The sequence below is a fragment of the Bifidobacterium sp. LH_389 genome, from assembly GCF_056357235.1.
The window spans coordinates 115,344-173,014 of sequence record NZ_JBKEVR010000005.1 but is presented as its reverse complement, the minus strand read 5'-3'; the positions used below and the strand labels follow the sequence as shown (position 1 = coordinate 173,014).

The 57,671-nt window shown below is 64.1% G+C and carries 42 protein-coding genes and 2 tRNA genes (2 of these 44 cut by a window edge); 29 read left to right on the top strand and 15 right to left on the bottom strand.

Annotated features, from left to right (window positions below; translation table 11 throughout):
- Together nth and AC1AZA_RS07250 are read right to left on the bottom strand one after the other, a co-directional pair.
- On the bottom strand, positions 1–107 hold the beginning of the coding sequence (nth, locus tag AC1AZA_RS07255; RefSeq protein WP_476513989.1) for an endonuclease III. Its footprint begins 553 nt before the window's first position; the window shows 107 of its 660 coding nt (coding positions 1–107); its start codon is at positions 105–107; its stop codon lies off the left edge, out of view.
- Positions 108–122: 15 nt separating this feature from the next.
- Entirely contained in the window at positions 123–938 is an 816-nt protein-coding gene (locus tag AC1AZA_RS07250) for a winged helix-turn-helix transcriptional regulator (RefSeq protein WP_476514023.1), read from the bottom strand.
- A gap of 133 nt (positions 939–1,071) precedes the next feature.
- On the opposite strand from AC1AZA_RS07250, the gene AC1AZA_RS07245 reads away from it, so the two are divergent.
- Positions 1,072–1,833, top strand: a complete 762-nt coding sequence (locus AC1AZA_RS07245) for a hypothetical protein (RefSeq protein ID WP_476513988.1) — start codon at positions 1,072–1,074, stop codon at positions 1,831–1,833.
- Between the two features lie 271 nt (positions 1,834–2,104).
- Here AC1AZA_RS07245 and AC1AZA_RS07240 read toward each other — a convergent pair whose 3' ends face one another.
- From AC1AZA_RS07240 to AC1AZA_RS07220, 5 genes are all read right to left on the bottom strand, one after another.
- Positions 2,105–2,680, bottom strand: coding sequence for a manganese efflux pump MntP (locus tag AC1AZA_RS07240; RefSeq protein WP_476513987.1), 576 nt, complete (start codon positions 2,678–2,680; stop codon positions 2,105–2,107).
- Positions 2,681–2,972: 292 nt separating this feature from the next.
- Entirely contained in the window at positions 2,973–3,470 is a 498-nt protein-coding gene (locus AC1AZA_RS07235) for an inorganic diphosphatase (RefSeq protein WP_476513986.1), read from the bottom strand.
- A gap of 48 nt (positions 3,471–3,518) precedes the next feature.
- A complete protein-coding gene (locus AC1AZA_RS07230) occupies positions 3,519–6,077 on the bottom strand; it encodes an alpha-1,4-glucan--maltose-1-phosphate maltosyltransferase (protein ID WP_476513985.1) in 2,559 nt (852 codons plus the stop codon).
- A gap of 169 nt (positions 6,078–6,246) precedes the next feature.
- Positions 6,247–6,972, bottom strand: a complete 726-nt coding sequence (locus AC1AZA_RS07225) for an NUDIX hydrolase N-terminal domain-containing protein (protein WP_476513984.1) — start codon at positions 6,970–6,972, stop codon at positions 6,247–6,249.
- 317 nt (positions 6,973–7,289) lie between these two features.
- Positions 7,290–7,366, bottom strand: a tRNA-Met gene (locus tag AC1AZA_RS07220).
- A 238-nt stretch (positions 7,367–7,604) separates the two neighbouring features.
- Between AC1AZA_RS07220 and AC1AZA_RS07215 the strand changes: the two genes are divergently transcribed.
- From AC1AZA_RS07215 to nucS, 10 genes are all read left to right on the top strand, one after another.
- Positions 7,605–8,642 carry a homoserine O-succinyltransferase gene (locus AC1AZA_RS07215; protein WP_476513983.1) on the top strand — a complete coding sequence of 346 codons (1,038 nt, stop codon included), beginning with the start codon at positions 7,605–7,607 and terminating at the stop codon, positions 8,640–8,642.
- A gap of 315 nt (positions 8,643–8,957) precedes the next feature.
- The gene (gene atpB / locus AC1AZA_RS07210) at positions 8,958–9,767 is read left to right on the top strand and encodes a F0F1 ATP synthase subunit A (RefSeq protein ID WP_476513982.1); all 810 of its coding nucleotides are present in this window, start codon (positions 8,958–8,960) and stop codon (positions 9,765–9,767) included.
- A gap of 93 nt (positions 9,768–9,860) precedes the next feature.
- Positions 9,861–10,091: an ATP synthase F0 subunit C gene (gene atpE, locus AC1AZA_RS07205; RefSeq protein WP_152350713.1), complete on the top strand. Its 231-nt coding sequence runs from the start codon at positions 9,861–9,863 to the stop codon at positions 10,089–10,091.
- A 63-nt stretch (positions 10,092–10,154) separates the two neighbouring features.
- Positions 10,155–10,682, top strand: a complete 528-nt coding sequence (locus AC1AZA_RS07200; RefSeq protein ID WP_476513981.1) for a F0F1 ATP synthase subunit B — start codon at positions 10,155–10,157, stop codon at positions 10,680–10,682.
- Positions 10,683–10,725: 43 nt separating this feature from the next.
- Entirely contained in the window at positions 10,726–11,544 is an 819-nt protein-coding gene (locus tag AC1AZA_RS07195; RefSeq protein WP_476513980.1) for a F0F1 ATP synthase subunit delta, read from the top strand.
- 38 nt (positions 11,545–11,582) lie between these two features.
- Positions 11,583–13,226: a F0F1 ATP synthase subunit alpha gene (gene atpA / locus AC1AZA_RS07190; protein ID WP_476513979.1), complete on the top strand. Its 1,644-nt coding sequence runs from the start codon at positions 11,583–11,585 to the stop codon at positions 13,224–13,226.
- A gap of 3 nt (positions 13,227–13,229) precedes the next feature.
- A complete protein-coding gene (locus AC1AZA_RS07185; RefSeq protein WP_476513978.1) occupies positions 13,230–14,138 on the top strand; it encodes a F0F1 ATP synthase subunit gamma in 909 nt (302 codons plus the stop codon).
- An 8-nt stretch (positions 14,139–14,146) separates the two neighbouring features.
- Complete coding sequence (gene atpD, locus AC1AZA_RS07180; RefSeq protein WP_476513977.1) at positions 14,147–15,634, top strand: F0F1 ATP synthase subunit beta; 1,488 nt, start codon at positions 14,147–14,149, stop codon at positions 15,632–15,634.
- Positions 15,634–15,930: a F0F1 ATP synthase subunit epsilon gene (locus AC1AZA_RS07175; RefSeq protein WP_476513976.1), complete on the top strand. Its 297-nt coding sequence runs from the start codon at positions 15,634–15,636 to the stop codon at positions 15,928–15,930. Before atpD ends, AC1AZA_RS07175 begins: the two co-directional genes overlap by 1 nt.
- 167 nt (positions 15,931–16,097) lie before the next feature.
- Entirely contained in the window at positions 16,098–16,817 is a 720-nt protein-coding gene (gene nucS / locus AC1AZA_RS07170; RefSeq protein ID WP_476513975.1) for an endonuclease NucS, read from the top strand.
- A 93-nt stretch (positions 16,818–16,910) separates the two neighbouring features.
- On the opposite strand, the gene AC1AZA_RS07165 is transcribed toward nucS, so the two are convergent.
- Positions 16,911–17,897 (bottom strand): FKBP-type peptidyl-prolyl cis-trans isomerase, encoded by a 987-nt coding sequence (locus tag AC1AZA_RS07165; protein ID WP_476513974.1) that lies wholly within the window; start codon positions 17,895–17,897, stop codon positions 16,911–16,913.
- A gap of 126 nt (positions 17,898–18,023) precedes the next feature.
- On the opposite strand from AC1AZA_RS07165, the gene AC1AZA_RS07160 reads away from it, so the two are divergent.
- The 3 genes from AC1AZA_RS07160 to AC1AZA_RS07150 all read left to right on the top strand — a co-directional run bounded on the left by AC1AZA_RS07160 (position 18,024) and on the right by AC1AZA_RS07150 (position 21,530).
- On the top strand, positions 18,024–19,184 hold the full coding sequence (locus AC1AZA_RS07160) for a hypothetical protein (protein ID WP_476513973.1): 1,161 nt from the start codon (positions 18,024–18,026) through the stop codon (positions 19,182–19,184).
- Positions 19,185–19,188: 4 nt separating this feature from the next.
- Positions 19,189–20,226: a DUF8094 domain-containing protein gene (locus tag AC1AZA_RS07155; RefSeq protein WP_476513972.1), complete on the top strand. Its 1,038-nt coding sequence runs from the start codon at positions 19,189–19,191 to the stop codon at positions 20,224–20,226.
- A 344-nt stretch (positions 20,227–20,570) separates the two neighbouring features.
- On the top strand, positions 20,571–21,530 hold the full coding sequence (locus AC1AZA_RS07150) for a tetratricopeptide repeat protein (protein WP_476514022.1): 960 nt from the start codon (positions 20,571–20,573) through the stop codon (positions 21,528–21,530).
- Positions 21,531–21,587: 57 nt separating this feature from the next.
- Here AC1AZA_RS07150 and AC1AZA_RS07145 read toward each other — a convergent pair whose 3' ends face one another.
- On the bottom strand, positions 21,588–22,208 hold the full coding sequence (locus tag AC1AZA_RS07145; RefSeq protein ID WP_476513971.1) for a CYTH domain-containing protein: 621 nt from the start codon (positions 22,206–22,208) through the stop codon (positions 21,588–21,590).
- A 148-nt stretch (positions 22,209–22,356) separates the two neighbouring features.
- Here AC1AZA_RS07145 and AC1AZA_RS07140 point away from each other — a divergent pair.
- Positions 22,357–22,430 (top strand) — tRNA-Arg (locus tag AC1AZA_RS07140).
- Positions 22,431–22,498: 68 nt separating this feature from the next.
- Here AC1AZA_RS07140 and AC1AZA_RS07135 read toward each other — a convergent pair.
- Positions 22,499–23,935 carry a DHA2 family efflux MFS transporter permease subunit gene (locus AC1AZA_RS07135; RefSeq protein ID WP_476513970.1) on the bottom strand — a complete coding sequence of 479 codons (1,437 nt, stop codon included), beginning with the start codon at positions 23,933–23,935 and terminating at the stop codon, positions 22,499–22,501.
- Positions 23,936–24,187: 252 nt separating this feature from the next.
- Positions 24,188–24,649, bottom strand: coding sequence for a MarR family winged helix-turn-helix transcriptional regulator (locus tag AC1AZA_RS07130; RefSeq protein WP_476513969.1), 462 nt, complete (start codon positions 24,647–24,649; stop codon positions 24,188–24,190).
- 126 nt (positions 24,650–24,775) lie between these two features.
- On the opposite strand from AC1AZA_RS07130, the gene AC1AZA_RS07125 reads away from it, so the two are divergent.
- The 12 genes from AC1AZA_RS07125 to AC1AZA_RS07070 all read left to right on the top strand — a co-directional run bounded on the left by AC1AZA_RS07125 (position 24,776) and on the right by AC1AZA_RS07070 (position 50,444).
- A complete protein-coding gene (locus tag AC1AZA_RS07125; RefSeq protein WP_476513968.1) occupies positions 24,776–26,302 on the top strand; it encodes an aldehyde dehydrogenase family protein in 1,527 nt (508 codons plus the stop codon).
- A 143-nt stretch (positions 26,303–26,445) separates the two neighbouring features.
- Positions 26,446–26,835: a Rid family detoxifying hydrolase gene (locus AC1AZA_RS07120; RefSeq protein ID WP_476513967.1), complete on the top strand. Its 390-nt coding sequence runs from the start codon at positions 26,446–26,448 to the stop codon at positions 26,833–26,835.
- Between the two features lie 375 nt (positions 26,836–27,210).
- Entirely contained in the window at positions 27,211–29,046 is a 1,836-nt protein-coding gene (argS, locus tag AC1AZA_RS07115; protein ID WP_476513966.1) for an arginine--tRNA ligase, read from the top strand.
- 367 nt (positions 29,047–29,413) lie between these two features.
- Positions 29,414–29,578 (top strand): hypothetical protein, encoded by a 165-nt coding sequence (locus AC1AZA_RS07110; protein ID WP_476513965.1) that lies wholly within the window; start codon positions 29,414–29,416, stop codon positions 29,576–29,578.
- Positions 29,579–30,087: 509 nt separating this feature from the next.
- The gene (locus AC1AZA_RS07105) at positions 30,088–31,725 is read left to right on the top strand and encodes a diaminopimelate decarboxylase family protein (RefSeq protein ID WP_476513964.1); all 1,638 of its coding nucleotides are present in this window, start codon (positions 30,088–30,090) and stop codon (positions 31,723–31,725) included.
- A 289-nt stretch (positions 31,726–32,014) separates the two neighbouring features.
- Positions 32,015–33,325: a homoserine dehydrogenase gene (locus AC1AZA_RS07100; RefSeq protein WP_476513963.1), complete on the top strand. Its 1,311-nt coding sequence runs from the start codon at positions 32,015–32,017 to the stop codon at positions 33,323–33,325.
- A gap of 35 nt (positions 33,326–33,360) precedes the next feature.
- Complete coding sequence (gene thrB / locus AC1AZA_RS07095) at positions 33,361–34,365, top strand: homoserine kinase (protein ID WP_476513962.1); 1,005 nt, start codon at positions 33,361–33,363, stop codon at positions 34,363–34,365.
- Positions 34,366–34,586: 221 nt separating this feature from the next.
- Complete coding sequence (locus AC1AZA_RS07090; RefSeq protein WP_476513961.1) at positions 34,587–35,960, top strand: Maf family nucleotide pyrophosphatase; 1,374 nt, start codon at positions 34,587–34,589, stop codon at positions 35,958–35,960.
- A 94-nt stretch (positions 35,961–36,054) separates the two neighbouring features.
- Complete coding sequence (locus tag AC1AZA_RS07085) at positions 36,055–37,044, top strand: LacI family DNA-binding transcriptional regulator (RefSeq protein WP_476513960.1); 990 nt, start codon at positions 36,055–36,057, stop codon at positions 37,042–37,044.
- A 234-nt stretch (positions 37,045–37,278) separates the two neighbouring features.
- On the top strand, positions 37,279–42,543 hold the full coding sequence (locus AC1AZA_RS07080; RefSeq protein ID WP_476513959.1) for a hypothetical protein: 5,265 nt from the start codon (positions 37,279–37,281) through the stop codon (positions 42,541–42,543).
- A gap of 129 nt (positions 42,544–42,672) precedes the next feature.
- Entirely contained in the window at positions 42,673–48,063 is a 5,391-nt protein-coding gene (locus AC1AZA_RS07075; RefSeq protein WP_476513958.1) for a discoidin domain-containing protein, read from the top strand.
- Between the two features lie 476 nt (positions 48,064–48,539).
- Positions 48,540–50,444: a DUF2264 domain-containing protein gene (locus AC1AZA_RS07070; RefSeq protein WP_476513957.1), complete on the top strand. Its 1,905-nt coding sequence runs from the start codon at positions 48,540–48,542 to the stop codon at positions 50,442–50,444.
- Positions 50,445–50,476: 32 nt separating this feature from the next.
- On the opposite strand, the gene AC1AZA_RS07065 is transcribed toward AC1AZA_RS07070, so the two are convergent.
- Both AC1AZA_RS07065 and AC1AZA_RS07060 read right to left on the bottom strand, forming a co-directional pair.
- Positions 50,477–52,417 carry an SGNH/GDSL hydrolase family protein gene (locus AC1AZA_RS07065; protein ID WP_476513956.1) on the bottom strand — a complete coding sequence of 647 codons (1,941 nt, stop codon included), beginning with the start codon at positions 52,415–52,417 and terminating at the stop codon, positions 50,477–50,479.
- 100 nt (positions 52,418–52,517) lie between these two features.
- On the bottom strand, positions 52,518–53,831 hold the full coding sequence (locus AC1AZA_RS07060; RefSeq protein ID WP_476513955.1) for an ABC transporter substrate-binding protein: 1,314 nt from the start codon (positions 53,829–53,831) through the stop codon (positions 52,518–52,520).
- 169 nt (positions 53,832–54,000) lie between these two features.
- On the opposite strand from AC1AZA_RS07060, the gene AC1AZA_RS07055 reads away from it, so the two are divergent.
- Positions 54,001–54,930, top strand: a complete 930-nt coding sequence (locus AC1AZA_RS07055) for a helix-turn-helix domain-containing protein (RefSeq protein WP_476513954.1) — start codon at positions 54,001–54,003, stop codon at positions 54,928–54,930.
- A gap of 146 nt (positions 54,931–55,076) precedes the next feature.
- Here the strand turns inward: AC1AZA_RS07055 and AC1AZA_RS07050 are convergent, their stop codons facing one another.
- Both AC1AZA_RS07050 and AC1AZA_RS07045 read right to left on the bottom strand, forming a co-directional pair.
- On the bottom strand, positions 55,077–56,405 hold the full coding sequence (locus AC1AZA_RS07050) for an ABC transporter substrate-binding protein (RefSeq protein WP_476513953.1): 1,329 nt from the start codon (positions 56,403–56,405) through the stop codon (positions 55,077–55,079).
- A gap of 173 nt (positions 56,406–56,578) precedes the next feature.
- A complete protein-coding gene (locus AC1AZA_RS07045; protein ID WP_476513952.1) occupies positions 56,579–57,436 on the bottom strand; it encodes an AraC family transcriptional regulator in 858 nt (285 codons plus the stop codon).
- A 223-nt stretch (positions 57,437–57,659) separates the two neighbouring features.
- Here AC1AZA_RS07045 and AC1AZA_RS07040 point away from each other — a divergent pair, with 223 nt between their 5' ends.
- Positions 57,660–57,671 carry the 5' portion of a glycoside hydrolase family 2 protein gene (locus AC1AZA_RS07040; protein WP_476513951.1) on the top strand. Its footprint extends 2,796 nt past the window's final position, so the window shows 12 of its 2,808 coding nt (coding positions 1–12); its start codon is at positions 57,660–57,662; the stop codon falls past the right edge of the window.

Below are 57,671 nucleotides of genomic sequence, written 5' to 3'. Positions count from 1 at the left end.
GGATTGGCGAAGTTCAGCGCGCAACGGGGTTCGGGGATTTCCTCGCATAGCAGCGCGTATTCGGCGTGCATGCGCTGGAGTCGGGCCGACTTGGATTCGCGGGGCATGGCGGACTGGCCGGATCAGGCGTCCGCGCCGGAGTCGTCGGTGCCGTGCGCCTCGTGGGCCGCGCCGCCGCGGGATCTGGGCTGCGCCGACTGCGCGGCCTGCGCGCGGGCGTCATCCTCCTGCTGTTCGTCGTCCGCAGGGTCGAACCGGTAGCCCACGTTGCGTACCGTGCCGATGAGATGCTCGTATTCGCCGCCCAGCTTGGCCCTGAGGCGACGGATGTGCACGTCCACCGTGCGCGTGCCGCCGTAGTAGTCGTAGCCCCACACCTCCTGCAACAGCTGGGCGCGCGTGAACACGCGGCCGGGGTGCTGGATGAGGTACTTGAGCAGTTCGAATTCCTTGTATGCCAGATCGATCGGGTGCCCGTGCAGGGAAGCTGTATAGCCGTTGGTATCCACCACAAGGTCCCCGGAACGGATCTGGCCGTCCTCGGTTGCCACCTTGGCGCCGGATGCCGCGGAGCCGCCGGGCGCACCTCCGAAGGCGCTCGCATAGGCGCTTCCGCGTTCGGACACGAGCCGCAGGCGGGCCTCCACCTCGGCGGGCGACGCGGTGGCCACGATCACGTCCGCCACGCCCCACTCGGCGTTCACCACGGTGAATCCGCCCTCCGTGAGCACCAGCATGATCGGCGTGGACAGTCCGGAGGCATGGATGAGACGGCACAGTGTCTTGGCGGACGCCAGATCGTCGCGGGCGTCGAGAAACAGGATGGTGCTTTCCGGCATCTTCACCAGCGAGGCCGCGTCCAGCGGCAGCACGCGGACCCGGTGCGACAGCAATGCCAGCGAGGGGAGCACGGATGCGGGATCGCTCGCAGCCGTCATCAGCGTCAAATCCGTCACGATGCGCCCCTTTTGTTGACTCTTCTTGCCTATTACCGATCATGATACGCGGTATGGCAAGCGTTGTATGCATTTCTAATGGTGGTTGTGGACACTTGCGGGTACGGTAGTGCAGGTGGACCACACTAACGCAGACAATCAGGCAACCGATTTCAGGCCGTTGCGGGATAGGCCGTCCGCGGCAAGGGTGATCGCCGTGCAGGCGGTGGCGTATGCCGTGCTCGTACTGTTGTCGTTGCCGCCGGCCGCAGGCGGGCTGTCCATGCAGTACGCGTTCGACGCCGGCACGCTGAGCCCGGTGATCGGTGCCGCGTTGCTGGTCGTCGCATTCCACTGGTTCTGGCCGTTCGAGGGGCTGCCGGGCCTCGGCTGGTTCAGCCGGCTGGTCTCGCTGGCGATCGGCCTGTGCTCGGTCGGCTTCGGGTGGCGCGTGCTCACCGTGGCGGACCGCTACGTGACCCTGCGCAGCGCCTCGGTGCTGTGGGCCTGTCTGTTCGGCATCCTCATGACCGTGCTGGTGGTGGTGGGTTTCGGCCGGCAGATGCTGCGCCGAGACCGTTCGCATCTCATCGTCACCCTGTCGCGCTGCATCGTCAGCGGCGTGTGCTCCGCGGCTGCGGGCGGGTGGTGCTTCCTGCCGCTCCTGTTCCTCGAGGGGGAGGCGGTCCATCGCGGTCTGGCATGGCAGTATGCGGCCGTGTGCGCTCTGGTGATCGTACTGGTGCTGGCCGTGGGAGGCATCGGGGTCCTGTGGCGCGGCGATGGCGATCTGACGGCTTCTCACCGCTGGATGGGTCTGGGGCTCATGCCCGTCATGGTCGCCGGCATTCCGGTGTTTCTGGGCGCTCTGGTCATGATGTTCCCGCTCGACTGGTAGTGGGGCGGCGCAACCGGCAGCGCAGACGGCGCCCACTGCAGGAAACTACATTGTTCTGCGTCGAACTATGCGGCTTCTCGGCGGGAGACGGGAACGGCCCATTCATAAATCCGATTTGTGCGTGCCGTTCCGGCGAAATCCCGAATATCGGCGTTGAAATTCCGCGGAATTTCAACGCCGATACTTGCCCAGGTGGCGTTTCGGCACCACACAAATCGAAAATACCGGACGTAGTCGTCGATCTGGGCCCGTAGGGGCCGGCATAACGCGATCAGAACGCGATCAGCCCCAGATGCTCGAGCAGCACCTTGACACCGATGAGCACCAGCACCGTGCCGCCGGCGATCTGCGCGGGCTTCTGCCAGCGTGCGCCGAAGAAATGCCCGATGTACACGCCGGCAACGGAGAACAGGCCCGTGGTGATGCCGATGAGCACGATCGCCAGCACGATGTTGATCGGCATGAACGCGAAGCTCACGCCCACCGCGAAGGCGTCGATGCTCGTGGCGATGGCCAGCGGAAGCATGTGCTTCCAGTCGAAGTCCGCGGTTTCCTCGGCGTCTTCCTTGTCGTCCTCGAAGATCGCCTCGCGGATCATGTTGCCACCGATGAACAGCAGCAACGCGAAGATGATCCAATGGTCCACTTCCGTCACGTACTGGCTGAACGTGGATGCCGCCAGAAAACCGAGCACCGGAAACAAGGCCTGGAATCCGCCGAACCACAGGCCGGTCTTGAGCGCGTCTTGCCAGCGGACCTTGTGCGCTACGGTCAGACCCTTGCCGATGGATACGGCGAAGGCGTCCATGGACACGGAAACGGCAATGAGCAGTATTTCAATAATCATGGTGCATGCCAATGGTTCATCCCGCGGGCATCCCCGCAGGATGGGCCTCGACCAGTCTCTCCGACCGCCTACGCCTAGTCGTAGCGTCGACATTCAAACTGCCGGGCTCGAGCCGGCTTTGAATCCCCATACGAATGCTGTTCGCCAGTCGTACGCAATTACGAGGCACGATTATAGCATCAGTTGCGCTGCGGGTGTGGTGGACTGCGCCGGGTACGGAAAAGGGGTGCGACCGGCGGACGATCGCACCCCTTAGCAAGGACGCTTGGCTGGAGCCAAGCTGGCTAGAGACTCACTTGGCCTGGGAGTCGGCGAGACGCTGACGGGCCGCGACGATCTCCTTCTCGGCCTCGGCGGCACCGGTCCAGTAGTCGCCGGGCTTGACTTCCTTGCCGGGCTCCAGAGCCTTGTACTGCTCGAAGAAGTGCTTGATCTCCTTGAGGTGGTACTCGTTGACGTCCTTGACGTCCTGAACGCCGTCGTAGCGCACGTCGGCCGGCACGCACAGCACCTTGTCGTCGCCGCCCTCTTCGTCCTCCATGTGGTACAGGCCCACGGCGCGGCACTCGATGACGCAGCCCGGGAACACGGAGTTGGTGACCATCACCAGAGCGTCCAGCGGATCGCCGTCCTCGCCGAGGGTGCCCTCGATGTAGCCGTAGTCGTCCGGGTAGCCCATGGCGGTGAACAGCTCGCGGTCGAGGAACACGCGGCCGGTCTCCTGATCCACTTCGTACTTGTTCTTGGAGCCGCGGGGGATCTCGACCACGACGTTGAAGGTTTCTGCCATTTCAGTCTCCTTTATGGATGGGCATTGACAAATGCATTATCAGTTATATCAGTACTCGACGCTCAGCACGTGGGCCACGTCCGCCCAAGGGGCCAGCGAGACGTAGTTGTCCCAGCTCCAGTCGAACTCCTTGCCGGACAGCTCGTCGTGCACGTGCGCGCCCTTGGCCGGGTCGATGCCGAAGTCCGGCAGTTCGAGGTGGATGAGCGACTGGTGCGCGTTGTGGCCGTCCAAGTTCACCACCACGATCAGTGTCTCCGGCTTGCCGGATTCGGTCAGCTCCGCCGGGTTGTGGCGGGCGAACGCGAGGATGTTCGGGTCGGCGCTCTTGAGCACCGTGAGGTTGTGGTAGCCGAACAGTCCGGCGTGCTCGCGGCGCACGCGGTTCAGGGAGGTGAGCAGGCCGGCGATGCCGTACTTCTCCGCGTTGGCCCAGTTGCGCACCTTGATCTCGTATTTCTCGTTGTCGATGGCCTCCTCGAAGCCCGGGCGCTGCACGTTCTCGATGAGCTCGTAGCCGGAGTACATGCCCCAGCTCGGCGAGCCCATGGAGGCGAGCACCGCGCGCACCGCGTGGCCGGCGATGCCGTTGTCGCGCAGATAGGCGGTGAGGATGTCCGGCGTGGACGGCCAGAACGTGTTGTGCTGGTAGTAGCCGTCGTCGCCGTTCGTTTCGGCCAGGTACTTCTCCAGCTCCTCCTTGGTGTTGCGCCACGGGAAGTAGCAGTGCGACTGCGTGAAGCCCGCGTAGCTCAGCGCGCGCATCATGCCCGGGCGGGTGAATGCCTCGGCGAGGAACAGGATCTCCGGGTGGCGTTTGGTGACCGCGGCGATCACGTCCTGCCAGAAGCGCACCGGCTTGGTGTGCGGGTTGTCGATGCGGAAGATCGTCACGCCTGCCTTGATCCACAGCTCGAGGATGCGCTCGACCTCCTTCTCGATGCCCGGCAGGTCCGCGTTGAAGTCGATCGGGTAGATGTCCTGATACTTCTTCGGCGGGTTCTCCGCGAAGGCGATCGTGCCGTCCGGCTTGTGGCGGAACCAGTTCGGGTGGGCCTGAACCCACGGGTGGTCCGGCGAGCACTGCAGGGCGAAGTCGAGGGCGATCTCGAGTCCCAGCTCGTGGGCCTTGGCGGTGAGCGCCTTGAAGTCGTCCATGGTGCCGAGCTTCGGGTCGACCGTGTCGTGGCCGCCCTCCGCCGAGCCGATGCCGAATACGGAGCCCGGATCGTCGGGGCCGGCGACCAGCGCGTTGTTCTTGCCCTTGCGGTTGGTGACGCCGATCGGGAAGATCGGGGGCAGGTAGACGATGTCGAAGCCTTCGGCCTTGGCGCGTTCCAGGCCGATCACGGACGTCTTGAGCGTGCCCTGCACGATCTTGCCGGTCGCCTTGTCCACGTAGGCGCCCTCCGAGCGCGGGAAGAACTGGTACCAGGCGGCGAAGCTCGACTTGGGACGCTGCACGCGGATGGTGCGCGGGGTGCCTTCGGACAGGGCGTCGCGCAGCGGGTTGGAGGCGTGAAGGGCCTCGATGTCCGCGTTGTCGCCGGCGGCCAGACGCTCGGCGGGGGAGAAGGATGTGTCGTCCATCTCGTCGGCGGCGTCCTGCAGCATGCCGCGCTGGGCGGCCTTGAGGTGTGCGTCCTCGGTCTCGGCCCAGCGGCGAAGCAGCGCGGAACCTTCCCTGAGGGCGTTCTCCACGTCGTCGTTCACCTGCACCTTGATGCGGGCGTCGTGCAGCCAGGAGCGGTACGTGTCCTCCCAGCCCTGCACGGTGAGCGTCCAGTCGCCCAGCTGGCGCTTGACCTGCGCGTAGTCCTTGTCCCAAGGCTTGAGATCGGAGCGCTCGCCGGCCTTGAGGTCCGCCTCCCAGCGGTCCAGACCCGGGTTGGTGCACGTCATCTGGCGGCGCATCATCTCGCGGCCGCGCGGGTTCTTCAGCACCGCGGTGGCGCCGGCCTTGGTGCGGCCTTCGAGGAACACCTCAGCGGTCACGTGGAACGTCTCGCCGATCTCCACGCGCGCCGGGAAGCGGTTGGCCTCCTCGCCGGGCGTGATGTCCAGCACGGCCACGCGGCCGAACTGCTGCGGTTCGAGTACCGGGATGACGGGCGCCGCAGCCTCGCCGTTCGCGTCGAACACCGGGACTGGCTCGGTCTGCACGGGCTTGGCGGGCTTGGCCGCGGCCTCGGCGGTTGCGGTCTTTGCGGCGGTCTTCGCGCTGGCCGTGGTCCTGCGCGTGCGGCTGGACGTTGCCTTGGCGGCGGGCTTGGCTGCCGTCTTGCGCGTGGTGCGCTTGGCAGCGGGCTGCGCGTCGGCCTTGGCGGGTGCTTCGTCCTTGGCGGCGGCCGTTGCGGTCTTGACGGATGCTGCCGCCGTTCCGGTGGCCGTCGCCTTGCGCGTGCGGGTGACCGTTGCCTTAGCGGTTGCCGTGGCTGGCTTGTTCACCGTGGCTGCGGTCTCGGCAGCGACCCGGGCCGTGGCGGGTCGCGCGGCGGCGGCTTCCGTCTGGGCGGTCTTCGTTGACTCGTCGGCATGCGGCGTGGGGGCGATGGCAGAGAAGTGAAGTTCATGAGTGCGCTTGTTGGCGCGATGTTGTGTAGCCATAAGGCCCATCGTAGGGCATGTCAATCGTTTTGTGGTTCAGCGATCCCGCCTTTTCCGAGGGTGAATCGATTCGACGGATGAAGTTTAACCGCCCGTTTACCTCCCCGGCTGCGATCGCGTCCCGGCTTCGCGCGGATTCACATTCGGATTCTGCCGGCGTTCGGTCGCTCTATTCGAAGAGCGTCACCCAGTTCGGATCGCGCTTGGCGGCGAAGCACATGGCGATCTGCTCGGCGGTGTTCTTCGACTCGGAGAGCGCGGGAAGCTCATCTTCCCCGAAATACCGGGATTCCGTGGTCTCCGTGTTCGGCTCGAACCGTCCGCCGACGCGCGTGCACAGCACGAATATCTTGCAGATGCCGAACGCGAACGGCGGCAGATTGTGCTTGGCCCGGTCCTGTATGGCGATGACGCGGTCCGCCGTCACATCGAGCCCGGATTCCTCCTTGGCCTCCTTGACGGTGTTCGCCCGCACGGACTGGTTCACGTCCACCCATCCGCCGGGCAGCGACCACAGGCCGTCGTTCTCGCGCACCAGAAGGATCCGATCGCCCTCGAAGATGGCCGCGCGGGTGTCGAGCTTGGGCGTCTGGTAGCCGATTTCGTTGCAGAACAGCCCTTTGATCTTCTCCACGGGCAGATCGCTCTGCAGTGCGAGCATGGATGCGGCGATATCGCGAATGCTCTGGTACCGCTCCCTGTCGTACGGATCCTTGCAGTAGGCCAGCCCCGCCTGCGCCAGACTCTGCAGCTCCACCGCCCAGTCCAGCAGCGCGCGGTTGGCTCCGCTCGGCGCATTGTCGGAGACGCGCCCGTTTTCGGCCGCCGTGCCGGTTGCCGCCTCGTTCGACGCCTTGCCCGCCGTGGTTCCGTTGTCCTCATTGAACTGCGCCATGGCCATCCCCTTTCAATGCATGGGCATGCCGCCCGCCGCGATCGCCGCCTGTAGCATATCGCGTTCGCATGATCGGTCCAATCTGTGCCCTGTGATTCGCAGCTTGGACCGTTTGCGTGAAAATTCGGCCTCTGGAGGGCCGTTTTTTCGCATGGTCGGTCCAACCTGCGATTGTGGGCGTGCAGGTTGGACCGATCACGCAATAGAGGACGGTGCCCGGACGGTGCTTGGATGGGGCGCGGATGCGTGAGACGGCACGGACGCGTGCGGGTCTGAAAACGAAAAGGCCGGGAACCTTACGATTCCCGGCCTTCGAGTGGTAGCGGGGCATGGATTTGAACCATGGACCTCTGGGTTATGAGCCCAGCGAGCTACCGAGCTGCTCCACCCCGCGTCGGCTTGTCTTGTTTCAGACAGCTCAACCTAAGATACGGGATGGTCGGGAAAAGTCAAGCAGACGAAGTGTATTTTGCTAATGGCGAACATGTGGGGCTCTGTCGGGCGTATGGAGGGTTTGCGTGGACGGAGGGCGAAAGCCGCGATAATCGGCCATAAGCCATGTCTATGACGATTGCGGCCGTTTGCCTGCCATTGGGGTGTTGCCCGATCGTGTGCGTTGCCATAATGGAGACATGCCTATCAAGATCCCCAGCGGCCTGCCGGCCAGAGCAATCCTCGACTCGGAGCGTATCTTCGCGCTCGAGAAGCCCGAGGCGGAGCGTCAGCGCGTCCGCCCGCTCAGACTGGTGATCCTGAACCTCATGCCCAAGAAGATCGAGACGGAGACCCAGCTGCTGCGCCTCATCTCCAAGTCGCCGCTGCAGGTGGAGATCGACTTCATGAAGACCTCCACGCACGAGGCCACGCACGTAAGCGCCGACCATCTGGTGAAGTTCTACGAGAATCTCGATGCCCTGCGCGGCAACTTCTACGACGGCTTCGTGGTGACCGGCGCGCCCGTGGAGCATATGCCCTTCGAGGAGGTGGACTACTGGGACGAGTTCAAGGAGATCCTTGACTGGGCGTCCACCCATGTGTTCTCCACCATGTACCTGTGCTGGGGCGCGATGGGCGCGCTCCACTACCGCTACGGCGTGCGCAAGATCGACCTGCCGCAGAAGATCTTCGGCGTGTTCCCCCAGTACCTGCAGGACGAGTACTGCTTCCTGACGAACGGCTTCGACGAGATAGACCTCCAGCCCCATTCGCGCCTTGCCGGCGTGAACGAGGATGACGTGCGCGCCAATCCGGACCTGCAGATCCTCACGTGGGGGCCGCAGTCCGGACCGGGACTCATCGCCACGCGCGACTTCTCCGAGGTGTTCGCCCTGGGGCACTGGGAGTACGGCAAGTACACGCTCGCGGAGGAGTACGAGCGCGACATGAAGAAGGGCATGACCAACGTGCCGTTCCCCGAGAACTACTTCCCGCACGACGACCCCACCCTCGAGCCGCTGTTCTCCTGGCGCGCGCATGCCAATCTGCTGTGGCGCAACTGGCTCAACTGGGTCTACCAGACCACGCCGTACGACCTTACGGAGGTGCCGCAGCTCAGGGCAGAGAAACGCCTCGGCACGGACCGGTCGATCCGCCATGAGCCCGGCGGCCCGCGCAAGGACGACTACCGTCCGCTGCTTGCCGACGGGTACGGTCTGGTCCCGCGCGGCTGAGCCGCCCGATGCCGCCCGTCCGGCAGGCCCGGGCCGTGTGATCCATACCCCGACACCGCACATCGCCGATGTTCGTTTAGCCATGGGTGTCCGTATGCTGGACATGGCGGCGACCGAAATCGGCGTGTGCACATGACCCGGTCCGCGTGCGGCGGTAAACCATACCGCAGGCTTGCGAGGCCGGGAGTGTGAACGCTCACGAAAGTGGGCGCGCCGACGGAACCCAACAGTCGGATGTAAAGTAACGATTCCGTCACACGCGCCGGCCCGACTGGGGCTATATTGAGTGATGTTTGAGTTAGAAGGAGGTACGAGATGACAGGTGCGCTGAGTCTCGCGACCGCGGCGAGTACGCTGGCGGACTTTGAAGTTCCGAGTATTGACGACTTCCTGCCCGACACCTTCGTGTTCACGGGCACCCCGTTTGCCATCAACCGCATCATCATGGTGCGCCTGATCGCCACGGTGGTCATGCTCCTCGTGCTCGGCATCACCGCCAAGCGCGCCAAGCTCATCCCCGGTCGCTGGCAGGGCGCCGTGGAATGGCTGCTCGAGTTCGTACGCAACAACATCGTCTACGAGGTCATGGGCTCCGAACGCGGCCGTCGCTACGTGCCGATGATCACCACGATCTTCATGACGATCCTCGTGTTTAACATCTGCGGTATCATCCCCGGCATGAACATCGCGGCCACCGCCACGATCATGATGCCGGTGTGCTTCGCCCTGTGGACGTTCGTGCAGTACTGGATCGCCGCATGCCGCGGCAAGGGCCTCGGCAAGTTCCTCAAGGACGAGCTGCTGCCCGCCGGCGTGCCGATCCCGGTGTACGTCATCCTCGCGCCCATGCAGCTCATCGACATCGTGCTCATCCGCCCGGCGTCCCTGGCCATCCGACTCTTCGCGAACATGATGGCCGGCCACCTCATCGTGGCGCTGTGCTTCTCCGCCACGCAGTTCTTCCTCATCGAGGCGCACAACATGCTCTCGGCGTTCGGTGTGGTCACCTTCGCGTTCGGCTTCATCATGACCCTGTTCGAGGCGTTCGTCGCCGCGCTTCAGGCGTTCATCTTCGCCACCCTGAGCTGCGTGTACATCAACCTGAGCTACCCCGAGGAGGAGTAGCCTCCCCGTAAATCTTTCCCGATTTCCAAAGATTTTCAAGATTTTTCAGTTTGGTCTCTTCCCGCCCGGAAGCCAATAAGAAAGGAAACAACCATGGATCTCATTACTCTCGCAGAGGTCAGCGGCAGCCTGAGCGCCGTCGGTTACGGTCTGGCCGCCATTGGCCCCGGCATCGGCGTGGGCATCATCTTCGGCAAGGCCATCGAATCCACCGCCCGCCAGCCCGAGCTCGGCGGCCGTATCCAGACGCTGATGTGGCTGGGCTTCGGTCTGGTCGAGTTCCTGGCCCTTCTGGGCTTCATCGGCGGCTTCATCTTCCGCTGATCCGTCCCGGCATAACGGCATACAACCCAAAGCCTAAGACGAATCACCTGAAAGGAGGCGGATATGGAGACATTGGCAGCAGAAGGCATTGACCTGTTCCTTCCGAAGAGCTTCGACATCTTCTGGAGCGCGGTCATCCTCGTTATCGTCGCCATTTTCTTCTACAAGTTCTTCCTGCCCAAGTTCCAGAGCATCTTCGACGAGCGCGCGGCCAAGATCGAAGGCGGCATCGCCAAGGCCGAGCAGGCCCAGAAGGAAGCCAACGCGGCCAAGGAAAAGTACGAGTCCCAGCTGAGCAACGCTCGCGTGGAAGCGGCCAAGATCCGCGACGACGCCCGCGCCGAAGCCTCGCACATCATTGCCGACGCCCGCTCCCGCGCCGAGACGGAGGCCGCTCAGGTCACCGCGAACGCCCAGCGCTCCATCGCGTCCCAGCAGCAGCAGGCACTGGTCAGCCTCAAGGGCGAAGTCGGCGTCATCGCCACCGCCCTGGCCGGCAAGATCCTCGGCGCCAAGCTGCAGGACGGCGATGTGCAGTCGTCGATGATCGATTCCCTGATCGACGACATCGACAAGGACAAGGCCGCGTGACCGGCCCGTCAATCACGTCAAGAATCCAAGTCAAGGAGGTGACATGCAAGGAGAGGCTTCGCTGATCGCGGACCGTCAGTCCCGCGACAGCTTTGCGCCCAAGCTCAAGGCCGCAGGTCTGGAGAACGAGCGCATCTATCAGGAGCTGTTCAGCTTCACCGGGCTGCTTGACGGCAACAAGCGTCTGCAGCGCGCGCTGAGCGATCCTTCACGTCCCGTCGAGGACAAGGCCAGGCTGGTGGATGACCTGCTGCAAGGGCAGGCGCACCCGCTGACCGTCGAGATCCTGCATGATGTGGTGGGCCGCCGTTGGAGCCGCATGAGCCATCTGGGCAATGCGGTGGAGGATTTCGGCGTGGATTCCGTGATGTACCTCGCGGACGCCCGCGGCGTGACCCTGCGCGTCTCCATCGAGCTCGCGCAGCTGCACTCCGCGTTCCTCGCCCTGCCGCAGGTGCGCTCCAAGCTGTCCGATCCGTACACCCCCGAAGCCGACCGCGTGGCCTTCCTCAAGGCCGTTCTGGCCGGCCAGAAGCTTGACCCGGTCACCGTGATTCTGGCCATCCATGCGACGCGCGCCCTGCGCAACCGCCGCTACCTGACCATCATCCAGTGGCTCATCAACAAGCTTTCGCGCCACATGGGCGAGACGATGGTGACCGTGACCACGGCCGTCCCGCTGACCGGCGAGCAGATCAAGCGTCTGTCCGCCACGTACAGCGGCAAGCTGGGACGTCCGGTGCACATCAACTCGGTGGTGGACCCGGCGGTGATGGGCGGCATGCGCGTCCAGTACGGTTCGGAAGTCACCGACCACACAGTGGTCGCCCAGCTGCAGCGCCTCAAGCGCACGGTCAGCTGACGCGACGAGAAGGATTTTATCAACAATAAGGAGTGATCATGGCAGAATTAACCATTGATCCCGCCACGATACGCAAGGCGCTCGACGATTTCGTCGATTCGTACAAGCCGTCGGGCACTCCCACTCAGGAAGTGGGCTATGTGGCCACGGCCGGTGACGGCATTGCGCACGTGACGGGACTGCCTGGTTGCATGGCCAACGAGCTGCTCACCTTCGAGGACGGCACGCTAGGCCTGGCGTTCAACCTTGACGCCCGTGAAATTGGCGTGGTTATCCTCGGCAATTTCGCTGGCATCGAGGAAGGCCAGGAAGTGCGTCGTACCGGCGAGGTGCTGTCCGTGCCCGTCGGCGATGGCTACCTGGGTCGAACCGTGAACCCGCTGGGCGAGCCCATCGACGGCCTCGGCGAGATCAAGACCGAAGGCAGGCGCATTCTGGAGGCCCAGGCCCCCGACGTGATGCATCGCCATCCGGTCGACGAGCCGCTGTCCACCGGCCTGAAGGCCATCGACGCCATGACGCCGATCGGCCGCGGCCAGCGCCAGCTCATCATCGGTGACCGCCAGACCGGCAAGACCGCCATCGCGATCGACACCATCATCAACCAGAAGGCCAACTGGGAGTCCGGAGACCCGAAGAAGCAGGTGCGCTGCATCTACGTGGCCATCGGCCAGAAGGGCTCGACCATCGCCTCGGTGCGCCAGAGCCTCGAGGACGCCGGCGCCATGGCGTACACCACGATCGTGGCCTCCCCGGCCTCCGATTCCGCAGGCTTCAAGTACATCGCCCCGTACACCGGCTCGGCCATCGGCCAGCACTGGATGTACCACGGCAAGCACGTGCTCATCGTCTTCGACGATCTGTCGAAGCAGGCCGAAGCCTACCGTTCGATCTCGCTGCTGCTGCGCCGCCCGCCAGGGCGTGAGGCGTACCCGGGCGACGTCTTCTACCTGCATTCGCGTCTGCTCGAACGCTGCGCGAAGGTGTCCGATGATCTGGGCGGCGGTTCCATGACCGGCCTGCCGATCATCGAGACCAAGGCGAACGACGTCTCCGCGTACATCCCGACCAACGTGATCTCCATCACCGACGGTCAGATCTTCCTGCAGTCCGACCTGTTCAACGCCAACCAGCGCCCGGCCGTGGACGTGGGCATCTCCGTGTCCCGCGTGGGCGGTGCGGCGCAGACCAAGGCGCTCAAGAAGGTCTCCGGCACGCTGAAGATCTCGCTGGCCCAGTACCGCTCGCTGGAAGCCTTCGCCATGTTCGCGTCCGATCTGGATGCGGCGTCCAAGGCCCAGCTGGCACGTGGCGCGCGCCTGACCGAGCTGCTCAAGCAGCCGCAGTTCTCCCCGTACTCGATGGAGCAGGAAGTGGCCTCCGTGTGGGCCGGCACCCACGGCAAGTTCGACGATCTCGAGATCGCGGACGTGCTGCCGTTCGAACACGGCATGCTGGACTACCTGGCGCACAACACCGACATCCTCGACACGATCCGCGAGACCGGCGACTTCACGGCCGACACCGAGAAGGCGCTGGACAAGGCGGTCGAGGAGTACCGCACCACGTACGTGTCCGTGTCCGGCAAGCCGCTGGTCGACAAGAAGCCGCAGGCCGAAGCCCACGCCGAAGTCGAGCAGGAGAAGCTCGCCACCGCCAAGAAGTCCAAGGGAGCTCAGTAAGCCATGGCCTCGCAACTCGCATTCAAGAGCAGGATCGCCTCCACCGAATCGCTGGCGAAGATCTTCAACGCCCAGGAGATGATCGCGTCCTCGCACATCGCCAAGGCTCGCAAGGTCGCCCTGGATGCGAAGCCGTACTCCGATGCGATTTCCAACGCCGTGCAGGCGCTGATGGCGCACACGCACATCACGCATCCGATCTTCAAGGGCGAGCAGGGCAACAACCGTGTTGCCGTACTCGCCCTGACGGCGGATCGTGGCATGGCCGGCGCCTACACCTCCTCCGTGATCCGCGAAACCGAAGGGTTGCTTGCCCGCCTCGACAAGGAAGGCAAGCACCCGCTGCTGTACGTGTACGGTCGCCGTGGCGTGACGTACTACAAGTACCGCAACCGGGAGATCGCGGACACGTGGGAAGGCGACAGCGACAAGCCCGGCGCAAGGGTCGCGGAGGATATCTCCAAGGCGCTGATGGAAGCCTACATGAAGCCGGCCGCCCAGGGTGGCGTCGGCGAGCTCTACATCGTGTTCACCGAATTCGTCAACATGGTGGTGCAGAAGGTGCGCGTACTGCGCATGCTTCCGGTGGAGCTGGTGCAGGCCGAGAGCGCGGCCGAGGAGATCGAGCTGGCCAAGACGGCCCCGCTGTACAGCTTCGAACCCAGCACCGAGGAAGTGCTCGACGCGGTGCTGCCCAAGTACATCCAGTCGCGCATCCATGAGTGTCTGCTGACGTCCGCCGCGTCGGAGACGGCCTGTAGGCAGAACGCCATGCATACCGCAACGGACAACGCGCGCAATCTGATCGGTGACCTGACACGCAAGCTCAACACCTCGCGTCAGGCTGCGATCACCCAGGAACTTACCGAAATCATCGGCAGCGCCGACGCGCTGAACAAGAAGGAAGAGTAGGAACGCACATGGTTGATCAAGTTCAGACCAATGCGCCCGACGCCTCGGTCGAAGGGCCGGCGAAGGGCCGCGTCACGCGTGTCCAGGGCTCGGTCGTCGACGTCGAATTCCCGGTTGGCCACCTGCCCGAGATCTACAACGCCCTGAAGGTGAAGATCGCCGGAGGCAGCAACGAGGAGGGCGAGAAGCAGGATCGCGAGATCACCCTCGAGGTCGAGCAGCATCTGGAGGACTCCATCGTCCGTACCGTCGCCCTCAAGGCGACCGACGGTCTGGTGCGCGGCGCCACCGTGGAGGACACCGGCGAACCGATCAAGGTTCCCGTCGGCGACGTGACCAAGGGCCACGTGTTCGACGTCACCGGCCACATCCTCAACAAGAAGGCGGACGAGCACATCGAGGTCAAGGAGCGTTGGTCCATCCACCGTTCCGCCCCGTCCTTCGACCAGCTGGAGTCCAAGACCCAGATGTTCGAGACCGGCATCAAGGTCATCGATCTGCTCACCCCGTACGTGCAGGGCGGCAAGATCGGTCTGTTCGGCGGCGCAGGCGTCGGCAAGACCGTGCTGATCCAGGAAATGATCCAGCGCGTGGCGCAGAACCACGGCGGCGTTTCCGTGTTCGCAGGCGTCGGCGAGCGTACCCGTGAGGGCAACGATCTGATCGGCGAGATGGATGAGGCCGGCGTGCTCGAGAAGACCGCACTGGTCTTCGGCCAGATGGATGAGCAGCCGGGCACCCGTCTGCGCGTTCCGCTGACCGCACTGACCATGGCCGAGTACTTCCGCGACGTGCAGAATCAGGACGTGTTGCTGTTCATCGACAACATCTTCCGTTTCACGCAGGCCGGTTCCGAGGTGTCCACGCTGCTGGGCCACATGCCTTCCGCCGTGGGCTACCAGCCGAATCTGGCCGACGAGATGGGCGCCCTGCAGGAGCGCATCACCTCCACGCGCGGCCACTCCATCACCTCGCTGCAGGCCATCTACGTGCCGGCCGACGATTACACCGACCCGGCCCCGGCCACGACCTTCGCCCACCTCGACGCGACCACCGAGCTGTCCCGCGACATCGCCTCGAAGGGCATCTACCCGGCCGTGGACCCGCTGAGCTCCACCTCGCGAATCCTTGATCCGCGTTACGTGGGTCAGGCTCACTACGAGTGCGCGAACCGCGTCAAGGCCATTCTGCAGCGCAACAAGGAACTTCAGGACATCATCGCCCTGATCGGTATCGACGAGCTGAGCGAGGAGGACAAGACCACCGTCGCCCGCGCCCGCCGCATCGAGCAGTTCCTCGGCCAGAACTTCTACGTGGCGGAAAAGTTCACCGGCCGCCCGGGCTCCTACGTGCCGGCCGACGAGACCATCGAAGCCTTCACTCGCATCTGCGACGGCGTGTACGACGACGTTCCGGAGCAGGCGTTCTCCGGCATCGGCGGCATCGACGACCTCGAGAAGAAGTGGCACGACATGCAGAAGGAGCTCGGTGCCTGATGGCTGCCGAGAAAACCACGATGACGGTGACGATCGTCGCCTCCGACCGTCCGGTGTGGTCGGGTCTGGCGGCGAGCGTGACCATCCCCGCCTCCGAAGGCGGCATGGGCATCCTGCCGAACCATGAGCCCGTGCTCGTCGTCGTCAACTCCGGTCGCGTGGTCGTAACGGACGCCGAGGGCGCCCGCCACGGCTTCGACGTGGAGGACGGCTTCGTGGCCTTCGACTCGAACAAGCTCACCGTGGCGGTGGAGCACTGCTCCGACGAGGTGAGCGCCGACGAGGTGACCGCCTGACGGTTTCTGCCGGTCAGAGCGGCTCCCCGAGTCGGTCTGCAATCCGCTTCGCACAGGGGCGGGCGTGGAAGAGATTCCGCGCCCGCCCCTGTTGCGTGTGCGCGGTGTGCGTGGCGTGCGTGCGCGAAGTTGGCACATTGCCGGACCGTGCGCTAGGGTGAAGCCTCGTGCGAATCATCGTTGCCGACTGCTCGGCCGAATACTCCGGCCGCCTGACCGCCTCCCTGCCGCCCGCCCGGCGCGTGCTGCTCGTCAAGGCGGACTCCAGCGTGCTCATCTTCTCCGAACTCGGGTCGTACAAGCCGCTCAACTGGATGGCCGCGCCCTGCACGCTCAGGGAGCTCGAGCCGGACACGGAGGCCGGCAATGCAGCCACGGGCGAGAGCGCGGATCCCGCTCCGGTCAAGGTGCTGCGCGTGGCGGCCAGCAAGTCAAGCGACATCCTCGACGTCAAGCTCTACCGCATCTACTCGGACGAGACATACGACCTCGGCGAGGACCCGGGACTTGTCAAGGACGGCGTGGAGGACCACCTGCAGCGCTATCTGGCCGAACAGATCGAACGCATCGGCGAGGGGGCCAGACTCGTGCGCCGCGAATACCCCACCGCCATCGGCCCGGTGGACATCATGGCCACGGACGCGAACGGCGAGCACGTGGCCATCGAGATCAAGCGCCACGGCGGCATCGACGGCGTGGAACAGCTGACCCGCTACTGCGAGCTGCTCAACCGCGACCCGCTGCTCGCCCCCGTGCACGGCATCTTCGCCGCGCAGACCATCACCCCGCAGGCGCGCGTGCTCGCGCAGGACCGTGGATTCACCTGCCTCATCCTCGACTACGACGAGATGCGCGGCGCCGAATCGGACGAGCTGCGCCTGTTCTAAGGCCGCGCGCAGCGGGTTTCCGGATATGCGAAGGGCTCCCCGAAGGGAGCCCTTTCTCGATGGTTCTCGATGTTCGAGGCGAATCGCAGCCGATCAGTACGCGGCGAGGATGTCCACCACGAACACCAGCGTGGCGTTGCCCGGAATGGTGGTGCCCGAGCCGGCCGAGCCGTAGCCCTTGTCCGGCGGCACGATCACCAGCACCTGCGAGCCGACGGTCTGGCCGGTCAGGCCCTCCTTCCAGCCGGTCACCACCTGATCGAGCGAGAACTCGGCCGCCTGGCCGCGGTCCCACGAGGAGTCGAACTGCGTGCCGTCCGTCAACCAGCCCGTGTAGTTGACCTTCACGGTGTTGGTGTCCTTCACGGCGGCGCCCTTGCCCTTGATGAGCGGCTGGGCCACGAGCGTGCCGTCCGGCTGGTAGCCGTTCATGTCGATCGACGGCTTGCCGTTGGCGTCCAGCGTGACCTTCGGCAGGTTCGCCGGCACGTCCGTCACGGCGTCGCCCTCGGCGCGCGTGTAATCCTTGTCCGCGGACATGATGGTGGTGGCCATGACGTACGACTTCTGCGCGTCGTCCGTCGCGGAGGCATCGTTGACACCCAGCGCGATCAGCGTACCGACCTTGTGGCTCTTGAGTACGTCGTACAGACCGTCACGCAGTCCGCTGGCGGTGAACAGGGTCGAGCAGTCGGGCGCATCGGTCCAGCTGGAGTAGATCTCCGCGCCGGTCTTGGCGCTCACGGCGGTGCTCTGCATGCACAGGCGGGAGCCTTCCTCGATCGGCGCTCCGTTGCCCTCCTGCAGGATCTGGTAGCCGCCGTCCGGCACGGTGTACGGCACGGTGGGCAGGGCGATGACCGGCTTCTGGCCGATCTCGTTGCTGGCGGTGATGCCGGTCATCTCCGTGAGCGCGGCCACGCCGGACGAGGATGAAGCCGAGGACGAGGCAGAAGCCGACGTGGAGGACGCCGTGCCTTGCGCATCGCCGCCGCAGCCGGCCAGAGCAACGAGCATGGCGGCACCGCAGCACACAGCCACGCCCTTCATCAAGGAACGCTTGGTAAAGTCATGAATCATAGGCCCCACAGTAGCGGCACTGGCTGATTTTACGCTGGAAGGGGCATGCGGACGGGTACGGATCGGGCCGCGAGCAAGGGCCCGCGGCGAACGATAAAAGGAAGGGACGGTAGAATGGTCGGTGTTATGACAGACAAGGAACGCAGGAACCCGCGTCGCGCCACCATTATGCGCGGCGTCGTCACACCCATCTTCGGCCTGCTGGCCGTTACCTTCATCGCCCTCGGCCTGCTCAACGCGACCGAGTGGAAACCCAACGCGCAGGTGACCGCCACCGCCGCGAGCGCCACGCGCTATACGGTCACCGACCCCGGCCTGCTGCCGCTCGTGGACGACGAGGTGACCGTAGACGTCTCCTCCGATGCCGGCACCAAGCTGTGCGTCGTCTCCGGCCTGTCCCGGGACATCGCCGGGTGGATCGCCGGGCACCCCTACACGCGCCTGACCGGGCTCGACTCCTGGAGCGCCATCGCCACCGAATCCGCCAAGGCGACCGGCACCGCGCAGGCACAGGACGGCGACGTGACGCTCGAACAATCGCAGATGTGGACCGCCGTGGACTGCGGCACCGGTTCCGTCACCGTGAAGCGCACCGCGGAGAACAACGCCCTGCCGCTGCTCATCGACACGAACGCGGATGCCGCCGCGGACAACGACGACGGCGCCAAGGTTACGGTCACCATGCACTGGACCCGCTCCACGCTGCCCGACTACGCCACCCCGCTGTACTTCATCGGCGGCCTGTGCGTGCTCGCCGCCGTGCTGTCCGCCTCGCTGTTCGCCATGCATCCCTCCAAGCGCCGCAAGAAGGGGGCCGACGTGGAAACCCCGGGCGAACGCGTGAAGGAGGAGATCGAGGTCACAATCCCGCATCTCGTGTTCGGCGCGGTCGGCGCGTTCTTCGCCGCGATCGCCTCCATGCTGCACATCGGCGGGGGAAACCGGAAGCACCACCGCCATGCCCGCCGCGCCGCCGGGACCACCCCGCAGCCGCGAGACACCATGCTGTCTGATGCCGGCGGCGAGGCGAAGGCTGCAAATGGGCCGATCGTGGTGGATGTGGGCGCCAGAAACCTCGTGGCCGAACAGGCCGCGCAGACCACGCCAGCTGCGTCCGCGCAATCCGAGCCGGCCGTATCCGCCGAAACCTCCGAATCCGCTCAGACATCCGCTTCCCCGCAGTCCTCGAACGACGAGGAAGCCACCACCGTCATCACCCCCGAGGATTTCGCCGCATACTTCGCGCGCGTCGCCGCCGAGGAAGCCGACTCCAAGAAGAAGGAGTGAAGCCATGACCATTCGCAGCAATCGTTCCTGCCGTTCTGTCGGCCGCGTCGCTCTGCGCGTCGCCGCAGCAATCTGCGCGCTCGCCTCTCTGACCGCCATGGCCGGATGCGACGGTCCCGTCCCGCAGATGCAGGCCACCTCCACCGTCAGTGCCAAGACCCCCGACCTCAATGTCGATCAGGAAGCCAAGATCCGTGCCTCCATTCTTGACGCGCTCAAGAAGGCCGACGATGCTAAGGACCCCTCTCAGCTCGCGCAGAGCGTCGAAGGACCGGCCCTCGCCGTGCGTACCAGCCAGCTCACCGCCGCGCAGGGCACCGGCTCGCTTACCAAGTACGCCACCATCCCCTCGGACATCGAACAGACCGTCATCCCCACCGACACCGGCTGGCCGCGTTCCGTGTTCACCATCACCACCACCACCGAGGACCGCCAGACCCAGCGACTGCTCGTCATGACCCAGGCCTCCGCCCACCGCAACTACAAGCTCTGGGGCGTCGTCCGACTCCTCGCCGGCGCGCAGCTGCCTAAATTCGCCGTTCCCAAGATCGGCGCCTCCATGGGCCACCCCGATGACTCCGGGCTCGTCGCCACCCCCGCCGACGCCGTCGCCCACTACGCCGACGTGCTCGCCAACGGCACCAACAGCCAATACGCCTCCGCATTCGCCGACGACGACTTCCGCAAGACCATCGCCGCCACCACCGCTACTGTCCAGCAGGGCATGGAAGCCAACCGTGGCACCCAGTCCCAGACCTTCGCCGCCGAGCCTGACGCCATCTCCATCATGCGTTCCAGCGACGGCGGTGATCTCGTCGTAGCCCAGATCAACTCCGAATGGACCCGTCAGGCCGGTGAGGGCCGCGAATCCCTTCCCGCCTCCGCCGACGAAACCGCCCTCTTCGGCGGTGCCACCCCCACCAGCACCCTCAAGGTCACCTATGTCAATCTGGTGGCCCTCTACGTTCCTCCGGCATCCTCCGGTGCGCAGATTCAGGCGGTGGGGGCTGAACGCCAGCCCGTCAAGGTCGAAGCGCTGTAAACGAACGACGGAGCGCCTTCTGCGTTGCTCTTCGGTCGGCGTACCTTCGTACGCCTTCGCCTCGGAGGGCGGTCTGAGCACCCGTCGCATTGTCCAATCGGTCCAACCTGCACGCCTCCGGACGCAGGTTGGACCGATTGCGCGAAAAAACGGCCCGTTTGGAGGCCCAAAATCGCATGATCGGTCCAATCTGCGATTTGCGAGGCACAGGTTGGACCGATCATGCGATACGGCCGCCGCGATCGTCACTACAATGGCCTGAAGGAAACCGCGTTTCAGCGATGCATGCACACGTTTGCGTGCGCCGCGCTGCGTGACATTGCGATCAAGGAAGGTGCGTGGATATGGCCGAGCCGTTCAAGCCGGGAGTTTCGTTGGCGGGTGCCGTCGATCTGGAGGCGCTCAAGCATCAGGTGAAGTCCGAACCGGGGCAGGCCGGCGGCGCTCCTGCGGCCGGTGGCTACGTGATCGACACCACCGAGGCGTCGTTCCAGTCGATGGTCGCCACGTCGGCCACGTTCCCGATCCTGCTCATGCTATGGATCCCCACCGATGACCGCCTGTTCCCCATGGCCCGCACGCTCGGCGACGCGGTGAACAAGCTCAACGGCCAGATCCAGCTGTCCCGTATCGACATCTCCGCCGCCCCGTCCATCGCCCAGGCACTGCGCGTGCAGGGAGCCCCGGCTCTCTTCGCGCTCATCAACGGCCGGCCCATGCCCATTTTACAGGGCCTGCCCGGCGACGAGGAATTGAAGCAGGTCACGGATACGCTCATCCCGCAGATCATCCAGATGGCCCAGCAGTCCGGCGTGACCGGCACCGCACCCCGTCAGGACGGTCCCGCAGTCGATGCGGACGCCTCCGATGCCGCCGCGCAGGCCGATCAGGTGCCGCCCGAGCATCAGCAGGCTCGCGCACTGGCCGCGCAGGGCGACTACGCCGGTGCTGCGGCCGCCTACGCGCAGGTGCTGGAATCCGATCCGAACGACAAGCTCGCCGCCCGCGAGCGTGCCAAGGCTCTGCTGCTGGCCCGTTCCGGCTCCGCGAACGTGCGCGAGGTGCGTGCGGCCGCCGCGGACCGCCCGGATGACGTGGAGGCCCAGCTCGCCGTGGCGGACGTGGACATGATCGGCGGTCAGATCCAGGACGCCTTCGATCGTCTGCTCGACTTCCTGGCCGCGGGCCACCGGGCGGATCTCGAGCCGGTGCGCCAGCGTCTGCTCGAATACTTCGCCATTCCGGACGCATCCGACGAGCGGCTCAGGCGCGCCCGCCGCCGTCTGGCCACGCTCATGTACTGATGCACTGACTGATGTATCGATTGCGGCGCGGGGCAGTCGGCACTTGGGGGCAGTCGGCTAGTCCTCCCGCCGGTTCTTGCCGAAGAACGTGAGCAGCCTCGGGCCGCGCTCCGCGAGTTCACGCTCGTAGTCGCCGGCCCAGTCGGAGTACGGTTTCGCGGCCAGCCCGTCGTTGGAGAAGCGTGGATCGTCGGTGATCTCGCTCACGCAGAAGCGGGGGATGATGAGGTTCGTGACCGGACCGCTGCGCTCCGCCTCGGCCACCACGAGCGGGGCGTTGCGGCCGCCGAACACGTCGATGTTCCACCCGTCCTCGCCGATCCACGCCGCATACCGGTTCTTGATGACCGGTTCGCCCCCGCGCATCACGAGTTCCGCGGCAATCCCTGCGTCAATGGCCCGTTCCGCCTCGTAGCGCGTGCCGCCCACCGACGGTCCCTTGACGGTGACGAACGCCCGGTCGAAGGCGTCGCGGTGCCGGCGCAGTACGTCGATCGGGTCGGTCTCGGGAATCATGGGTTCACGGAACCGGTTCGTCTGCAATCGCACACGCAGGGCGTAGTTGTCCGCATGCACGTAATAGCTCTGCACGATGAGCTTCGGCGCATCCCCGTCGTCCAGCTCGGCCGGCAGTTCGCGGCAGAAGAAGCGGCGCTCGTATTCGAAATCGTCTTGCATGGCACCATTCTACGGACGTGCTGCGTGTTTTGCGCGTGTTTCCGCGCGATTCCGGCCGTTTTCACGGTGATGTGCCGTACGCCCAACCGTCGGGCTTGCCTCCGGGGGCGCAGTGCCGTAAGATGGCGAAGTTGCGTGTACGCGCACTGGGTTCGTAGCTCAGCTGGATAGAGCGTTCGCCTCCGGAGCGAAAGGTCGAGAGTTCGAATCTCTTCGAGCCCACGAAACAAGCCCGCCTTCCGATTGGGGAAGGCGGGCTTTCTTCGTTGCTGCAGGGGTTGCGGAACGGGTCAGGCCTGCTCGGCGACGGCCAGCGTGCGGGTCTCCAGCACTTCGTCGTCGTTCTCGGCGCGATCGCGTACCGTTACCAGCAGGATGACGGCGCAGATCGCCAGCAGCACCGCGATCGTGACGAAGGACGCGTGGCCTTCGGCGGAGGAGGCCATGCCGGGGGCTGAGGCGAAGGCGGCGCCGATGATGGACACCGCGGCCACGCCCACCGAGCCGCCGACGCCCAGCAGCGTGTTCTGCACGGCGTTCGCGTGCTGGATAGAGGCCATGGGCAGGGCGTTCACGCCCCAGGTCTTGACCGGGGTGATGGTCAGCTGGAACGCGAGGCTCGTGAGCGCGTAGATGCCGGAGATCACGATCAGCGGCATGGAGGAGCTGAGTGCCACCAGACCGGCGGCGGAACCCGCGAAGAAGACGGCCGCGGCCACGACCAGCGGCCTGACGCCGACGCGGTCGAAAAGGCGGCCGGAAACGAAGCCCGCCACGGCGCCCACGAGCGCGCCGGGCAGCACGACGAGGCCAGCGGTGGTGGCGCTGCAGCCCATCGTCATCTGCAGGAACGTGGGCAGGGTGACGAGCAGCGCGAAGTTGCAGCCCTGCAGGGCGGACGTGGAGGCGGCAGCCCAGCGGAACTCGCGCTTGGCCAGCACCCTGACGTCGAGGAACGAGGTCTTCATGCGCAGTTGGCGGACGCAGAACGCGGCGATGAAGGCGATGCCAGCAACCATGAGTGCGACCGCTATGGACGGGTTGCCGTTGCCCAGCGAGGACAGGCCGTAGAGCAGGGCGATGAGGCCGACGGAGGACAGGACGACGGACAGTGCGTCGAAGCCCGCCTTGCCGGTGATGTCATGGTCGTACAGGGCGAAGGTGGAGACGAGCGCCAGAACGAGTGCCAGCGCGCCGACGAACACGAAGGGGGAGCGCCAGCCGAAGGCGTCGATGAGCATGCCGCCGAGGGTCGGTCCGATGGCCGGAGCGAGGCCGATCACGATGGACGACAGTCCCATTGCGGTGCCGCGCTGCTCCTTGGTGAACAGCAGCATCATCATGGTGACGGAGAACGGCATGACTACGCCGGCGCCGATCGCCTGGACCATGCGGCCGAGGACGATGAGCCAGAAGCTCGGGGCCAGGGCGCACACCGCGCTGCCGAGCGCGAACAGGCCCATCGCGCCGAAGTAGAGTCGTCGGGTGGACAGGTGCTGGACCAGGAAGGCGGACATGGGCACCATGATCGCGCTGACGAGCGCGTAGCCCGAGACGAGCCACTGGGCGCTGACCATGTCGACGTTCATGCGTTCCATCATTTGCGAGAGTGCGGGGGAGACCATCTGCTGGGAGACCATGGTGGTGAAGCCCGCGGCGAGGATCAGCACCACGGCCGTGATGCGGCTGACGGCGCTGAGGTCCTTTCCGTTGTTCTTTGCGTTCATCTGCATTCCTCTTTCAATATCATGGTATCGATTATGGTAAAAAAATTTGGGACACCCTTGGGCCGCGATGCTTCCGAGGTGTGTTCCGTCGCGTGCGTCACGCCCTGGGGCTTGTTGAGTGAGTGATTTGTCTGACTGTGCTGTGTGGCCGGCCGCGTTGTTTGACTGGCCGCGTGGTTTGACCGGCCGTCCGTCCGGTTGCGCTGGCTGTCTAGGTTGTCCGGCCGGGCGGGCGACGGGCCGCGGATTGGGCTACACCCCCGCGCGGTCCGCCACCTTGCGCAGCAGACGGTCGAGCTCGGCTCGCTCCGCCCCGTCCAGACAGGAGAGCAGATCCTCCGTGCCGCGGATCATGGCGGATCGGGCGTCGGCGAGCGCGCGTCGGCCATCCGGCGTGATGGCGACGATCTTCGCGCGGGCATCGTCCGGGTCGACGTAGGTGAGCGCGAGTCCGCGCTTCTCCAGCCGCCCGACCATGCCCAGCGTGACCGGCTGCGAGGTGTGGCGCATGCGCTCCAGCTGCTTGATCGTGATGTGCCCCTCCGGGGACTCCTCGATGGCCGCCAAGGCGCCGGCCATGCCCACGGTGATGCCCAAGGGCTTGAGCAGCCCGTTTGTATTGCGGGCGTGGGCGTCGGCGATGTGGCGCATCAGGATGAGCGATTTGCCCGGTGAGGCGATGTCCGCCCCGTTCCCGATGTTCGTGCCGTTCATAGTTCCTCCTTGCGAACCCTCAGTTTAATACCATGATATTGAATTGCAAGTCAGGCGTGTCGAACCGGTTCGCGGGTGGCCTATGCTGTGCTTGAGACCATTCGAGGACGACGGGAGCAACGCGCCATGAGCGAAACGAAGCATGCGGACGGCATCGCCGAAGTCAGGATGTACATCGACGGGGAGTGGGCCGATGCCGCGTCGGGCAGGACCATGGACGTCATCAATCCCGCCAACGGACGCACGGTGGCGCATGTGGCGCGGGGCGATGCAAGCGACGTGGCGAAGGCCGTCGCCGCCGCGAAAAGGGCGTTCGAGCCCGGATCCCTGTGGCGCAGCCTCACCCCGGACGACCGCGCGGCGCTGATGAACAGGGCCGCCGACCTGATCGAGGAGCGGGCGGACGCGCTGGCAAAGGCGGAGACCGACAGCTCGGGCCGCGTGTGGCGGGAGACGCGCTACGACGACGTGTTCGCCGCGAGCGGCGCGCTGCGCGAGGCCGCCTCGCAGATCCACGAACTGCAAGGCAGCGCCTCCGCCGAAAACGGGGACATGCTGACCGTGACCGTCCGCGAACCGCTGGGCGTATGCGCCGTTCTGGCTCCGTGGAACTACTCGATGGGCACCACGGCCGCAGGTCTGGCCCCGGCTCTGGCGGCGGGCAACACGGTGGTGGTCAAGCCCTCGTCCCTCTCGCCCGTCTCCGTGGCGATGATGATCGGGGCCATGGGCGAGGCCGGGTTCCCCTCGGGCAGCGTCAATCTGGTGCTCGGCTCTGGCGGCGAGGTCGGCACGGCCCTGGCACAGAGCGATGGCGTGGCCAAGATCACGTTCACCGGCGGCACCGAGACCGGGCGGGACATCATCGCGAAGTCCGCGGGCAGCATCAAGCGCTATGCGATGGAGCTGGGAGGTAAGTCGCCGTTCATCATCTTCGACGACGCCGATCTGGACGCGGCCGTGGACCGGCTCATGTACGGCGTGTTCCTCAGCCAGGGGCAGGTGTGCATCGCCGGAACGAGGCTTCTGGTGCAGAACGGCGTCTACGGGCGGGTCATGGACATGCTGTGCGAGCGCATCCCCAGAATTCGCATCGGCATGCCGCTCGACGAGAATGCCGAATACGGTCCGATGGTCTCCGAGCGGCAGATGGAACGCGTGCTGGACTACATCCGGCTCGGGCAGGAGGAAGGCGCCAGGGTCCTCATCGGCGGACACCGGATCGTCGAGGGCGAGTTCGGAAACGGCTGCTTCGTCGAGCCGACGGTGCTCGTGGATTGCAGGCAGACCATGCGCGTCGTGCAGGAGGAGATCTTCGGGCCCGTCCTCACGGTCCAGACCTTCGGGGACGAGCGCGAGGCCATCGAACTGGCCAACGGCACCCGCTACGGACTGGCCGGCGGCGTGTTCACCGCGGACATGGGCCGCGCCCTGCGGGTCTGCAACGCCGTGGACACGGGCATCATGTGGGCGAACACCTACATGGACGGCACGCCCGGCATGTCGCTGAGTCCCCACCGCCAGAGCGGCATGAGCGTGGACGGCGGCATCGACGGGCTGAAGGAGTATACCGTGCTCAAGCAGATCAACCTCAAAATGACCCCGACGCGCTCCGGCTGGTTCTCGGGCGTGGAGGACGCCGCTCGACGGTGAGTTTTCGCGTCCGTCAATCGGGCGCGATCGTGGGACCGCGCCGCACGGACGGCTACAGTGGGGAGCGACGGCGCCGTCCGATGCCGGGCGGTGCGTGATCGCGGGACGGTCCTGCGGTATGGCTGAAGGAAACGAGGCATGCAATGAGCGAAAAGATGGAAGAGGTGGCAACCTCCCAAGCCCCTGCGGCACTGGGCGCGTACAGCCAGGCGGTGAAGGCCAACGGCTTCGTGTTCGTCTCCGGGCAGCTGGGCATCGACCCGGCCACCGGCGAGCTGGCGGGGGAGACCGCCGCGGCCCAGGCGGCCCAGGCGCTGAAGAACATCAAGTGCATCCTCGACGCGGCCGGCACCGGCATTGAGCACGTGGTGCGCGCCACCATCTACCTCAAGAACGTGGAGGACTTCAAGGCGGTCGACGCCGAATACGCCGAGGTGTTCATCGGTTCCGTCAAGCCCGCCCGCGTGGCGTTCGGCAACAACATGATCCCCAAGGGTGCGCTCGTGGAGATCGACGCCATCGCCGCCCAGTGACCGCGTTGCGCCGCACGGGGACGGGCACGGTTGCACGGGTCGTGTCCGGCCCGTACGACAGTCGCGCGGTGACGGTGCCCGGTCGTGCGGCAGCCGTGTTCGACCTTCGACGTTCGTTTTGTAAAAAACTCCAATTGTGGCGTCGTAGGCACCCTCAAACCACCGTTTTTGTAACTTTTTTACAAAACCGGTCTCGAAGCTGCCCGTTCGGCGCTGTCCTTGTAAAAAAATTACAAAAGCGGTCTCGGACGGCATCGGACGGCACTCGTTTTGTAAAATCGTTACAAAACGGGTGCCGAAGGCCGCGGTCCGCAAGGATACCCCCGGGACGGCCTGCGATGCCCCGCTGTCAGACGCGACGGTATTCTTGGAAGAATGAGTCCTGAAGCTTTAAGTGAACTGATCTCCAAGATCGCGCACGAGCTCGCGGCCGCAGGCAAGGCCGGCCAGCTCACCGACGATCTCATCCCGCCCGTCGACAAGCTCGCCGTGATGCGCCCCAAGGATCGTGCGCACGGTGACTGGGCCTCCAATATCGCCATGCAGCTGGCCAAGAAGGCCGGCATGAGGCCGCGCGACCTGGCCGAACCGATCGCCGCCGCGCTTGCCGCTGAGTCTGGCGTCAAGTCCGTGGAGGTGGCTGGCCCCGGCTTCATCAACGTGACGCTCGATTCCGCATCCGCCGCAGCCGTGGTGGATGCCGTGCTCGCCGCAGGCCCCTCCTACGGCCGCAACGGTCACTTGGGCGGCCAGACCCTCAACCTCGAGTTCGTCTCCGCCAATCCCACCGGGCCGATCCACATCGGCGGCACCCGCTGGGCGGCCGTCGGCGACTCCATGGCCCGCGTGCTGGAGGCCAACGGCGCCAAGGTGGTGCGCGAATACTACTTCAACGACCACGGTGAGCAGATCAACCGCTTCGCCAAGTCGCTCGTGGCCGCGTGGGCTCGCGCCAACGATCTGGGGGACAGGGGCTACCAGACCGAAACCCCGTTCGACGGCTACAAGGGCGCGTACATTGACGAGATCGCCCGCCGCGTGGAAGCCGAGGCCGCAGCCGACGGCGTGGACCTCACCGCTCTCGGCCACGAGGATCAGGGTCTCAATGCGGACGGCGAGCCGATCGGCGAATCCGACTCCGAACTGCGCGAGGAGTTCCGCAAGCGCGCCGTGCCCATGATGTTCACCGAAATCCAGCAGTCCATGAAGGACTTCAAGGTGAACTTCGACGTGTGGTTCCACGAGAACAACCTGTACCGGGACGGCGAGGTGGACCGCGCCATCGCCGAGCTGCGCAGTCGCGGGGACATCTACGAGAAGGACGGCGCCACCTGGTTCGCCTCCACCAAGCACGGCGACGACAAGGACCGCGTGATCATCAAGTCCAACGGCGAATTCGCCTACTTCGCCGCGGACATCGCCTACTACTGGAACAAGCGCCACCGCAACGGCACGCCGTCCGCGCCCGCCGACGTGGCCATCTACATGCTCGGCGCCGACCACCACGGCTACATCGGCCGCATGATGGCCATGTGCGAGGCGTTCGGGGACAAGCCGGGTGAGAACATGGTGATCCTCATCGGCCAGCTCGTCAACGTGCTCAAGGACGGCAAGGCCGTGCGCATGTCCAAGCGCGCCGGCAACGTGGTCACCATCGACGATCTCACCGAGGCCGTGGGCGTGGATGCCGCGCGCTACTCGCTGGCCCGCTCCGACTACAACTCGCCGCTTGACATCGACCTCAACCTGCTGGCGAGCCACACCAACGACAATCCGGTCTACTACGTGCAGTATGCGCACGCCCGCTCCTGCAACGTGGACCGCAACGCCGCCGAGGCGGGCATCGACGCCACGAAGGCCGACCTGTCCCTGCTGGACACCGAGGCCGACGGCGAGGTTCTGGCCGCACTCGCCCAGTGGCCCGCCACCGTGGCGCAGGCCGGCGATCTGCGCGCCCCGCATCGCGTGGCCCGCTACCTCGAGGATCTCGCCGCCGCGTACCACAAGTGGTACAACGTGGAGCGAGTGGTGCCTATGGCGCTGACCGATCCGGAGACGCGTCAGGACGATGCGGGCCGCGAGGCGCTCGAGATCGCCAAGAACCCCTCGCCGGAGCGTGCGGCCGCGCGCCTCAAGCTCAACGACGCGGTGCGGCTGGTGATCGCCGCCGGCCTTGACCTGCTGGGGGTGTCCGCGCCCGAGCGCATGTGAGCGCAGGCGCATGCATCGCAGCGTTGTCCCGTCGTTCCCGCCGGCCCGGTAGGGGGTGAATCCTGAGCCGTGCTGACTCAGGATTTGCGCTTACCAGATTTTTTTACAGATTGTGGGAGGCTACCCGAAGCCGCCACTCCGCCGTTGGTGTTCCGCAAGGAAGAAACGGCAGAATGGCGGCTTTGCTTGTTCGGGAATGTGATGTTCGTCACAGTGAGCGCTCACGTGTGTCGTCGATACGTATCAGCCTCGGATTTCCCCTTGTGTTCAGTATGTGGGACGGCTAGTGTCGATAATGAAGGGGGCACAAGAGGTCTTAAGGATGAGGCCTCGGCGACCCTCTCGCAGTGAAGAGAGAGGTAGAGACATGTTGAACGTGACTTGCAGCATTGTAGGCTGCGACAAGCCGGTGGAATCGCAAGGATTGTGCTCGCAGCACTTTACGCGCGCGCTCATCTACGGTCAGGTGCGCATTCCGGGCGAGGGCAGGCGCCACGCGGCGCAGCCTCAGCCTGCACCTGCGCAGGAGTGACGCGGGGCGGCGTGCGCCGGGTTCGCACGCCGCGCGGCGGTTTAGCAGGGCATGAAGGACGCGAATCCGAGGGAATATCGCGAGGAACGCCGCGGGAATGTCTCGAGAGGAAGTAAACGGCGGGCCCGAGAAGGTCGCACATCTCGAAAGTATCTGTAGGAAAGAGATTTTTACGTAGTTTCTGGTGCGGAGACGAGAGCTGTCATATCGCCCGGCCGTATATTTCCGATTCGTGTGGTCGATTTTCGGGCACCGGCCGGATAACCACGTTGGAAAACCGCCGGAATGACGCCGAGTCTACTCGGCATGTTCAAGGAAAAACCACCACACGAATCGGAAATACGCCGCTACGTAGCCGTCATGAGGAGGCCAGACGGGGACAGTCGATGCGGAAAGGATCGGGATGACGCGCAAATCCCGCAATGGGGGATGCTATGTCCGCCGCGTCCCGTCGGAGCGTAGGCTGGAGGGCAATCTGCATTTGCCCGAACAAGCGTCAGGAGCACCATATGAGCGACCAGCACGACCAGCGCAACACCCGCACAGCCAACGCCGACGGCTCCGGCCGGCGTCCCAGCGCCATCTGGCCCGAAGCCACGGCGATCGACGCCGAAGGTGCTCTCACGTTCCACGGCCGTACCGCGCAAGGCCTGCTGGACGAATTCGGCTCCCCGCTCTACCTCATCGACACGGATGAGGTGACGGCGCGAGCCCGGCATTTCGTGCGCGCCGCTGCGGACGCCTTCAGCAACTCCACCACGCACGTGAGCTTCGCCGGCAAGGCGTTCCTGTCCAAGGAGATCGTCCGGCTGGTCACCGAGGCCGGCATGCTCGTGGACACGTGCAGCATGGGCGAGATGCGCATTGCGCTCGCCGCGGGGGTGCCCGGTCGCCGTCTGGTGCTGCACGGCAACAACAAGTCGGACGAGGAGATCGCGCTCGCCGTGGAGCAGGGTTTCGCGAAGATCGTGGTGGACGAGCCGGGGGAGCCGGCCCGCATTGCGGCCATCGCGCATAGGCTCGGCAAGCGGGCCCGCGTGATGCTGCGCGTCACCTCGGGCATCCATGCGGGCGGGCACGAGTACATCTCCACCGCGCACGAGGACCAGAAGTTCGGCGTGCCGCTGCTGCCGGCAGGGGCGGATGCGGATGCGCTCAAGGTGCTCGACGATCTGACGGCCGTGACGCCCGCCGGGGCGAACGCGAAGATGGCGGAACACGCCGCAGGGGGCGCCGTGGAACGCGCGGACGGCCGGAGCCAAGCCCCGCACGGGCGCACACTGCGCTACGACGTCAAATACCCGTATGACCTGAGCCACGAGGACGTGAGTCCTGCGGACCGCGCGCTCGCCGAAGCCATGAGTCTGGTGGCCGACGGTCCCGCGCTCGCCGTGCTCAAGGACATCGCCTCCCGTTCGGAGGATTTGGAGCTCGTGGGCGTCCACTCGCACATCGGCTCGAACATCCACGACGCGGACGCCTTCATCCAGGCCGCCAAGCGCATGATGCTCCTGCGCAAGACCTTCTACGCCACCGATGCGGTCACCCTGCCCGAGGTGGATCTGGGCGGCGGATACTCCGTGGCCTATACGGACGGCGAGGATTCCATGGACATCGACCGCGAGCTCGGGCGTCTTGCCGAGGCGGTGCATGCCGTGAACCGCGCGCTCGGCATGCCGGAGCCTGCGGTGAGCTTCGAGCCCGGCCGCTGGATCGTCGCCCCCGCGGGCGTGACCCTGTACCGGGTGGGTGTGGTCAAGCCCGTGCATCTGTCCGACGGCACCGTGCGCACCTACGTGTCCGTGGACGGCGGCATGTCCGACAACATCCGTCCGGCCCTGTACGGCGCGGCCTACACGGCCCTGCTTGCCAACCGTCCGGGTGCGCCGGAGACCACGCTGTGCCGCGTGGTGGGCATGCACTGCGAGTCCGGGGACATCGTGGTGCACGACGTGCAGCTGCCTGCGGACATCCGCCGCGGCGACGTGCTGGCCGTGCCGGTCACGGGTGCGTACGGTCGCACGATGGCGAGCAACTACAATCAGGCGCTCATCCCGGCCGTCGTCGCCGTGTCCGAATCCGGCGCGCACGTGATGATCCGTCGGCAGACCGTCGACGACCTGCTCGCGCTCGACGTCAGCGAGTGAGCAAGTGAGCAAGTGAGCCGTGCCGGTCACGGGCGCGCAACATTACGGGCTGCGCGGGCCGAAATCTCGGATTCGCAGCACTATCGGGCCGATTTTCGGGCGAATTTCGGACCGAAAGTGCTGTGAATCGCCGGAATCGGCCCGCGCAGCCCGTATTTCCAAGCCTGCGGACCGGTCAAGCCGGTCAGCCCAGCCGCCAGGACCGCCTTCCTGACAAGGGGAGACCGTAGGATGGAAGGGATTGAGTCGTTTCATCGTAAGCGTTAGTCGTTCGTCGTAAGGAGCATCCGTGGCCGAGAACACCACCCCCATTCGCGTCGCACTGCTGGGAGCCGGCACGGTCGGTTCCGCCACCGCCCGCCTGCTGGTCGAGCAGAGGGAGGAACTCGGCAAGCGCATCGGCCGCCCGATCGAGCTCGTGGGCGTGGCCTGCCTCGACCCGGACGAGGTCAACTACCCGTGGATCGACAAGTCCCTGCTCACCACGGACACCGCCGGGCTGTGCACCAAGGCGGACATCGTGATCGAGCTGATCGGCGGCACCACCGTGGCACGCACGTTCGTGCTCAAGGCCATCGAATCCGGCGCATCCGTGGTCACCGCCAACAAGGCGCTGCTCGCCAAGTACGGCCCGGAGATCTATCAGGCTGCGGCGGACAAGGGCGTGGACATCTACTTCGAGGCGGCCGTGGGCGGCGCGATCCCGTTCCTGCGCCCGCTGCGCGAGTCCCTCGTGGGCGACCGGATCACCAGCATGCTCGGCATCGTCAACGGCACCACGAACTACATCCTCGACGAGATGACCGTCAAGGGCCTCCAGTTCGACGACGTGCTCAAGGACGCGCAGGCCAAGGGCTACGCCGAGGCCGACCCGACCGGGGACATCGAAGGTTACGACGCCGCAAACAAGGCCGCGATCATGGCCACGCTCGGCTTCCACACCAACGTCACCATCGACGACGTGAGCGTGGAGGGCATCACCAAGATCACCGCGGACGACATCGCCGCCGCCACCGCCGAGCACAAGGTCATCAAGCTGCTGGCCGTGGTGGAGCGTTCCGAGGCGGGCGTGTCCGCGCGCGTCTACCCGGCCCTCCTGCCGGACAGCCACCCGCTGGCCAGCGTGCATGGCAGCTTCAACGCCGTGTTCGTCAAGGCCGAGGCGGCGGACGACCTCATGTTCTACGGCCGCGGCGCAGGCGGCGACCCGACAGCGTCCGCCGTGGTGGGTGACGTGGTCACCGAGGCGCGCCACATCGCCGCCGGCTGCACCGGTCCGCAGATCCCGCTGTACAACAACCTGCCGTTCGCCCCGGCCGACGCCTCCCGCGCCGCCTTCGCCGTGCGCTTCCTCATCCACGACAAGCCGGGCGTGCTCGCCGCCATCGCCGCCGAATTCGCGAAGAACGGCGTCTCGATCAACGGCGTCAACCAGGACTTGAAGCCCACCGCCGTGGACCCGGGCTACGACGGCGAGATCCAGCAGCTGCGCGTGGTGACCCACCCGACCGACGAGGTGACCCTGCGCAACACGGTCAAGGCCGTGCAGCAGCTCGACTTCGTGACCGGCGAGCCGTCCATCCTGCGTGTGCTCGACTGAGCGGCCGGCCAAAGGCTAGGAGGGGAAAGACCGTCATGATGCCCGACATCCGTTCCGTGCGCGTTCGCGTACCCGCCACCAGCGCCAATCTCGGCTCCGGCTTCGACACCGTGGGCCTGGCGCTCGATTACTTCGATGAGATCGAGTTCACCACGAACGCGAACCCAGAGGACCGGTCGGCGCACATTGAGATCCACGGCGAGGGCGAGAACACCCTGCCGCGCGACGAAACGCATCTGGTGGTCTCCACGTTCCGCAAGGCGTGCGACACGTTCGGACTGGATCGGTTCGGCTTCACCATGGTGGCGCACAACCGCATCCCGCAGGCGCGCGGCATGGGCTCGAGCGCCGAGGCGATCGTGGCCGGCATTGCGGCGGCGGCCGGATTCGCCCACCGCGGCGAGCTCAACCGTGCCGCCATCTTCGACCTTGCCGCGCACATCGAGGGGCATCCGGACAACGTGGCTCCGGCCGTGTACGGGGGACTTACGGTCTCCTACGATTTCGAGACGCCGGAGGGCGTGGGCTCCGTGGCCATCGCCGGCGGGGAGCCCCTGCGCGGCGGTTTCCATGCGGTGAACTATCCGGTTGATCCGGCCATCAACGCGTTCGTGTTCGTGCCCGACTACGAGCTGTCCACCGAGAAGGCGCGCGAGGCACTGCCCGTCAGGATCGCGCGCGCGGACGCCGTGTACAACGTTTCGCGCGTGGGGCTCATGCCCGCGGCCATGAATCCGGGGACGGTCGGCGGGGCGGACGTGGCCAACACGCTGCTGTTCGCCGCCACGCAGGACCGTCTGCACCAGCCGTACCGTGCGCCCCTCATGCCGCCGAGCACCGCGCTCATCGCCAAGCTGCGCAAGGCCGGATTTGCCGCAGCGGTCTCCGGAGCCGGCCCGTGCGTGCTCGTATTGCACTACGGCGACGCAGTGGAGGCGATCGAACGTCTGGTGGCGGACGAGCTCAATTCCGGGCATTGGCGCATGCTGCACCTGCCGATCAACGCGGGCGGCGTGCGGATCGAGCGGATCGCCGGTTAGCGGGCGGCGTTTCGGATCGCGCCGGATTCCATCGCCGTTGGAGGGGTGCGCCCATGTCCCGGGCGGATCTGGCCCGCGCGGGACGAGAACGACTCCGCAACGCCTTCCCGGCGCCTCCGTCGTGCCTTCGCAACGCGCCGATCGGCGCAGCATATCCCCATCCGCTGTGAGGTGCGATAAAGTGCAGTTAGGAACTCACGTACGAGGAAGTTGGTGTAGCTATGTCTGTTCCGCTGATTCTCGCGTCGAAGTCACGCCCCCGCAGGGACGTGCTGTACAACGCCGGCATCTGCGCGACGATCCGCGTCTCCCATGTCGACGAACCTGCCGTGGTGCTGCATGAGGCCACGCGTCTGGGCATGACCGTGGGCGAACTGCCGGTGCAGAGCCAGGTGCTCATTCTTGCCCAGGCCAAGGCGCAGGCCGTGTACGACACCTATCGCGACATTCGCGGGGCCGCCGAGGCTGCCACCGGCGAACTGCAGGTGTGCCGTCCGCTCAAGGAGGGCTTCGACGTGATCGCCGAGCGCGAGCCCATCGCCCGGGCCATCGAACGCCACGGCGGACTGACCGCCGAGCGCGAATCCCGTCAGGGACCGCTCATCGTGGGCTGCGATTCCATGTTCTGCATCGGCAACAACGCGTACGGCAAGCCGCATGACGCCGACCACGCGCGCGAACGCCTGCGCATGATGCGCGGCAAGACCGGCACCCTGTGGACCGGCCATTGCGTGATCGATGTGTCCAGCGGTCGCACGGTGCGCGCGGTGAGCCACGCGGAGGTGCGTTTCTGCGAGTACACCGACGAGGAGATCGAACGCTACATCGCCACCGGCGAGCCGCTCGAGGTGGCCGGCTCGTTCACGCTGGAGGGCTTCGGCGGCTCATTCATCGAATCGATCCAGGGCGACCCGTCCGGCATCATCGGCCTGAGCCTGCCCACCCTGCGTCGGCTCATCGGCGAACTCGGCTACAGCGTGACCGACCTGTGGAATCTCAGCCGCGACGAGCAGCTCGGCATCAACCCGGACAATCCGGACGCCCCGCGCGACAACGTGCACCAGCCCGGCGACGGCTGGATCGACTGCGCGTGCGGCAAGAAGCACTGGGGCACCAACGGGGCGTCCGGCGTGCTGCTGGCCCGGCGCGACGCAGCCACCGGCGAGGTGACGCACGTGCTGCTGCAGCACCGTGCCGCATGGAGCGCAGAGGGCGGCACGTGGGGAGCGCCCGGCGGAGCCACCGCGGACGGCGAAAGCCCGCTCGAGGGCGCGCTGCGCGAGAGCTTCGAGGAAGCCAACATCCGCCCGGAGGACATCGACGTGGTCGGCTCCTACCGCGAGGACCACGGCCCGTGGGGCTACACCACCGTGTTCGCGTTCGAGAAGTCCGGTCACGAGGTCCGTCCCCGCGCCAACGACGACGAAAGCACCGAGGTCAAGTGGGTGCCGCTGGGTGAGGTCGGCAATTACACGCTGATCTCCGCCATGCAGCGCGACTGGCCGCAGTTCGTGGCGCGGCTCAAGGCGATCTCCGCCGAGATGGCCGAGCGCGACCGCGCGGCCGCCGACGCTACCGTGCCCGATGTCGGCTGAGGCGTCTTCGCCGCGTGATCATGTGGGACGCCCGACCAAAGGTCGGTGGGAGTCCTCCCATACCGGTGTGGGAGGACGTGCGACGCTGTATGACGTGGCCGCCCGTGCTGGGGTGTCGATCGGCACGGTGTCGAATTACCTGCACGGCAACGTGCGAGTGTCGCCGGAGACGGCGAAGCGAGTGAGGGAGGCCATAGGCGATTTGGGCTATGTCGCCAACGCTGCCGCACGCACGCTGAAAACCGGCCGTACCAACACGTTCACGCTGGCGGTGTCCAGCCTCAGCCAGCCGTATTTCGCCGAGCTTGCCGAGCAGGTGATCGCGGCGGCCGACGCGCGTGGATGCGGTGTGATCGTGCAGTCCACCGGATTGAGCAGAAGCCGTATTGACAAGTGCATAGATATGGCGAAGCACGGTCTGACCGATGGTCTGATCATCAGCCCTGTGCTTATGGGGGAACGGGACGCGCAACTGTTCGCGGGAAACTATCCATTGGTGCTGTTGGGAACGCAGCCGTTTGACGCGCCCTGTCCGAATGTCACCGTGGATAACGTGAAGGCCTCCTATGACGCCACCATGCATTTGATCCACGCTGGTCGAACCCGCGTCGCCTTCGTGGGAGGGGAATTCGGTCCGCTCCGCACGTCGCGCACCTGCCGCGCACGGGGGTACAGGATGGCGTTGGAGGATGCGGGTCTGCCGTTTGATATGCGTCTGGTGCGTCCCGTCTATGACTGGAACAGTTTGGAAGGGGCGTTGGCGGTCGATGCGCTGCTGGAATCCGTGCCGGATTTCGATGCGGTGCTGGCTTGCGACGATATGTTGGCACTAGGCGTGATGCGTCGTCTGTTGGATCGGGGACGTGGCATCCCTGATGATGTGCGTGTGATCGGCATGGATGACGTTGATCAAAGTCGGTATGCGGTACCGACGCTGAGCACGGTGGATCTGGGCAAACAGACCGTGGCCGAGGAGGCCGTCCGAGCGCTGCTCGAACAGGTCGAGGAGAGACGACGGGGCGAGTCTTCCGTTCGTTATGTGATGCATCGCTTGATGTTCCGGGATTCCTCGCCGGCGCTGTAATCCGCGCACGCGTGTGACGAGGCGACGGTATCCGGTGAATCAGTATCTTTTTCGTGTATGGCGGTACGCGCCACGCTAATTGTTAATGTTGTTTGCATAAATTATTGAAACGCTATAAAATTATCGCCATCGAGGCTTTCCGATTAATCGGAGAGGTTCGTCGGCGCTTACAGAGAAGTCGCCGGGAATGCGGGGCGTTGAAGCCCCGCGCAGAAGAAAAGGAAAGGAATGCGTATGGGAAGCCATACCGTGCCACAACGCGTAGCGGCGTCGGTGCTGTCTGTGGCCACGATGATGTCCGGTCTGATGACGGCCGGGATCGCGGTGACTTCGGCAAGTGCCGCGTCCGCGGCTAGCGCTGTGCAGGATGAAAGCTTTACGGTCAGGGGCAGCGACATCCTGTCCGCCGCCAAACTGAAAAATGGTCTGACCTTCAAGGGCTTCGGCGCGTTGAGCGGCAACAATTCCAGTGAGCTGCTCATGGACTACAAGGCCGAACATCCCGAGGAGTACTGGCAACTGATCAAGACCCTATTCGGCGGCAGCAACCCCATGTTCACCCATGTCAAGGTGGAAATGGGCAACGACCGCAACACGTCGTCCGGGCCGAACGCCGCCTCTATGCGCAGCGCCGACGAGTATCCGAACGTCAAACGCGACCCGGGATTCCAGTTGGCGGCCGATGCCAAAAAGGTGAACCCGGATGTGCATGTGAGCATTCTGCGCTGGCGCGTGCCGGCCTGGGTGACCAGCAACGACGACGTGTATCACTGGTACAAGAACACCATTCTGGCCGTCAACCGCGAGTTCGGCTACATGATCGATTCCGTGAACCCCGGCGTGAACGAGGAGGGAGCGGATCTCGAGTGGACCAAGGAGTTCGCCAAGCGACTCAAGTCCGACACCGAGGGCTTCATCGTGAGCGAGGGCGAGACCGATCCGGACGGCAATCCGATCCCCGCGTGGAAGGATGACGCGGAGCGGAATGCCTTCCACAATATCGACATCAACATCTCGGATGAATACTTGGCTCCCACCTTCGGCAACGCGATGGTCAGCGACAGCGAGCTGCGCGATTTGGTGGACATTTCGTCTTGGCATTATTACGCCAGCGACGACGCCAAGGGCAATTTCAAAAAGCTCGCCACCCAGTACGATGAGGAGGTTTGGAACTCCGAAGGGCAGGCCACGCTGTCCAATACGGCGGACCGGCCGAACAACAATGTGGAAGGTGCCGATTCCGGCATCGGAGGCAATTACAGCGCCTTGGAAATGGCCAATACGGCCATCAAGGGATTCGCCAAGTCGAACCGTACGCATTTCATCTACCAGCCGGCCATTGCATCCTACTATGAGGGCGTGCAGTTCGGGTACAAGGAGGTCGTCTCCGCGCGTGATCCGTGGTCCGGATGGATGTATTACGACGGTGCCACATCCATATTGGAGCACTTCCAGCAGTTCGCCAAAACCGGTTGGGAGAACGACGACAATACCGCAGGCATATGGCGTGCCATTCCGGGGGCCAGCGCCAGCGATGTGACCGGCGAAAATCCGGTGAAGGGTGCTCGCAACGGCGAGAAATCCTACATCACCCTTGCCGCGCCCGACGCCTCGGATTTCTCTTCGGTGATCGTCAATGATTCCAAGTACACCAAGCGTTACACCATCAAAACCGATGGGTTGAACCTCGGCGATGATAAAACGATGGAGATCTGGCAGACCAAGGCTGCCGACGCCAACAGCGGTCAGGCGTACGATGCCAACTACAAGCAGCTGCGCGAGGAGATCCAGCCTAACGCCGATGGCACCTACACCGTGGAAGTTGAACCTTGGTCCATCGTCACCGCCACCACGCTCGACAAGGGCGGGAGCACCGCAAAGGACGGTCGTGTCGACACCGATGTGCCGCGGACCAAGGAAAACAGCCGAGCCGTGCTCGACACCGATGCCACCGGTGCCAAGCAGGGCGTGACCGGCGACAACACGCTGTATGCCGACGACTTCGAATACTCCGATGGCAAATACCAGGACGTCAAGACCCTGGATCCGGCCACGGGCAAGCTTGTTTCCTCCGGCGAATCCTATCTCGATTCGCGCGGAGGAGACGAAGGGGCCGCACCCCGCTATACCGACGACACCAATGGTTCGCTCGAAGTGGTGAAAACCGAAGGCGGCAACCATGTGCTGCGTCAGCAGGTGGGTCCTGGCATGCAGTCCAACGATTGGAAGTATTACGACAGCACCGACAACAAGCGCTGGGAACCGTATTCCGGTGCATGGCAGGACAGCGACCCGACCACGTGGATCGGTGACAGCCGCTGGACCAACTACCGGGTGAGCGTGGACGTCTCCTTCGAGGACTATGACTCTACCGGATCCGTGCCCTATGCCATGGTGGGGGCTCGTCAGTTTGGCGGAACCAACAGCGGCGCCGACACGGCGGCCTACGAATTGCGCGTCTTTGCCGACGGTGCATGGAAGCTCCGCCGGTATGGCAAGGATGTGCAGTCCGGTACATTGGGTTCCGCATTCAAGCCGGGTGCCAATGTGACCAACCGCATCGCGCTACAGGTGGCGGGGAATACGGTCACCGCATATGTCAATGGCGAAACCGCTTCTTTCCTGACCTTCACCGACTCCGTACCGCAGACCTCCGGTCGTGTGCAGCTGGGATCCAGCTTCAATTTCGTGCGTTTCGATAACCTCACGGTGGAGACGGTGGCCGGATACACCCCCTACTATGCGGATTCCATCGACAACATGCATATGACCTCATGGGACGACAACAGCAAGCGAGTGCTTGAGTACACCGGTGACTGGCGTCAGATCGTGGGCAGCGGTTGGCACGAGGTGCAACGTTCCAAGTCCACCACCAAGACCAAGGGTTCTGCGCTCACCGTTACGTTCGCGGGTACGGGACTCGATCTCGTCGGCGCGAACACCGGTGCGGCTTCGCTCAACGTGACGGTGGATGGCAAACTCATTGCCGCCAAGGCCTCGACCAAGGCATCCGAACAATTCACCACCACCTATAGCCTGCGCGGACTGTCGGACGGCACCCATACGGTGACGTTCGAAACGGCGAACGATGGCACGCTCGTCATTGACTCCGTCGGCGTAATCGCGGCCAATGCCGTGGGCTCGGCCGATATCACGGCACTACGTGCCTCCGTGGATGCCGCCAAGCAGGTGAACAAGCCCTCGGACGAGGGCAAGGCCGAGCTGTGGGACGTGCTGTCCAACAACCTCTCCATCGCGGAGGAACTCGTCAAGGACGGTGCGAAGGCGGATCAGGAAGGCGTGGACGCGCTCGCGGCACGTCTTGACGACGCCCGTCTGTCCATCACCGAAGGCCCGGTGAGTTCCGATGTCGCCGATCTTGGCATGCTCGACGCCGTGAGCGATGCCGCACAGCTGCCTGAAACACTGACGGTGAACGGCGCAACGGTATCGTTCGACGACATCAACTGGGACGTCGATCCGGTCAAAGCCATAGGCGACGCTGACCCGGCTCGATTCGACACCGTGACTCTGACCGGTGTCACCAAACATGGTGTCAACGGTGTGCGCCAGCGCGTCAGCGTCAAGGTGATCGTTTCGCTCGAAGATCTGCGCTACTTCATCGATTCCGGTGCGAGCACCGCCGCCCAGCCGTCGGCTTACTCCAGCGTGAAGGCATCGAATCCCGATCTGCTGAATGACGCAGCCGACGCCCAATGGGATGGTTCCGATTCCGGCACGACCTGGGGATATTCCACCGAATCCACGGTGGCACCCGTCCCAGGTGACGCTACCGACTGGGCCAGCTCCTATGTCGGCGCGAACTACAATAAGCCGATCGTCTACCATCTGACACTTCCCGCCGGCGAATACACGATCGGCGGGGTGCATACGGCGCGAACGGCCAAATTCTACATGACCGTCACCGATGCCGAGGGCAACGAGCTCGCCGCGAGGCAAACCGGTGCGGCCGGCACCGCGACCGCGTCTCTGACCGCTGTGGTGAAGCTCAATGAGCGGACCGTGGTCAATGTGGAGTTTGGCACTGATGGTACGAGCGGCAACAACGCTCGACTTGCGCTGCTGTGGGTGCGCTCCGTTGCGGACAAGACCACGCTGAATGCCGCCATCGCCGCGGCGAATGCGCTTGACAGAGCCGATTACACGCCCGAGACGTGGGAGCCGTTCGCCAAGGCATTGCTTGCAGCCCAAAGTGTGGCTGACGCCGATGGGGTTTCCCAGAAGAGCGTCGATGACGCCGTGTACGCACTGCTTAAGGCGCAGTCCGGACTCGTCGTCGCCGAATCTCCGGCACCCGAGGTCAAGCGAGATGTGCTGGACGCCGCGATCGCCGCAGCATCCAAGCTTGCCGACGCAGAGTCCAAATTCACGACCGAATCGTGGAAGTCGTTTACCGATGCGCTGGCCAAGGCGCAGGCGGTCGAGGCCGACGCGAACGCCACGCAGCAGGATGTGGATGAGGCAGCCAAGCAGCTTGTCGCTGCACAGGCAAATCTGGTTCTTCGGGAGACGGTCTCGCAGACGGATAAGACCTCGTTGAAGGCGTTGGTCGACGCTGCTTCCTCCATTAAGTCCGAAGGCTATACGCAGGAATCGTGGGCTACGTTCTCCGCGGCGCTGCAGGCTGCGCAAAAAGTCATCGACGATGCGAATGCCACGCAGCAGAGCGTGAACGATGCCTTCAACGCCTTGGCGCAGGCACAGTCCAAGCTGACGATCGAGCACGCTGATACGCCCGAGCCGGAGCCGACGAACCGTGCTGTGCTGGATGCTGCGATCGCGGCGGCGAACAAGCTGGTCGACGCTGAAGACGAATACACCCCCGAATCGTGGAATGTGTTCATCAAGGCGCTTGATGCGGCGAAGTCGCTCGCCTCGGATGCGAGCCAGGTTGCGGTGAACCAAGCGGCCTCCTCGCTGATCGAAGCGCAATCCAACCTGGTCCGGGTCGCCGGAGACGAGCCTCAATCTCCCGAAGAGAAGCCGGACGCCAAGCCGACTGTCGATCTGAGCGTACTGAAGGATGCGATCGCCGCCGCCGAGAAGGTGGAGGATCGGACCTACACTGCGGAATCGTGGAACACGTTTGTGCAATCGCTCAACGCGGCGCGTGAGCTGCTCAAGAATTCGACGGTCACTCAGGAACAGGTCAACCAAGCCGCCAAGGCGCTTGACGCGGCACGTGAGGGGCTTGTGATCGAAGAGAGCGAAACCCCTGCCGATCCTCGTCCGGAATCGCCGGAATCGCCGGAAACGCCGGAAACTCCGGAAACTCCGGAAACTCCGAATCCGCAGCCTTCGGATGACGGTTCCGCGCAGAGGCACCCCAGTTCCGGAAACGACACGGCAACCGCAGTCTCCCAAAACAAGTCGTTGGCCTCTACCGGTGCCAATACGACCATGGCGATTGCGTCCGCCGTTGTGCTGTGCGCCGTTGGCGCTCTGGCCTTCGGCCTGTCTCGGCGCCGGAACTGCTGAACCATATCAACACGGTGGTTCTCTCCTGCTTGAGGAGGGAACCACCCGTTCCCGGCGACTCGCGCGCCGTTGCGTGTACGAGTCGCCGGTTCCTCCAACAACTTATCCATCCCCGATGTAAGGAACCTCATGACATCATCACTATTCAGGCGTCTGGCCGCAATGACGCTGGCCTCGGCGACGTTGATCGGCGGGCTGGGTCTTGCAACGCATTCGGCGGCGGCCGACGATTCCGCTGCGGTATCTGTTGCCGGTAAAACCACGATTTCCGTGGGAGACACTTGGTACGACACCGGCGGCAATCCGATCGAGGCGCATGGTGCCTCCACGAACCTATACCATGAATCCGAAGTCGGTATCGACATCAATGGAGACGGCGATGCGAGCGACGACATCTATCTGCTGTATGGCGAGAACAAGACCCACGCCACCCGTCCGGTGGACGGCATCAACGGATACTGGTCCGAAGACCTGATCACCTGGCACAACATGGGCAATGTGCTTCCCACCCATCAGATCCTGCCGTACAAAAGCGTGGCGGTAACGGCCGATGATGACTACATCGATGTGGATTCCACGCGACCCGCAGTCGGCAGCAAATATGCGGTGTTTGACGAAGACCAATATGCGCGGCTTAAAACGTTGGCGAATCTGAGTCAGGCCGAGGCCAAGGCGCAGGGGGTGGAACAGACTGCCGCCAGCGCCAAGGCGTTCGTCAAGGCGTATGTAACCGAGTGGGACGCGGACGGCAATGCGATCGCATACGATGAGGAGCATCTGCGACTGGCGTTCCAATATCTCGACGGCGACTTCAATGTCGTGGAACGACCGATGAACGTCTACAACCCCAAGACGAAGAAGTTCATGATCATCTTCCACGCCGATTCCCCGGTGAATGCGAATACCAAATTGAATTCATGGATCGACGCCTGCAGATCCGATGCGCAGTTCGTCAAGGATGGTACCTGCAACACTGCGTCAATCGGTAATATGCCGGCCAGTCGGTACGGCCGGGCGCAGATCGGTTTCGCGCAATCCGATACGCCGTTCGGACCGTTCACTCTGGTCAACTCCACGCGCATGAACTACGACACCGACCTGAACTCCACAAGACTCGGTGAATCGCGTGGCATGAATCTGTTCGTCGACGACGCGGACTCCAATAACGATGGCGTCAACGACGTCTATGCCGTGTACGCCTCGGAGATGAACAAGTACATGTACGTCTCTCGTCTTAACGACACATACACAGGGCCGGAAACCGAAGGCGACGCCGTGAAGCCGGGCGAGAGCAGCACGTGGAACGCGCGAATCCTGCCGGAAACGGGTCTGGAGGCGTCGCCGGTGTTCAAATGGAACGGCGAATACTACATGTTCTCCAAGGGCACGAACGGATGGGGCGACGCTACCGTTTACCTCTTCCAGGCCAAGAGCATGCTGCAGAGCCAGTGGAAGAAGATAGGCAATCCGTTCGTAGGGGATATGGCCGAATCAGCCTATAAATCCGAACCGAACCACATCATCGTCAAGGACGCCGCCAAGGGCGAGTTCATCTATACGGGCGAGCGTTGGGTGGTGGATCCGACCACCGGTTCGGCTGGCAAGGACTCCAAGATGATCTGGCTCCCGATCATGCTGACGGGCGATGAGGACGATCCCGTGCACATTGAAGGACGCGCATCTTGGAACCCGAACGACGGTACCGTGTACCGGCCAGTTCAGGAGCTGGGCAACTGGACGATGGGATCGACGTTGCCGGGCAAGCTGGACATCGGCGGTGCGTCCGTGGCGGTAACGTGGGATGAGGAAAGCGTAAGTGCGGCAAACGCTGCGGAAGAGTTCTCGTCGGTGCGTTTGACGGGGTCTCTGGCGGATGGATCGCGCGTGTCCGCGTCGGTGCGGGCGATCCCGGCGAATCTGCGGTATCTGATCGATTCGGGGAATACCGGCGGCGATGCCAATACGTCCGAGTTGTACGGGAGCGTGGCGAAGGACGTCGATCTGCTCAATGCCGTGGCCGATCAGGAGTGGGACGGTTCAAGTTCCGGAAAAACGTGGGGATATTCCACCCAAGCCGGTGTCGCGACGGGATTCACTGATGCGGCCGAGTGGAAAGACTCCTATGTCGGTGCGAATTTCAACAAACCGGTGACGTACCACCTGACGCTGCCTGCGGGCACGTACATGATCGGCACGGTGCAGGCGCCACGTTCCGGACAGACGACGAACATCTATTCGACGGTACGAGTCGGCGAGCAGACGATCGGCGAACGCAAGGAAGCGGTTTCGGATGGTTCCGCGACCCGGATCATACAGGAGGTGACGGTTCCGGCCTCCACTGACGGCAAGGCATCCGTAGTGGACGTAGAGTTCGGCACCAACGCCACCAAAGGCTATAACGCTCGACTCGCACTCGTATGGGTAGCCTCCTCACAACCCGAGACTCCCGATCCGGGGCCGGAGCCCGAGAACGGCCGATTCGGTGCGGCGGCTCAGGAATTTCGTCTCGAAGGCGAACCCGACGCGGATAATGCCAAGATCTTCTGGGATGCCTCCGTGGAGGGAGCGGATACCTATACGGTATATCGCGGTACCGGCGACGATAGGACATTGGTGGCAAACACCACCGGCAATCGTATAGACGATTATGATCTGCCGATGGGTCAGGATGTCGTCTATACCATCGAGGCGAAATCCGGAGGCAAGGATGGCCATGTTGTGGCGACTGCGACAACCAACGCGGTTCGGGCGTTCACTCCGACCAACATCACTCGGGTCAAGGACAACGTTTCGACCAAGGAAAGCGATGTGGATTCCAAACCCGGCACCGTCCGGAATTCCTCGGATGAGGTTGCTGCCCAAGTTGCATCTGATTCGGATGCGTCGGTCAAATACCGGTATAGCTGGAAGAACGTCGCCAATGATGATGGTACGAAGACCTTGCAAATCATCCAGTCTGTGTCCTCTGACGGAGGCGCAACCTATGGCGATCCCCAAGTCGTGTGGAGCAAAGACGACCGCAGGATCGAAGGAGCGCATTTCGTGACGAATCCGCGGACCGGGCATGTGATCGGCTACGGGCATCTCGAATCCTCCAAGGGATATAGCCTCGCTCAATTGGTTTTGATCGAGATCGATCCCGGTAAGGGAGTGGTCGACGAATATGCGGATCGTCCGCTGGGCTACGATTCGCGAGGCCTGACGCTGTATACCGAGAACGACGCCGCCTATATCGTCTCTTCGGTGAACAATAACCGGGATGTCCTGATCGCCAAACTGAATGATGAATGGACGCAACCGGATCACGAGATCACAAAGATCTTTGTGGGAGAGCATCTTGAGGCAGCCGCCATCTACAAGATAGAGGGTACGTATTTTACGTTCGCTTCCGGCACTTCGGGATGGTATCCGTCCCAGACCCGATACACATCTTCTCAGAGCATCGAATCGGGGTGGAGCGACACTAGGCAGGTGGCCAATGTGGCGTTCAATGATTCTCAGTTTGATCATTTCTCCATCAGCAAGGGAGACAAGCGAACCACGTACACGGCGGTCGGATATCACTGGGGTGCGTCTCGAAACCCGCAGACGCCGCTTGGAACATCCACGCGTGCCACGCCATTGGTGTTCCATGATGGCTTCATCGGCGGGGCGTGGTATTCGAAGGTCGAGTTCGATGCCGAGTATGGCGCGGTTCCGGTGCAGTCCGGGCGTGACATGTCTCGCACGGCATCCGTTTCGGATTCTGAATTCGGTGATGATCCTTCTGTCGTCGGCCTGCTGACCGATGGCATGGATCAGAAGGAGCAGCAGGATGCCAAACAGTATCTGTCCCATACGGGCAAGCCGTATGAAGTGACGTATCGATTCGAGGATTCACAGCCCATTACGGAATTCGACTTGACCACCCGTCTGGTCAGCGGTTCCGAAACCGCTTACCAGTATGCGTTGTCCGTCAGCGACAATGGAACTGATTGGCGCGAAATCGTGGATGCGCGGAACAACGTGTTCCCCGGATTCGTGGTCAATAAGCTGAGCGAACCGGTGACGGCAAAGTATCTCAAGCTCACAGTCTACAATTGGCCACAGGCCAAAAACGGCAAAGCCGCTTTTGAAGGTCTGCTGGAGACGACCGTACTTGTCGCCGCGCAGTCCGCAACTCCCGATCCGGATCCCGAGCCGCCTGTGTCAGAGGTTGACAAGACAGTGCTGATTGCGGCGATTGATGCGGCGAAAGCGGTGAACCTTGATGGGTATACGGAAGAATCTGTACAAGCATTCCGTGAAGCCTTGACCGAGGCGGAAGCTGTTGCTGCTGATGAGTCCGCCACTCAGATCGTCGTCGACAATGCCGTGACTGCGCTGCTGAATGCCGAAACGGCATTGGAGCGGGGTGAAAACCCTGCTCCAATGGTCAACCGAGATGTGCTTGCGGCCGCGGTTGCCGCCGCGTCCAAGTTGATCGAGTCGGATTACACCGCCGAATCATGGGCTCCGTTCGCCAAAGCGCTGGCGGATGCCAAGGCCGTCGCGGAAGATGCCAACGCATCCCAGAATGAGATCGATGCCAAGGCGATCGCCCTGATCGAGGCCCAATCCGAGCTGGTGACGAAGATGCCGGCGCAATCGGTGGACAAAACCTCGCTGAATATGCTCATCGGAGCGATGGAAGGCATGGATCTGTCCGGTTATACGGAAGAGACCGTGCAGGCGTTTGCTGAGGCATTGAAGAGCGCGAAGGCGGTTGCCGCCGATGAAACGGCCGATCAATCCGCGGTGAACGACGCATTGCTTGCCTTGGCAAAATCCCGGGCAGCATTGATGATCGCACCGGTCGCGAAACCCGAGGTGGATCGTTCCGTGCTGGATATGGCGATTGCCGCTGCGGACAAGTTGGCCGAGTCGGATTATACGGCGGAATCGTGGGCTCCGTTCGCCAAAGCGCTGGCGGCGGCCAAATCGGTTGGTCGCGATGCGGATCAGTCCGCGGTGAACACTGCTGTGATCAATTTGGTTCAGGCGAAGTCTGGTCTTGTTGAGACCGTTCCGACTCCTGATCCGATTCCGACTCCGGACCCGGGCGATGCGACGGGACTCGTGGACGTCATCAAGGTTGCCGAGTCGCTCAAGGAAGCTGATTACACACAGGTTTCCTTTGCCAAGTTTGCCGCTGCATTGGCTGAGGCCAAGACGATCGCTGCTGATGAGACCGCCACTCAGGAGGCGATTGATGCCGCCAAGGACGCTTTGATTGATGCCCAGTCCAAATTGATCAAAGTTGCCGATTCCGACATCGATTCCGACACCGATTCCGACACCGATTCCGGTATCGATTCGTCCGTTGGAGATCAATCCGGCCGTCCTGCAAATCAGCAGCGTACTGAGCTTGGCGATCAGGTTCAGGGAAGTCTGCCCAAGACGGGCGTGGCCGTTCTCGGCTTGGCTGCGGTCGTGCTGATCGTGGCTGCGGCGGGCCTCGTAATGATGATGCCCGGGCGTCAGGGTGCCAAGGAATCCTGACGCATGTTTGGTCGGCTGTCCTCATATACAGCCGACCAAACACTTTGAATACTTCCGGTCGGTCCGCGGCGCCGTCCCTTTTTCACTACCGTGTTTCCTTGCGGCGCGGTGGATCGACCGGATTCCCTGTCTCGCCCTATTTCCGTCGACGTAAGACCCCGGCCATTTGCGACGCATGGCGGTTCGAGGGACGTAAGACGTTGGACGCCATCGAGCCAAGCCCCTTCTGGTGAGGGGATTCCCGGTGAATCCGAGATGCGCAAGGACACAAAAACAGCGCATCGGCCAAAGGCCGATGGCCATACCGCGTCAGAGGGCTCGTACATGGTTGGTCGCGATGACGTATGCCATCCGACATGGTGATGCGCGACACGGCAAGACAGTGATTAAAACTGATCGAACTTGATTAAATCTGGACGATATGCTATGCTTCATAACGTTTCATCAAGGACGCAACGAACGACAATGAGGTGCATATGGCGATCCAACCGTTCAACGAACAACTCAAGACCAACCGTCTCAAGACCAAGGCCGAGTGCGAGCAGGCCCTGGTGGACATGCTCGAGCCGGCCATGGAACTCATGCTCAAGGGCGGGCGCTACGGTCGCTTCCGCATGTCCGACTCCGGCGCGGTGTACTCGCAGGACCGCACGTCCATCGAGGGCTTCTGCCGCCTGCTGTGGGGCCTCGGCCCGCTGTTCAGCGAGACCAACCGTCACAACATCAACCGCTTCGGCCACTGGTGGCAGTTCACCACCGAGTCGATCATCCGCGGCACCACGCCCGGCGACCCGGACTACTGGGGCGACCCGCTCATCGACTACGACCAGCTGTTCGTGGAGATGGGCGCCATCACCGCCTTCCTGTACGAGACCGAATCCGACTTCTGGGATCAGCTCACCGGCGTGCAGCAGGAGAACATCCTCAACTGGCTCGATCAGGTGAACCACCACGTGGTGCCCACCTGCAACTGGCTGCTGTTCCAGGCCATGGTGAACACGTGGCTCGCCTCGCACGGCCGCCCCGAGCAGCAGAAGCAGGTGGACGCCTGCTTCGAGATCACCAACTCGCACTATCTGGGCCACGGATGGTCGTACGACGGCTTCGTGGACCACATCGACAACTACATCCCGTTCGCCTACCAGTTCTTCACGCTGGTGCTCGTGGGCCTCACCAAGGGCACGGACGCGCAGAGCAACCTGCTGCGCGAGCGCGCCACGCCGTTCGTGGAAAGCTACGCCAACTGGTTCGCCGCGGACGGCTCCTGCCTGCCCTACGGCCGCAGCCTCGACTACCGCTTCGCGCAGGCCGCCTTCTGGGGCGCCGCCGCGTTCGCCGGCGTTAAGCCGCCGGAGGGCTGGTCGGTCGCGGACTACAAGCGTCTGCTCATGGGCAACCTGCGCTGGTGGTTCCAGCAGAACATGTTCCAGTCCGATGGCCTGATCCCGATCGGCTACGCCTACCCGAACATGAACATGGCCGAGGGCTACAACGGCCCGGCTTCCGCGTACTGGGCCCTGAAGACGTTCATCTTCCTGTGCCTGCCCGACGACGACCCCTTCTGGTCGGTGCGCGAGACCGAGGACTTCAAGTTCGAGCCGGTCAAGGTGCAGCCCGAACCGCACATGATCGTGGAGCACAGCAAGACCGGCCAGGAGGTCCGCGCCTACGTGGCCGGCCAGCACAACTGGCAGCACGCGCACGGCGAGGCCAAGTACGAGAAGTTCGTGTACTCCTCCACCTTCGCGTTCTCCGTGCCCAAGGGCGGCGTGACGCTGGCCCAGGGCGCGTACGATTCCGCGCTCGCCGTGGCGGAGGGCGACTACTTCTGGCGTACCATGTTCACCGACGAGAAGGCGTGGGCCCTGCACGACGACTACGTGTACACGCTGTGGCAGCCGTGGGACAACGTGAGCATCCAGAACTACGTAGTGCCGTTCATGCCGTGGCACGCCCGCGTGCACGTGGTGGACACGGCCCGCACGCTGCATCTGGCCGAGGGCTCGTTCGCGCTGCCGGACTACGGCGAAACCGTGGAGGCCGCCGGTGCCGCCGAGGATGCGCCGAAGAGCCTGTTCTACCGCACCGCCGAGGGCCTGACCGGTCTGGTGGCCTCCGAGGGCTTCGACGTGGAACTTTCCACGCCCGAACCGAACACCAACCTGCAGTTCCCCAAGACCCGCATCCCGCAGCAGACCCGCGTGATCGAGCCCGGCAAGTACGTGTTCGTCTCGCTCTATCTGGGCGACCGCGAACTCGAAAGCCTGGACGAGTCCGGCCGCGTGGTCGTGCCGTCCGTCACGCTCGACGGCAACGCGCTGACCATCGCGACCGCCGACGGCCAGACCCGCACGGTCACCTTCGAGGAGTTCGCCAAGTAGCGCCGGACGATCGGCGAAGACGAAGCGGCCCGTTACGGGAGCGGCACCGGATCGCTGGCGAACCGCTCCCCGGCCGCATTGCCGCCCTCGATCGCAATGGACAGGCCGTCGGCGTCGTCCACGCGGTAGCTGTGCAGGCCGTTGACCTGCGCGTACGGGATGTGGTCGAGCTCGCGGCGCATGCCGTCCGGCCCCAACAGCGCCACCGTGTACCGGTCGGCGTCCGGGCGGACGCGGAAGCGGACGGAGAACGCGACCTGCCCGGGGAACGTGCCCCGGTCCACCTCGTACACGTTGAGACCGCCGATGCGACGGTCGGCGTGCGCGGACAGGTCGAAGCGGTGGCGCACGGTGAGACGCGCGGCAGGGGAGGGACGGTCCTCGCGCCACGCGACGATCTCGTAATCCGCGCATGCCGGCCAATCCGGCGACGGACGGTCGTAGTACCACGGGTTGAGCGTCACGGTCTCCATCGCCACCGCCCCGGACGGCTCCCGTCGCGTCACCGTGTAGTATTCGGCGTCCGGCGAGGCGAGCCACCGGAGTTTGACCGCCTGCGCGCCCGGCGTGTCCTCGACGAGCGCGGTGAGCCCCCGCACGCCGAGCCCGTCGCCGGATCCGCCGCCGAACCCGGAGTCCGGAAACGCGCGCATAAACTCGCCCGCCACGAACCGCGCGCTTTTGGCGGCGCCGAGCACGGTCAGATGCACGTTGTCGTCCACGCCGTCCGGATAGTTCGCATACTGCCCGGCGTCGAGCTTCATGTGCAGGGCCTGGGCGCGCAACGGTCCCAACCTTCTCTCCAGTGCCAGTCCGTACGCGCCCAGATCGGCTACGGCAATGCCGTGTGCGGCGGCGTAGTCGAGCATCAGCGTTCGGTAGACCCCGAAGCGCTGTTCCGGGGTGCCATCTGCGGCGAAATCGCAGGTGCAGCAGGGAGTCACCAGCATCGGCGTGACGCCCCGGTCCAGGGCACTCACCATGTAGCGGTCCACGAAATCCAGAAACCGTTGCGGGCCTTCGTAGCGCATCGGGCGCAGACGGGTGTCGTCGTTCGGCGCCATCTGGAACAGCAGGAAATCTCCGGGGCGCAGCTCGCGCAGCACCTCGTTGAGTCGGCCCTCGTCCATGTAGGATTTGGCCGATCGGGCGCCCAGGGCCCGATTGCGGATCTCCAGTTTGCCGTCCGCGCTGCGCATCACGCGCGATTGCAGGGCCGAACCCCCGGTGTCCCGCTCGATCACGGCCGAGCCTGCGGGCAGCAGTGTGCGGAACAGATGCTCGCCCCAGCCGGATTGCGGACGTTCATTGTCAAAGTACGTCTGGCAGATCGAGTCGGCGATGACGAAGATGCGAGTCGAGGGTGCCGGCAGATCGGTTCCCGGTGCGGGACGGACGGCGACGCTCCGCATGAGCAGGGATCGCGGTTCGCAGAGGCCGTGCCCGTCGTCTGCCTGCGGATCGGATTCCGGTGCAAAACCGAGCTCCAGCAGACGTTTGCTGAGCGTGGCCGTGAACGTCACCGTCGTCTGCGAGCCGGCCGGTACCACGAACGGATCGTAGTATGCCAGTTCGTTGATCAACGGTCGGGCGTATACCGGGGCGTCCCCTTCGTTGGCGAGCTCCAGTGTTACCTGCCAGTCGCGTGCGGGCATGGGGGCGATCAGCGTGGTGGTCGAATAGTACGTGAACGTGCCGATGCTGGCCGTATCCCCGTCCATTGCCTCGGTGTTCTCGCGCAGCGCGTGGAACGTGAAGCGCACGGGTGCGGCTGGCCGGTCGGGCGGGAACGGGAATGAGACCACGTCCGTTTCCGTGGCCTGGCGTTGACGGTACACCCCGTTCACCCAGCCTTGTGCCGGTTTGTCGTAGCGGCGTTCAATGATGCGTGCCGTGCCGCTTGGCGAAACGGACGAGGACTGTGCCGATCGTGCCGTTGCATCCGTACCGTCGCCTTGGAATACGTAGTCCATGGTAAATCCCCTTTGCTGCCATGCGAACGGCGGAAGGTCCTGCCGCGCCCGTGGTGCGCGTCGTGGCCTTCCGCCGTTCGTCATGGTGTTTGACCGCCGGTCAGCTGGCGGATTCGATCGCGCTGTTGGTGGTATTGATGAGGTCATTGGCGGCGTCCAGAGCGCTCATCTGCCCGAACGCTACGTTCTGCATGGCTCGAGAGATGTCCTTTTCCACGTTGCTGGCGCCGTTCGGCACGGTTTCCGTGGCCGGGCCGGAAACGCTCAGCAGCTTGCTCGTGAAGTCGAGCGTGGCTTTGGTGGCACCTGTGGCGCTGTCGGTCAGCGTCTTGCGGATCTTGTTGTTGGCGGGGTCTCCGCGCTCGTTGCCGAGTACCTTGCCTGCATCCTCGTTGTTGACCAGGAAATCGACGAGCATGGCGGCCTCTGCCGGATGCTCGGTCTTGGAGTAGATGCCCCAGCTGAGGGATGACCAGGTGGCCTCCCACTTGACGTTCTGGTTATCCGAGGGAATCTGCACGATGCTGATGTTGTCCGTGCCGAGCGCCGCTTGGTATGCGGTCACCTGATTGGAGGCGACGATCGCCATGGCCTGCTTGCCGGTCGCCATGGCGGACTGTTCGAAGGATGCCACCGCGTTTTCCGCCCACGCGTCAGCGCTGCCGGACACGCCCTCGTCCGCCCAGCGCTTGGCCAGTTCGAGGAAACCGGCCATCGTCTGCGGGCTGACGGCCATCCTGCCGTCCTTGAAGAACTCTTCGCCGTGCTGGCGGGCCCACAGCTCGGCGGTGAGCAGATACGGCGGGGCATAGGCGCCCACGGCCTCACCGTCGGACTTGCTCGTGATCTGTTTGGCTACGGATTCGAAGTCATCCCAGTTCCACGTGTCCGTGTCCGGCAGTTCTACGCCGTACTTGGCGAGGATGTCGTTGTTGACGAGTATGCCGTGTCCGGAAATGGAGATCGGTGCCGCGTACTGCGTGCCGTTGAACTGGCCTGCCTGACGCACCGACTCGTCCATGTCGTCGAGCTTCAGGTAGTCGGTGAGTTTGCCCATGTCGTACAGTGTGCCCTGTGAAGCGTAGGAGGCGATGTAGAAGTCGGACATCTGCAGCACGTCGGCCACCTCGCCGCCGGCTGCGGACGTGGCGAGTTTGTCCCAGTAGCCGTTCCAATCGGAGTACTCGGCCTCGACCGTGATGTTCGGATGCTCCTTCTCGAAAAGTTCGATCGCCTGTTCGGTGAGTTTGATGCGCTTGTCGCCTCCCCACCAGTTGAGGCGCAGCGTCACGTTGCCCTCCGAGGGCTTGACTTCCGCGGTGCTGCCGCCGCCCGAGCTTCCGCATCCGGCGAGGGCCATCGTCATCGCCGCAATCGCGGCGGGGATCGTCCGCCTCCAAGTGTTGCCTGTCATCTTCGTCTCCTTCGACCGTTCGGTGACCGTTTCGACCATCACCGCCATGTGATGATCATGCTCCCATTGTGATCGCGTTTCGTGCGCGGAAAGCGGTGTTTGGGGATGCGGATTGACTTGAGGCTAGCGTTTCTTGCAATCATTGCGATCATGTGATTGGATTGCCGGCATGAACGGTGTGAACGGCTTGAACGACGGTGCTCCGGCGGCTTCGCGGCCCGCGCGTGCCCTGCAGTCCGCGCGCGCCCCTCGCGCGGAAATCGACAACGCCATGTCCAACGACCGATTCGACATGTTCCACGTTGCGGATCCGGTTGACTCCGATGCAACCACGTTCCATTACCGGGACGGATACGAGGTGCACTGCACGCTCGAGGGCGGAGGGCTGTTCTTCCTCGACGGGCGCGAGTACGTGAGCGGGCCGGGGACCGTCATTCTGGTGCACTACGGGCATCTGTGCCGCATCATCCGGCAGGTTGCGCCGGTCTTCGAGCGCCTGTTCTTCTATGTGTCGCCCAGACTGCTGCGCGAGGCCTCCACGTCCCGCAGCGACCTTGAGGGCTGCTTCAAGGACGCCGGCAGCCCGGTCACGCGCGTGGTGGGCATGGACCCGGACGCGCTGCGCAGGTACGCAACGCTGCTGGATGAAGCCCGGCGCGAGGCCGACGCCGGCGCGTTCGGAGCGGACATCCTGCTCGAGCACCGCTTTCTGGATCTCATGGTGGACGTCAACCGGGCGGTGCAGTGCTCCGGGAACGTGCTCCTGCAGGCGCGCGGTGAGCTGTCCCCGCTGGTCGACGGCGTGACGCGATACATCAACGAGCACCTGACCGAAGACCTGACGCTCGATGCGCTCGCCGCCCGATTCTTCACCGACAAGTTCCATCTGTCTCGCGCGTTCAAACGTGAGATCGGCATCACCGTGCACGACTTCATCGTCAAGAAGCGCCTGTGGATGGCCAAGCGCCTGCTGCTGCGCGGCGCGAGTGCGCAGACGGCGTGCATGCAGAGCGGATTCAGGACGTACACGCATTTTCTGCGGAGCTTCAAGCAGGCCTACGGCATGACGCCCCGCGAGTTCATGGCCCGCTCGTCGTGAGCGGCGAGCGGTTGGCGGGGCAGCTGCGGCCGCTCTCTGCGTCCGAAACAGCTACCGCTTCCGGAACTGGGTGCTGTTTCGGACGCGAAAAAGCCCGTTCGCGATGAACGGGCTCGGTTTACGGCCGCACGTCTGGAATGGAACGGTCAGGCGGCGTCGATGCTGGCCTGCAGTTCGGCGATCATCTCCTTGGCGGCCTGCGCGGCGGTCTTGTCGCCGAAGGCTACGTTCTGCTCGTAGCGTTTGATCACGTTCATCACGTCGGATCCGCCGTTCGGGGTGATCTCGGGCGCGTCGCCGAGCTTGTCCTCGATCACGTCCTGGAACTCGAGGGCCTTCTTGTCCGTGCCCGTGGTGGACCCGGCCAGCGCCTCGCGGATCGTGTTGTTGCCCGGGATGCCGCGCTCGGTGCCGAGGATCTTGCCGGCCTCCACGTCGTTGATCAGGTAGTCGACGAGCATGGCCGCCTCGGCCGGGTGCTCGCTCTTGGAGGAGATGGCCCAGTACTGGCTGGGCTTGAGATACGCGGACTTCTTCGACTGGTCGGACGAGGGAATCGGCACGACGCTCATGTTGTCGGTGCCGGCGGACTTCGCGTTCGAGGTGATCATGGCCGCCTGCGCGAACACCATCGCCTGCTTGTTCTGCGCAAAATCACTCTGATCCTGTGTACCGGCCATCTGTTCGGCCCAGCGGTCGGCCGAGCCTGCAATGGGGGTGCTGTGCGTCCAGTCGTACGCCATCTGGAGGAACCCGGCCAGAGTGTCTTCGGAGATGGAGACCTTGCCGTCCTTGAACAGGTTCTCGCCGTGCTGGCGGGCCCACTGGGTCAGACCGCTGCTGTCGGTCATGGTGCCGATGCCCGTGACCTCGCCGCCGCTGCGCTCCACGATTTCCTCGCCTACCTTGACCAGATCGTCCCATGTCCACGTGTCGGTGTCCGGCAATGTGACGCCGAGCTTGCTAAGCACGTCGTTGTTGACGATGATCGCGTAGGCCGCTGAGGAGATCGGGGCCGCGTACTGCGTACCCTGGTATTCGCCGGTGCCCTTGAGCGAGGCGTCCATCTGGTTCAGATCCAGGTAGTCGGACACCTTGCCCAGGTCGTACAGCGAACCCTGCGACGCGTAGGATGCGAGGTACATCTCGTCCATCTGGATCACATCCGGCACCTCGCCGCCGGCGCTCTGCGTGGCGAGCTTATCCCAGTAGCCGGTCCAGTCGGAGTACTCCACGTTCACGGTGATGTTGGGGTGCTTGGCGTGGAACGCGTCGATGGCCTGCTGCGTGAGCTTGAGGCGCGCATCGGAACCCCACCAGCTGATGGTCAGAGTCACCGGACCGTCGGAGGCCTTCGCTGCGTCGTTCGACCCTCCGCCTGCGGCATCACCGCCACCGCCGCATCCCGCAAGCACCATCGCCATCACGCACGCGGTCGCCATACCGCCGATTGTCTTGTTGCTGAGAGACCTCATTGTTCTCACCTTTCCTTAGGGTTACTCCGCATCGGGGATTCCTTCGCCATAGAGGGAATGTGCGGTTGTGCTATCAACACTACGGTTCGGATTCGGGGCGGATACGGTAAATGTTGCGCTCCCGTATGCAAAAATTGCGGTGGCGGGGTGCATTGCCACGCCCGCCACGTTGTCTACGCCACGGTGCTCCGCCGCCGGAATTCGATGGGCGAGACACCGTTGTGGCGCTTGAATGCTGCGCAGAAGGTGCTGACGTCGGCGAAGCCGCATTTCTCGCACAGGCGCTTCAGGGGCGCGTCGGAGTTGATGAGCATGTATTTCGCGGCGTGCATGCGCGCGTTCACGATGTACGCGTGCGGCGTGTAGCCGGTTTCCCGCTTGAAGACGCGAATGAAGTGGTACTCGCTCATGAACGCCCGGGCGGCCAGCTCCCCGATGGGAAGCGGATCGGCGAGGTGGTTCGCGATGTAGGCGAGCACGTCCTCGATGGCGTGCGGCTGGCGTTGCGGAGACTGTCCGCCGTCGGACGCCGCCACGGCGAATTCGGTGAGTGCGTCCGTGATGAACTTGGCCATGCGCGGCTCGCTGATGCGTTGCGCGGCGCGGAAGGTGTCGAAGATGCCGGTCAGCCGGGCGACGGCGTAGCTTGGGTCCTTGAGTGAGAACACGTTGCCCATGCGTTCCGTGATGAGCTCGAAGTATGCGCGCGCGGTCGGGCCGTCGAAATGCAGCCACAGCACGTCGCTCGGCTCGCAGCTGGCATAGGAATGCCGCTGGTAGCAGTCGAGCAGTACGAAATCGCCCTTGCCGGCGTGCTGGGTGCCCCGGTGGGTGGTGACGTCGAATCCGCCGCGGCGTATGGCCATCACGAGGAAACTGTCGAACGAGCTGCGCTCCTGACGGTACCCGGCCTCGTAACGGAAGAATCCTACGCGCAGCGGGTACAGAAAGGTGCGCAGCGCCGTTTTGCTGGGCGTGTAGATGTAGAAATCCGATCCCTCGTTGGCGATTCCGTGTTCCGCTGGCTTCATGGCGTGGTCCTTGCATGCTGATGGATATGGCAATAATGCCACATTCCCTTCCGGATCAATATATGCGTGTAGAAGAGGATAGAAGCGCGAGTGATGACGGGAAAGAGCAATCTTTTCATATGACAGTGCAATTTTCACAGGCCGCGGGCCGTCGGTCATGCCGGCTCCATGCGTACAGTGGACTGCAGTGCATGTACTCGAGCGGAACCAAGGAGGGTTTGCGATGCTCATCGAC

Excerpts from the sequence above, each read along its gene's own strand:
- thrB (WP_476513962.1), top strand. The coding sequence starts at position 33,361 with ATGATGCCCGACATCCGTTCCGTGCGCGTTCGCGTACCCGCCACCAGC.
- atpD (WP_476513977.1), top strand. The coding sequence starts at position 14,147 with ATGGTTGATCAAGTTCAGACCAATGCGCCCGACGCCTCGGTCGAAGGG.
- AC1AZA_RS07250 (WP_476514023.1), bottom strand. The coding sequence starts at position 938 with ATGACGGCTGCGAGCGATCCCGCATCCGTGCTCCCCTCGCTGGCATTG.
- AC1AZA_RS07075 (WP_476513958.1), top strand. The coding sequence starts at position 42,673 with ATGACATCATCACTATTCAGGCGTCTGGCCGCAATGACGCTGGCCTCG.
- AC1AZA_RS07055 (WP_476513954.1), top strand. The coding sequence starts at position 54,001 with ATGAACGGTGTGAACGGCTTGAACGACGGTGCTCCGGCGGCTTCGCGG.
- AC1AZA_RS07235 (WP_476513986.1), bottom strand. The coding sequence starts at position 3,470 with ATGGCAGAAACCTTCAACGTCGTGGTCGAGATCCCCCGCGGCTCCAAG.
- AC1AZA_RS07120 (WP_476513967.1), top strand. The coding sequence starts at position 26,446 with ATGAGCGAAAAGATGGAAGAGGTGGCAACCTCCCAAGCCCCTGCGGCA.
- AC1AZA_RS07225 (WP_476513984.1), bottom strand. The coding sequence starts at position 6,972 with ATGGCGCAGTTCAATGAGGACAACGGAACCACGGCGGGCAAGGCGTCG.
- argS (WP_476513966.1), top strand. The coding sequence starts at position 27,211 with ATGAGTCCTGAAGCTTTAAGTGAACTGATCTCCAAGATCGCGCACGAG.
- AC1AZA_RS07090 (WP_476513961.1), top strand. The coding sequence starts at position 34,587 with ATGTCTGTTCCGCTGATTCTCGCGTCGAAGTCACGCCCCCGCAGGGAC.
- AC1AZA_RS07185 (WP_476513978.1), top strand. The coding sequence starts at position 13,230 with ATGGCCTCGCAACTCGCATTCAAGAGCAGGATCGCCTCCACCGAATCG.
- AC1AZA_RS07200 (WP_476513981.1), top strand. The coding sequence starts at position 10,155 with ATGGAGACATTGGCAGCAGAAGGCATTGACCTGTTCCTTCCGAAGAGC.
- AC1AZA_RS07125 (WP_476513968.1), top strand. The coding sequence starts at position 24,776 with ATGAGCGAAACGAAGCATGCGGACGGCATCGCCGAAGTCAGGATGTAC.
- AC1AZA_RS07160 (WP_476513973.1), top strand. The coding sequence starts at position 18,024 with ATGACAGACAAGGAACGCAGGAACCCGCGTCGCGCCACCATTATGCGC.
- atpE (WP_152350713.1), top strand. The coding sequence starts at position 9,861 with ATGGATCTCATTACTCTCGCAGAGGTCAGCGGCAGCCTGAGCGCCGTC.
- AC1AZA_RS07175 (WP_476513976.1), top strand. The coding sequence starts at position 15,634 with ATGGCTGCCGAGAAAACCACGATGACGGTGACGATCGTCGCCTCCGAC.
- AC1AZA_RS07150 (WP_476514022.1), top strand. The coding sequence starts at position 20,571 with ATGGCCGAGCCGTTCAAGCCGGGAGTTTCGTTGGCGGGTGCCGTCGAT.
- AC1AZA_RS07070 (WP_476513957.1), top strand. The coding sequence starts at position 48,540 with ATGGCGATCCAACCGTTCAACGAACAACTCAAGACCAACCGTCTCAAG.
- AC1AZA_RS07195 (WP_476513980.1), top strand. The coding sequence starts at position 10,726 with ATGCAAGGAGAGGCTTCGCTGATCGCGGACCGTCAGTCCCGCGACAGC.
- AC1AZA_RS07215 (WP_476513983.1), top strand. The coding sequence starts at position 7,605 with ATGCCTATCAAGATCCCCAGCGGCCTGCCGGCCAGAGCAATCCTCGAC.
- AC1AZA_RS07165 (WP_476513974.1), bottom strand. The coding sequence starts at position 17,897 with ATGATTCATGACTTTACCAAGCGTTCCTTGATGAAGGGCGTGGCTGTG.
- AC1AZA_RS07045 (WP_476513952.1), bottom strand. The coding sequence starts at position 57,436 with ATGAAGCCAGCGGAACACGGAATCGCCAACGAGGGATCGGATTTCTAC.
- AC1AZA_RS07065 (WP_476513956.1), bottom strand. The coding sequence starts at position 52,417 with ATGGACTACGTATTCCAAGGCGACGGTACGGATGCAACGGCACGATCG.
- AC1AZA_RS07240 (WP_476513987.1), bottom strand. The coding sequence starts at position 2,680 with ATGATTATTGAAATACTGCTCATTGCCGTTTCCGTGTCCATGGACGCC.
- AC1AZA_RS07155 (WP_476513972.1), top strand. The coding sequence starts at position 19,189 with ATGACCATTCGCAGCAATCGTTCCTGCCGTTCTGTCGGCCGCGTCGCT.
- AC1AZA_RS07135 (WP_476513970.1), bottom strand. The coding sequence starts at position 23,935 with ATGAACGCAAAGAACAACGGAAAGGACCTCAGCGCCGTCAGCCGCATC.
- AC1AZA_RS07105 (WP_476513964.1), top strand. The coding sequence starts at position 30,088 with ATGAGCGACCAGCACGACCAGCGCAACACCCGCACAGCCAACGCCGAC.
- atpB (WP_476513982.1), top strand. The coding sequence starts at position 8,958 with ATGACAGGTGCGCTGAGTCTCGCGACCGCGGCGAGTACGCTGGCGGAC.
- AC1AZA_RS07080 (WP_476513959.1), top strand. The coding sequence starts at position 37,279 with ATGGGAAGCCATACCGTGCCACAACGCGTAGCGGCGTCGGTGCTGTCT.
- atpA (WP_476513979.1), top strand. The coding sequence starts at position 11,583 with ATGGCAGAATTAACCATTGATCCCGCCACGATACGCAAGGCGCTCGAC.
- AC1AZA_RS07145 (WP_476513971.1), bottom strand. The coding sequence starts at position 22,208 with ATGCAAGACGATTTCGAATACGAGCGCCGCTTCTTCTGCCGCGAACTG.
- AC1AZA_RS07130 (WP_476513969.1), bottom strand. The coding sequence starts at position 24,649 with ATGAACGGCACGAACATCGGGAACGGGGCGGACATCGCCTCACCGGGC.
- AC1AZA_RS07110 (WP_476513965.1), top strand. The coding sequence starts at position 29,414 with ATGTTGAACGTGACTTGCAGCATTGTAGGCTGCGACAAGCCGGTGGAA.
- AC1AZA_RS07050 (WP_476513953.1), bottom strand. The coding sequence starts at position 56,405 with ATGAGGTCTCTCAGCAACAAGACAATCGGCGGTATGGCGACCGCGTGC.
- AC1AZA_RS07060 (WP_476513955.1), bottom strand. The coding sequence starts at position 53,831 with ATGACAGGCAACACTTGGAGGCGGACGATCCCCGCCGCGATTGCGGCG.
- AC1AZA_RS07230 (WP_476513985.1), bottom strand. The coding sequence starts at position 6,077 with ATGGCTACACAACATCGCGCCAACAAGCGCACTCATGAACTTCACTTC.